Source organism: Thiohalomonas denitrificans, assembly GCF_900102855.1.
GTDB classification, from domain to species: Bacteria; Pseudomonadota; Gammaproteobacteria; order Thiohalomonadales; family Thiohalomonadaceae; genus Thiohalomonas; species Thiohalomonas denitrificans.
The window spans coordinates 171176-228152 of the sequence record NZ_FMWD01000006.1 but is presented as its reverse complement, the minus strand read 5'-3'; the positions used below and the strand labels follow the sequence as shown (position 1 = coordinate 228152).

55 protein-coding genes (2 of these 55 cut by a window edge) are annotated in these 56977 nt (G+C 61.0%); 26 read left to right on the top strand and 29 right to left on the bottom strand.

The window, feature by feature from the left end:
- Positions 1-217, bottom strand: the start of a protein-coding gene (locus tag BLP65_RS11160) for a hypothetical protein (RefSeq protein ID WP_092996936.1). The gene continues 608 nt to the left of window position 1, outside the view; the window shows 217 of its 825 coding nt (coding positions 1-217); the start codon lies at positions 215-217; the stop codon falls past the left edge of the window.
- Positions 218-514: 297 nt separating this feature from the next.
- On the opposite strand from BLP65_RS11160, the gene BLP65_RS11155 reads away from it, so the two are divergent.
- Both BLP65_RS11155 and BLP65_RS11150 read left to right on the top strand, forming a co-directional pair.
- Positions 515-3880, top strand: a complete 3366-nt coding sequence (locus BLP65_RS11155; RefSeq protein WP_245688306.1) for an aminotransferase class V-fold PLP-dependent enzyme — start codon at positions 515-517, stop codon at positions 3878-3880.
- 141 nt (positions 3881-4021) lie between these two features.
- Positions 4022-4648, top strand: coding sequence for a carbonic anhydrase (locus tag BLP65_RS11150; RefSeq protein ID WP_092997130.1), 627 nt, complete (start codon positions 4022-4024; stop codon positions 4646-4648).
- An 18-nt stretch (positions 4649-4666) separates the two neighbouring features.
- Here BLP65_RS11150 and BLP65_RS11145 read toward each other — a convergent pair whose 3' ends face one another.
- Complete coding sequence (locus BLP65_RS11145; RefSeq protein WP_092996933.1) at positions 4667-5914, bottom strand: MFS transporter; 1248 nt, start codon at positions 5912-5914, stop codon at positions 4667-4669.
- Between the two features lie 6 nt (positions 5915-5920).
- On the bottom strand, positions 5921-6070 hold the full coding sequence (locus tag BLP65_RS16955) for a hypothetical protein (protein ID WP_175452539.1): 150 nt from the start codon (positions 6068-6070) through the stop codon (positions 5921-5923).
- A 135-nt stretch (positions 6071-6205) separates the two neighbouring features.
- Here BLP65_RS16955 and BLP65_RS11140 point away from each other — a divergent pair, with 135 nt between their 5' ends.
- The 3 genes from BLP65_RS11140 (at position 6206) to BLP65_RS11130 (ending at position 9555) form a co-directional block, all read left to right on the top strand.
- Positions 6206-7816 carry an ExeA family protein gene (locus tag BLP65_RS11140; protein ID WP_092996929.1) on the top strand — a complete coding sequence of 537 codons (1611 nt, stop codon included), beginning with the start codon at positions 6206-6208 and terminating at the stop codon, positions 7814-7816.
- A 3-nt stretch (positions 7817-7819) separates the two neighbouring features.
- Entirely contained in the window at positions 7820-8476 is a 657-nt protein-coding gene (locus tag BLP65_RS11135) for a general secretion pathway protein GspB (protein WP_092996926.1), read from the top strand.
- 248 nt (positions 8477-8724) lie between these two features.
- Complete coding sequence (locus tag BLP65_RS11130) at positions 8725-9555, top strand: metallophosphoesterase family protein (protein WP_175452538.1); 831 nt, start codon at positions 8725-8727, stop codon at positions 9553-9555.
- A 58-nt stretch (positions 9556-9613) separates the two neighbouring features.
- Here the strand turns inward: BLP65_RS11130 and BLP65_RS11125 are convergent, their stop codons facing one another.
- The 3 genes from BLP65_RS11125 to BLP65_RS11115 form a co-directional block, all read right to left on the bottom strand.
- A complete protein-coding gene (locus tag BLP65_RS11125) occupies positions 9614-9853 on the bottom strand; it encodes a hypothetical protein (RefSeq protein WP_092996920.1) in 240 nt (79 codons plus the stop codon).
- A gap of 57 nt (positions 9854-9910) precedes the next feature.
- Positions 9911-10543, bottom strand: coding sequence for a YkgJ family cysteine cluster protein (locus BLP65_RS11120; protein ID WP_092996917.1), 633 nt, complete (start codon positions 10541-10543; stop codon positions 9911-9913).
- A gap of 82 nt (positions 10544-10625) precedes the next feature.
- On the bottom strand, positions 10626-11306 hold the full coding sequence (locus tag BLP65_RS11115; RefSeq protein ID WP_092996914.1) for a metallophosphoesterase: 681 nt from the start codon (positions 11304-11306) through the stop codon (positions 10626-10628).
- Positions 11307-11473: 167 nt separating this feature from the next.
- On the opposite strand from BLP65_RS11115, the gene BLP65_RS11110 reads away from it, so the two are divergent.
- Complete coding sequence (locus tag BLP65_RS11110; protein WP_092996911.1) at positions 11474-11914, top strand: universal stress protein; 441 nt, start codon at positions 11474-11476, stop codon at positions 11912-11914.
- A gap of 205 nt (positions 11915-12119) precedes the next feature.
- On the opposite strand, the gene BLP65_RS11105 is transcribed toward BLP65_RS11110, so the two are convergent.
- A complete protein-coding gene (locus tag BLP65_RS11105) occupies positions 12120-14621 on the bottom strand; it encodes a sensor histidine kinase (RefSeq protein ID WP_092996908.1) in 2502 nt (833 codons plus the stop codon).
- Between the two features lie 373 nt (positions 14622-14994).
- Here BLP65_RS11105 and BLP65_RS11100 point away from each other — a divergent pair, with 373 nt between their 5' ends.
- Together BLP65_RS11100 and metA are read left to right on the top strand one after the other, a co-directional pair.
- The gene (locus BLP65_RS11100) at positions 14995-15780 is read left to right on the top strand and encodes an ATPase (protein WP_399351843.1); all 786 of its coding nucleotides are present in this window, start codon (positions 14995-14997) and stop codon (positions 15778-15780) included.
- 27 nt (positions 15781-15807) lie between these two features.
- Positions 15808-16875: a homoserine O-succinyltransferase MetA gene (metA, locus tag BLP65_RS11095; RefSeq protein WP_092996902.1), complete on the top strand. Its 1068-nt coding sequence runs from the start codon at positions 15808-15810 to the stop codon at positions 16873-16875.
- Positions 16876-17069: 194 nt separating this feature from the next.
- Here the strand turns inward: metA and rpmG are convergent, their stop codons facing one another.
- The 3 genes from rpmG to radC form a co-directional block, all read right to left on the bottom strand.
- Complete coding sequence (gene rpmG, locus BLP65_RS11090) at positions 17070-17237, bottom strand: 50S ribosomal protein L33 (protein ID WP_092996899.1); 168 nt, start codon at positions 17235-17237, stop codon at positions 17070-17072.
- 12 nt (positions 17238-17249) lie between these two features.
- Positions 17250-17486 (bottom strand): 50S ribosomal protein L28, encoded by a 237-nt coding sequence (gene rpmB, locus BLP65_RS11085; protein WP_092996896.1) that lies wholly within the window; start codon positions 17484-17486, stop codon positions 17250-17252.
- Between the two features lie 348 nt (positions 17487-17834).
- A complete protein-coding gene (radC, locus tag BLP65_RS11080; RefSeq protein ID WP_092996893.1) occupies positions 17835-18509 on the bottom strand; it encodes a RadC family protein in 675 nt (224 codons plus the stop codon).
- 320 nt (positions 18510-18829) lie between these two features.
- On the opposite strand from radC, the gene coaBC reads away from it, so the two are divergent.
- From coaBC to slmA, 5 genes are all read left to right on the top strand, one after another.
- Entirely contained in the window at positions 18830-20038 is a 1209-nt protein-coding gene (gene coaBC, locus BLP65_RS11075) for a bifunctional phosphopantothenoylcysteine decarboxylase/phosphopantothenate--cysteine ligase CoaBC (protein ID WP_092996890.1), read from the top strand.
- Complete coding sequence (gene dut, locus BLP65_RS11070; protein ID WP_092996887.1) at positions 20035-20490, top strand: dUTP diphosphatase; 456 nt, start codon at positions 20035-20037, stop codon at positions 20488-20490. The genes coaBC and dut overlap by 4 nt, the downstream gene beginning before the upstream one ends.
- 251 nt (positions 20491-20741) lie before the next feature.
- The gene (locus BLP65_RS11065; protein WP_092996884.1) at positions 20742-22124 is read left to right on the top strand and encodes a phosphomannomutase/phosphoglucomutase; all 1383 of its coding nucleotides are present in this window, start codon (positions 20742-20744) and stop codon (positions 22122-22124) included.
- 22 nt (positions 22125-22146) lie between these two features.
- Complete coding sequence (gene argB / locus BLP65_RS11060) at positions 22147-23043, top strand: acetylglutamate kinase (RefSeq protein WP_092997128.1); 897 nt, start codon at positions 22147-22149, stop codon at positions 23041-23043.
- A 14-nt stretch (positions 23044-23057) separates the two neighbouring features.
- A complete protein-coding gene (gene slmA, locus BLP65_RS11055) occupies positions 23058-23672 on the top strand; it encodes a nucleoid occlusion factor SlmA (RefSeq protein WP_092996881.1) in 615 nt (204 codons plus the stop codon).
- A gap of 117 nt (positions 23673-23789) precedes the next feature.
- On the opposite strand, the gene BLP65_RS11050 is transcribed toward slmA, so the two are convergent.
- Positions 23790-24422, bottom strand: a complete 633-nt coding sequence (locus BLP65_RS11050; RefSeq protein WP_092996878.1) for a DUF4349 domain-containing protein — start codon at positions 24420-24422, stop codon at positions 23790-23792.
- 113 nt (positions 24423-24535) lie between these two features.
- Positions 24536-25180: an orotate phosphoribosyltransferase gene (gene pyrE, locus BLP65_RS11045; protein WP_092996875.1), complete on the bottom strand. Its 645-nt coding sequence runs from the start codon at positions 25178-25180 to the stop codon at positions 24536-24538.
- Between the two features lie 140 nt (positions 25181-25320).
- Here pyrE and BLP65_RS11040 point away from each other — a divergent pair, with 140 nt between their 5' ends.
- The 4 genes from BLP65_RS11040 to BLP65_RS11025 all read left to right on the top strand — a co-directional run bounded on the left by BLP65_RS11040 (position 25321) and on the right by BLP65_RS11025 (position 28868).
- Complete coding sequence (locus BLP65_RS11040) at positions 25321-26196, top strand: lipid kinase (RefSeq protein WP_175452537.1); 876 nt, start codon at positions 25321-25323, stop codon at positions 26194-26196.
- Positions 26193-26633 (top strand): DUF2383 domain-containing protein, encoded by a 441-nt coding sequence (locus BLP65_RS11035; protein WP_092996870.1) that lies wholly within the window; start codon positions 26193-26195, stop codon positions 26631-26633. The genes BLP65_RS11040 and BLP65_RS11035 overlap by 4 nt, the downstream gene beginning before the upstream one ends.
- Before the next feature lie 173 nt (positions 26634-26806).
- Positions 26807-28189, top strand: coding sequence for an AmpG family muropeptide MFS transporter (locus tag BLP65_RS11030; protein ID WP_092996867.1), 1383 nt, complete (start codon positions 26807-26809; stop codon positions 28187-28189).
- Complete coding sequence (locus BLP65_RS11025) at positions 28182-28868, top strand: sulfite exporter TauE/SafE family protein (RefSeq protein WP_092996864.1); 687 nt, start codon at positions 28182-28184, stop codon at positions 28866-28868. Before BLP65_RS11030 ends, BLP65_RS11025 begins: the two co-directional genes overlap by 8 nt.
- Before the next feature lie 61 nt (positions 28869-28929).
- Here BLP65_RS11025 and BLP65_RS11020 read toward each other — a convergent pair whose 3' ends face one another.
- The 6 genes from BLP65_RS11020 to BLP65_RS10995 form a co-directional block, all read right to left on the bottom strand.
- Positions 28930-29388, bottom strand: coding sequence for a DUF4426 domain-containing protein (locus BLP65_RS11020; protein ID WP_092996861.1), 459 nt, complete (start codon positions 29386-29388; stop codon positions 28930-28932).
- 79 nt (positions 29389-29467) lie between these two features.
- Complete coding sequence (locus tag BLP65_RS11015; protein WP_092996858.1) at positions 29468-31453, bottom strand: dynamin family protein; 1986 nt, start codon at positions 31451-31453, stop codon at positions 29468-29470.
- Positions 31454-31533: 80 nt separating this feature from the next.
- The gene (locus BLP65_RS11010) at positions 31534-31842 is read right to left on the bottom strand and encodes a DUF167 family protein (protein WP_092996855.1); all 309 of its coding nucleotides are present in this window, start codon (positions 31840-31842) and stop codon (positions 31534-31536) included.
- Between the two features lie 2 nt (positions 31843-31844).
- Positions 31845-32447, bottom strand: a complete 603-nt coding sequence (locus tag BLP65_RS11005) for a YggT family protein (protein ID WP_092996852.1) — start codon at positions 32445-32447, stop codon at positions 31845-31847.
- Positions 32444-33277, bottom strand: a complete 834-nt coding sequence (gene proC, locus BLP65_RS11000) for a pyrroline-5-carboxylate reductase (protein WP_092996849.1) — start codon at positions 33275-33277, stop codon at positions 32444-32446. The genes BLP65_RS11005 and proC overlap by 4 nt, the downstream gene beginning before the upstream one ends.
- 285 nt (positions 33278-33562) lie before the next feature.
- On the bottom strand, positions 33563-34264 hold the full coding sequence (locus BLP65_RS10995) for a YggS family pyridoxal phosphate-dependent enzyme (protein WP_092996846.1): 702 nt from the start codon (positions 34262-34264) through the stop codon (positions 33563-33565).
- Positions 34265-34339: 75 nt separating this feature from the next.
- On the opposite strand from BLP65_RS10995, the gene BLP65_RS10990 reads away from it, so the two are divergent.
- Positions 34340-35377, top strand: a complete 1038-nt coding sequence (locus BLP65_RS10990) for a type IV pilus twitching motility protein PilT (protein ID WP_092996843.1) — start codon at positions 34340-34342, stop codon at positions 35375-35377.
- A gap of 92 nt (positions 35378-35469) precedes the next feature.
- The gene (locus BLP65_RS10985) at positions 35470-36621 is read left to right on the top strand and encodes a PilT/PilU family type 4a pilus ATPase (RefSeq protein ID WP_092996840.1); all 1152 of its coding nucleotides are present in this window, start codon (positions 35470-35472) and stop codon (positions 36619-36621) included.
- A gap of 163 nt (positions 36622-36784) precedes the next feature.
- Here the strand turns inward: BLP65_RS10985 and BLP65_RS10980 are convergent, their stop codons facing one another.
- The 9 genes from BLP65_RS10980 to gshA all read right to left on the bottom strand — a co-directional run bounded on the left by BLP65_RS10980 (position 36785) and on the right by gshA (position 44949).
- The gene (locus BLP65_RS10980; RefSeq protein WP_092996837.1) at positions 36785-37654 is read right to left on the bottom strand and encodes a dihydroorotate dehydrogenase electron transfer subunit; all 870 of its coding nucleotides are present in this window, start codon (positions 37652-37654) and stop codon (positions 36785-36787) included.
- 8 nt (positions 37655-37662) lie between these two features.
- Positions 37663-38955, bottom strand: coding sequence for a dihydroorotase (locus BLP65_RS10975; protein ID WP_092996834.1), 1293 nt, complete (start codon positions 38953-38955; stop codon positions 37663-37665).
- On the bottom strand, positions 38952-39932 hold the full coding sequence (locus BLP65_RS10970; protein ID WP_092997125.1) for an aspartate carbamoyltransferase catalytic subunit: 981 nt from the start codon (positions 39930-39932) through the stop codon (positions 38952-38954). Before BLP65_RS10970 ends, BLP65_RS10975 begins: the two co-directional genes overlap by 4 nt.
- Before the next feature lie 5 nt (positions 39933-39937).
- Positions 39938-40450, bottom strand: a complete 513-nt coding sequence (pyrR, locus tag BLP65_RS10965) for a bifunctional pyr operon transcriptional regulator/uracil phosphoribosyltransferase PyrR (protein WP_092996831.1) — start codon at positions 40448-40450, stop codon at positions 39938-39940.
- Positions 40447-40887, bottom strand: a complete 441-nt coding sequence (gene ruvX, locus BLP65_RS10960; RefSeq protein WP_092996829.1) for a Holliday junction resolvase RuvX — start codon at positions 40885-40887, stop codon at positions 40447-40449. The genes pyrR and ruvX overlap by 4 nt, the downstream gene beginning before the upstream one ends.
- The gene (locus BLP65_RS10955; protein WP_092996826.1) at positions 40884-41447 is read right to left on the bottom strand and encodes a YqgE/AlgH family protein; all 564 of its coding nucleotides are present in this window, start codon (positions 41445-41447) and stop codon (positions 40884-40886) included. The genes ruvX and BLP65_RS10955 overlap by 4 nt, the downstream gene beginning before the upstream one ends.
- Before the next feature lie 173 nt (positions 41448-41620).
- Positions 41621-42511, bottom strand: coding sequence for an energy transducer TonB (locus BLP65_RS10950; RefSeq protein ID WP_092996823.1), 891 nt, complete (start codon positions 42509-42511; stop codon positions 41621-41623).
- 156 nt (positions 42512-42667) lie between these two features.
- On the bottom strand, positions 42668-43642 hold the full coding sequence (gshB, locus tag BLP65_RS10945) for a glutathione synthase (RefSeq protein ID WP_092996820.1): 975 nt from the start codon (positions 43640-43642) through the stop codon (positions 42668-42670).
- Positions 43639-44949 carry a glutamate--cysteine ligase gene (gene gshA, locus BLP65_RS10940; protein ID WP_092996818.1) on the bottom strand — a complete coding sequence of 437 codons (1311 nt, stop codon included), beginning with the start codon at positions 44947-44949 and terminating at the stop codon, positions 43639-43641. Before gshA ends, gshB begins: the two co-directional genes overlap by 4 nt.
- Positions 44950-45231: 282 nt before the next feature.
- On the opposite strand from gshA, the gene BLP65_RS10935 reads away from it, so the two are divergent.
- The 7 genes from BLP65_RS10935 to BLP65_RS10905 all read left to right on the top strand — a co-directional run bounded on the left by BLP65_RS10935 (position 45232) and on the right by BLP65_RS10905 (position 55994).
- Positions 45232-45591, top strand: a complete 360-nt coding sequence (locus BLP65_RS10935; protein ID WP_092996815.1) for a response regulator — start codon at positions 45232-45234, stop codon at positions 45589-45591.
- A 68-nt stretch (positions 45592-45659) separates the two neighbouring features.
- Entirely contained in the window at positions 45660-46025 is a 366-nt protein-coding gene (locus BLP65_RS10930) for a response regulator (RefSeq protein ID WP_092996812.1), read from the top strand.
- 7 nt (positions 46026-46032) lie between these two features.
- The gene (locus BLP65_RS10925; protein WP_092996809.1) at positions 46033-46578 is read left to right on the top strand and encodes a chemotaxis protein CheW; all 546 of its coding nucleotides are present in this window, start codon (positions 46033-46035) and stop codon (positions 46576-46578) included.
- 65 nt (positions 46579-46643) lie between these two features.
- Positions 46644-48689 carry a methyl-accepting chemotaxis protein gene (locus tag BLP65_RS10920; RefSeq protein WP_217631969.1) on the top strand — a complete coding sequence of 682 codons (2046 nt, stop codon included), beginning with the start codon at positions 46644-46646 and terminating at the stop codon, positions 48687-48689.
- An 11-nt stretch (positions 48690-48700) separates the two neighbouring features.
- Positions 48701-54769, top strand: coding sequence for a hybrid sensor histidine kinase/response regulator (locus tag BLP65_RS10915; RefSeq protein ID WP_092996803.1), 6069 nt, complete (start codon positions 48701-48703; stop codon positions 54767-54769).
- Positions 54766-55263 (top strand): chemotaxis protein CheW, encoded by a 498-nt coding sequence (locus BLP65_RS10910; RefSeq protein ID WP_092996800.1) that lies wholly within the window; start codon positions 54766-54768, stop codon positions 55261-55263. The genes BLP65_RS10915 and BLP65_RS10910 overlap by 4 nt, the downstream gene beginning before the upstream one ends.
- A gap of 41 nt (positions 55264-55304) precedes the next feature.
- The gene (locus BLP65_RS10905) at positions 55305-55994 is read left to right on the top strand and encodes a c-type cytochrome (protein ID WP_139181489.1); all 690 of its coding nucleotides are present in this window, start codon (positions 55305-55307) and stop codon (positions 55992-55994) included.
- A gap of 9 nt (positions 55995-56003) precedes the next feature.
- On the opposite strand, the gene BLP65_RS10900 is transcribed toward BLP65_RS10905, so the two are convergent.
- Together BLP65_RS10900 and metF are read right to left on the bottom strand one after the other, a co-directional pair.
- Positions 56004-56735, bottom strand: coding sequence for a 16S rRNA (uracil(1498)-N(3))-methyltransferase (locus BLP65_RS10900; protein WP_092996794.1), 732 nt, complete (start codon positions 56733-56735; stop codon positions 56004-56006).
- A 76-nt stretch (positions 56736-56811) separates the two neighbouring features.
- On the bottom strand, positions 56812-56977 hold the 3' end of the coding sequence (metF, locus tag BLP65_RS10895) for a methylenetetrahydrofolate reductase [NAD(P)H] (RefSeq protein WP_092996791.1). 683 nt of this gene lie beyond the right edge of the window; only the last 166 of its 849 coding nucleotides appear in the window; its start codon lies off the right edge, out of view; its stop codon occupies positions 56812-56814.

The following is a 56977-nucleotide window of genomic DNA, read 5'->3' as shown; positions in this document are numbered from 1 at the left end:
TGAAGCTCCAGACACCGGTCCACAGGGGGATACTGCCGACCGGTTCGGCGGCTGCCGGGTCCACTGCGGTCAAGCCCGTGGCAACACCGATAAGGGCAAGAAGCAGGTATATAGAGAGACCGGCGACCGTCCCGGCGAAGACTGCTCCCCAGCTGACGGCGCCGACGATGGGGCGGCGTGCCGCCATGCGTTCAACGTCATAGGCTTGCGTGACCATGAGATTGCCTCCTTGCATCAATGTTTGTCCGGCGGTTTCAATGGCCTGTGCCGGACACGTTCCCGAATAAGGTTAAGGGTTATGCCAAATCTCGGAGATTGCCAGTTTTTCTCATCTTTAGAAGGACTGTTTCCGTATTATCGTGTTATCTCAGCGGCCGTAAGGATGAACCGGACTCCCTGGACTGCTGGCCGTTCGGAACGGCTCGTGGGCTACACTTTAAACCCACACGACCCGTGAGCTTTTGCACGGAACACCTACGGAGTTTGCACGGAATCGAACCCGCCAGTGAGTGATGTGAGCTGGAAGAAATCGATCTGCGGAATCTGTCCCTCCGGCTGCTGGATCGAGGCGCGAACGGAAGGCGGGCAGCTGATGGAGGTGCGGGCGGACCCGGACCATCCCCTGGGCGCGATGTGCCGGCGCGGGCGGCATGCACCGGAGATTGTCCATTCCGAACACCGCTTGCGTACCCCTCTCAGGCGAACCGGGGCCAAGGGCGAATTCGCCTTCGAACCTATTAGCTGGGAGGAGGCGTACGAGCTGATCGCCGAACGCCTGCAAACGCTCAAGGAGGAATCCGGTCCCGAGGCGGTGGGTGTCTACACTGGCCGCGGTGCCTTCGAGCTCTCACTCTGCGACCTGTATCAGCCCAAGGGGGTGGCGATCTCCTCCGCCTCCAGCGTCCTGTTCCCGTTCGGTTCACCGAATACCTTCGGCGTCGGCGCATTGTGCTACGTGGCCTTTGCCATGATTGCGCCCCACACGACTTTGGGCCGTTACTACCACAACCTGTTCAGCGACATCGAACACGCCGGTGCGGTGCTGGTCTGGGGCGCCAACCCGGCCACCGATTCGCCGCCCCGTGACCTGCAGCGACTGGAGGCGGCGGCCGCCCGTGGCGCCCGCATCGTGGTGATCGACCCGCGTCGTACCGAAACGGCCGAGCGCACCGGTGCCGAGTGGGTGCCGATCCGTCCGGGCACCGACGGCGCCCTGGCGCTGGGCCTGATCCAGGTGCTGCTGGAGGAGGACCGCTACGACGAGCCCTTCGCCGAACAGTGGTGCCACGGCTTCGATGACCTGGCCCGCTATGTCCAGCACTTTCATCCGGAGGTGGTGGCCGTGATCACCGGCGTGCCGGCGGAGAAAGTGCGTGAACTGGCCCGGCTGGTGGCGGAGAGCAACGGCTGCTGTCCGGTGATGTACACCGGTCTTGAATACTCCAATACCGGGGTGCAGGCGGTGCGGGCGGTGTTGACGCTGTTCGCCCTGGCGGGCCAGCTCGATGTGCCGGGCGGCATCGGCCTGACCATGGCCGGTGGGCAATTTCCCATCAACCGCAGCTGCAACCAGCCAAACCCGGATACCTCGCGCGCCATCGCCCGTGACCGCCTGCCCCTCTACACCCACTACCGTGAAGAGTCGCATCCGCTTGGCCTGGTGGACGCAGTGCTTAAGGGCGAGCCTTATCCCCTGCGGGGGCTTATCGTGCAGGGCGCCTCCCTGCTCACCTCCTGGCCGCAGACTCCCATCTGGCGCGAAACCCTGGCGGGTCTGGATTTTCTGGTCTGTATCGACCGTCAGCGCACCGCCGACATGGATTATGCCGATGTGGTGTTGCCGGCCACCACCATGTTCGAGATCGACTCCTACATGACCTACGGCCCCGTTTTTCGCCTGCGTGAGAAGTTGATCGAGCCGGTCGGCGAGGCGCGTGGTGACTACCGCATCATGGCGGACCTCGCCCAACGGCTGGGTTACGGCCACCTGTTTCCGCAGGAGGGCGAAGAGGTGCAGCGCTTCGTGCTGGAGGGGTCCGGCTTCACGCTGGAGCAGGTGCGGGAGGCGGGTGGCTGGGTGCGCCGGGAGACGCCCATGATGGAGTACCGTAAGTGGGAAAAGGGAGTGTTGCGTGCAGATGGACAGCCAGGGTTCGATACGCCGACGGGCCGTTTCGAGATCGCCTCCACCCTGCTCGAGGACTTTGGCTATGAGCCGCTGCCCAGGTACACCGAGGTGCGCGAGGGACCGCTGGGCAGCCCGGAGCTCCTGGAGGCATTTCCCCTGGTGTTCAACTCCGGCGCCCGCCCCGACACCGACTTCCGCTCCCAGCATCACGGTATTCCTGGCCTTGTGAAGGCGCAGCCGGAACCGGTGGTGGAGCTGCATTCGCAGGATGCCGGCCGGCACGGTATCGGTGACGGGGATCTGGTCGAGGTGGCGACCCCGCGCGGGGCCGTGCCGTTTCGCGCCCGGGTGGGTGAGAACATCATGCCCGGCACAGTCGAATGCAACATGGGCGGCGGCACCCCGGTCGGACCGCCGGCCTGGCAGGCATGGAACGTCAACGAGTTGACCGACATCGACAATTACGACCCCATCTCCGGCTTCCCGGTCTACAAGGCGCTACTGTGCCGGATACGTCGGCTGGAACCGGGCACGCCGCGTCCCCGGCCGCGCAGAAGGGTGGCGGGCGGCCGGCACCGGCAGACCCCGCCCGGACGGGAGCGGGTCTATCTGGACAACAATGCCACCACCGCCGTTGCTCCGGCTGTGCGGGAGGCGATGCTTCCCTGGCTGGGGGTCCAGTGGGGCAATCCATCCAGCCTTCACCGCGACGGACGCATGGCCCATGAGGCGGTGGAAAGTGCCCGCCGGGAATTGGCAGCCCTCATCGGTGCACGGCCGCGGCGACTGGTCTTTACCGGCGGCGGCTCCGAGGCCAACAACCTCGCCATCAAGGGGATCGCCTTCAGCGCCGCCACGGGCGCCCACCTGATCACCTCGCGGGTCGAGCACCCGGCGGTGCTCAAGACCTGCCATTTTCTGGAGCGGATGGGCTGGCGCGTGAGCTATCTGCCGGTGGATAACGAGGGTCGGGTACGGCCGGAGGTGCTGCGCCGGGCGATCACCGGCGAGACCGCGCTGGTCTCGATCATGCTCGCCAACAATGAGGTCGGCACGATTCAGCCAATTGCCGAGCTGGCGGCCATGGCCCGTGAGCACGGCGTCCCGTTTCACACCGACGCGGTGCAGGCGGTCGGCAAGAGTCCGGTCGATGTGGAGGCTCTGGGTGTCGATCTGCTGAGTCTCTCCGCCCACAAGTTTCATGGACCCAAAGGCGTGGGTGCCCTCTACGTGCGCAAGGGTCTGGAGCTGGAGGCGCTGGTCCATGGCGGTGGCCAGGAGGGCGGACTGCGGGCCGGGACCGAGAATGTGGCCGGGATCGCCGGCCTCGGCCGGGCGGCGGTATTGGCTGGCGAGTGGCTCGGGCAGTGCGGGGTGATGCAGGAGCGGCGTGACCGGTTGGAGGCGGGACTGATGCGGCTGGTGCCCGGTGCCACCCGTAATGGATCGGCCGCGATGCGTCTGCCGAACACCCTCAACCTGACGCTGCCCGGGCTGCGGGGCGAATCGCTGGTGATTGCGCTCGACCAGCACGGTATCGCCTGCTCCTCCGGCTCCGCATGCAAGTCCGGCTCCCCGGAACCGACGCACGTACTCAAGGCCATGGGCCTCTCGGATGAGGCGGCTCACTGCTCGCTTCGGCTCTCCCTGTCCCATCATACCGACGATGAGGCGATCGGGCATACGCTGGATGTGATGCAGCGGGTCCTCACGGAACGCAGCACCAGCGTGCGCTTCATCGGTTGCAAATGACCCTTTTCGCCATAGGCAATCGCATCGGGTACTCTTTTACCTGCCGGCCTGTCCCGCAGGCGAATGCCCGCCCCTAACTCGGGGATGGACAGGCCGGGACAATTTTCCGGCACCTTCTCCTTGGCCAGGGTGAAATACGATATGATCTCCGCACTCGAAGCGCTCGAACGTCTCAAAGCCGGCAACGGGCGTTATGTCTCCAACGTCATGAGTCTAGAGGCACTGACCAGCCACGGTCGTCGGGCCGAATTCGTTGCCGAGCAGAAACCGATTGCCGTGATCCTCGGCTGCTCCGATTCCCGGGTGCCCGCCGAGATCATCTTCGACCAGGGTCTGGGCGAACTTTTCGTCATCCGTGTGGCCGGCAATATCGTTGCACCTTCGCAGGTGGGTAGTGTGGAATTCGCCGCCGCCCAGTTCGGTACACCGCTGGTGGTGGTCCTCGGCCACTCGTACTGCGGCGCCATTGGCGCGACCATTGACCAACTGATCGGCCGGGGCTCCAGCCCCTCACGCAATATCCGCTCCATCGTCAATCGCATCAGTCCATCGATAGCGGGACTGGTGGAAACCGATCTGCGATACGACCGTGAGGGGCTGATGGAGGAAGCGGTCCGCGCCAATGTGCGAGCCTCTGCCAATCACCTGCGCCACGGCTCCGAACTTCTGGAGCAACTGATCGGCGAGGGCACGCTCGTGGTGGTTGGTGCCGAATACTGTCTCGATAGCGGGAGGGTGGATTTCTTCGACGTGCAGGAATCGGCCTGAACCATAGCAAATCGGGTGTTAGGGCAAGCGGTCGCCCGTCCCGGATTCCAGTGTCTCCGGGACATACCGGTAGAGAGTCCATGCGGCCCCCAGCAGCAGGGCAGCGGCCACCAGGAACGGCAGCCGAAAGGAGATAATGGCCAGGACGCCGGCCAGCATCGGCCCGGTGGCGATTCCCAACCCAAACCCCATTGTGGCCAGAGCCATTTGCCGGCCGGTATTTCCGTCGGTACTCACGTCTGCTGCGAGGGCGAATGCCGGTGCGGCAATGCCGGCCGACCCGATTCCCTGAATGGCCCGCAACCCGAGTAGCTGGGTCGTGGTCTGGACCTCGCCAATCAGGGCGGTGGCCGGCGCCATGATCATCAGTCCGGATATAATCACCGTTTTCCGGCCGAAGCGGTCCGAGAGTCGACCGAAAGGCACCTGCAGCAACAGCCGGGTCAGGATCAGCACACTGAATGCGGCGCCAAACGCGAAGGCCCCCTGCTCGAGGCGCTCATTGAACTCCTGTTCCAGGGGGGTCATCACCGAAAAGGCGCTGGCCATGGCGAATACCGCCAACGCTGCCCCCAGAATACCGGGGGACAGTAGCGTGCGATCGAACACGCGAAAGGTCCGGCGCACCTCCGTGGTGCCGCGGCTGGGTCCATCCTTGATCCAGAGCTGTACCAGAAGGGTCGCAATGGCAATGAAGCCGGCGGCGGTATAGAAGACGGCATTGAAGCCCAGCGTGTCGTGCAGGGCTCCGCCAACGAGGGGACCGAGTCCGAAACCGATCAGCCGTGCCGTGGTATAGATCCCCATGGAGCCGCCGCGGGTGCTTTTTTCGGTGTTCGCCGCCAGCAGCGCCATGCCCGCCGGGATCGTAAGCGCCAGGCCGATCCCCTGAAAGACCCGCAGGAAAAGCAGTTCGCCGAACTGTCGGGCAAAGACAAAGCTGGCGATGGCGGCGCCTGCCAGCAACAGTCCGCCCAGGATGAAGGGCTTGCGACGGTCGGACCAGTCGACCCATGCACCGGCGAGGGGTTGCACCGCCGTGGTAATCAGCCCGTAAATGGAGATGAGAATGCCGGCCTGCAGGGCGTCCGGAAAAGGCAGCCAGGGGGCCGGCAGGCTTGCGACATAGAGCGGGATGACCACGAACAGCATGCTGTTGCCCAAGGCGTCGCCGAGTCTTGCCATCGCCAGGGCAAAAACGGTCCGATTGGCGCCGATATCAAATCCTGGATGATGGCGGTGTGGCGGCCGCTGCTCGGGATCCAAGGGTCATCACCTGCCGGCTTCTTCCTGCACGACCTGATGGGCACGCTCCAGCTCCGGGAGGGTGTGGTCCTCCACGCGCACGTCGACCTCCTCGGCGTAAGTCTTTCCGCACCGATGCAGCAGTGTCTTGACCAGCGCGTGTTTGGTGTCGGTCATGGTACTGTATGGGTTCGGTTGCTGTTTCCGTGTCCAACAGTCTAGTGGTAAAGCTACCCCGGTCCACGCACCGGGACCCTGTCCCAGAATAAACTTCTAGAATGTTAGGAAATCGACCCCCTGAGCAGGACTGGCATGTACCTCGATCATTTCGGCCTTGATGCAAAGCCGTTTTCCATTACCCCCGAACCGCGGTTTCTTCATTTGAGTGAACGCTACCGGGAGGCGCTTGCGCATCTTCTTTACGGGGCGGGCGAGGCGGGTGGCTTTTTACAGCTGACCGGGGAAGTGGGCACCGGCAAGACGATGATCTGCCGGGCCTTTCTGGCGCAGTTGCCCGAGGCGGTGGATGCGGCCCTGGTGCTCAACCCGAAGCTCACGGCACCGGAGTTGCTGTGCAACATCCTGGAAGAGCTGCGAATCCCGCTGCCCGATGAGCGGGACTCCACCAAGGCACTCATCGACCGGTTGAATGCCCATCTGCTGGATGCATACAGTCGTGGGCGTCGAACCGTACTGCTGATCGACGAGGCGCAGAACCTCAGCCCCGATGTTCTGGAGCAGGTGCGGCTGCTGACCAACCTGGAGACCGACCGCCACAAACTCCTGCAGATCTTTCTTATCGGCCAACCCGAACTTCGGCACCTTCTCGATCAGCCGGAGCTGCGACAGGTGGCGCAACGCATCACCGCCCGTTGCCACCTGATGCCATTGAGCCCCGAGGAGACCCGCGCCTATGTGGCTCACCGCCTGCAAGTGGCCGGAGCGCGGAGGAGCCTCTTTACCCGGGGGGCCCTGAAGGAAATTTACGCATTTTCAGGCGGTATCCCCCGCCTTATCAACACGGTTTGTGATCGGGCCCTGCTGGGGGCGTATGCCACCGATTGTGAAAGGGTAGAACGCAGGGTGGTGCGCCGTGCCGCGGCCGAGCTCACGGGGAGCCGGGACCGACAGCGGCCATTCGGGGCCAGGGCGGCGCTCCTTGGAGTCCTCGCGCTGGCTCTGGCGGGTGCGGGATTCCTGCCCGACACCCGTTCGGCCCTGACTCTGTTATTCGAGCGCATGACACCACCCGTTATCGCCACCGCTGCCGAACCACCTGCGCCCTTGCAGCCGGATGCGTTGCCGGCGCACATCCGTATTCAGCAGCTGGTTCGGGAGGCGCCTGCCAGTCTCGACGCGGGAGCGGCCGGGGCAGGCCTGCTCGAAAACTGGGGGATTGTGGCGAGCGAACCGGTGGCGGATTTCTGTCAGAATGTCCGCACTCACGGCTTGCGTTGCCTGCGAGGAAGGGCCAGCTGGAAGGAATTGCGCCGCTTGAACCGACCGGCGGTGCTGAACTTCTGGAGTGATGATGGTGTCCGGCATGTGTTGCTGACGGGCATGCAGGATCAGCGAGCCGAGTTTCGGGTGGGTGATGCGCAATGGACTCTGCCACTCACCGAGTCGGACGAATTCTGGCGGGGAAACTACCTGATCCTCTGGCGCCCGCCGGATTCCGAAGCATCGCTGATCGGCAGGCGGTCATCGCCGTGGGCGGTGCAGTGGTTATGGGAACGCTTGGGCGGGGGAGTGCCGGTACCCGAAAGCTATACCGATACCCTTCGTGAAAAGGTGGTCGACTTTCAGCAGCAGCATGCCCTGAAAACGGATGGCATCGCCGGACCGCGGACCCTCATTCAGCTCAATACGGCCGCGGCCGATCCGACGATTCCACGGCTTGATGTCCGAGTGGGAGGGAAGTAGCCGGTGTCATATATCCTGGAGGCACTGAACAAGTCCCAGCGTGAGCACGCGCGCGGCAGCGTCCCGACCCTCCAGGGGCAAGCGCTCTCGCTCCGGCCTGTGCGCCGGATTGGGCCGTTGGTGATTGCACTTCTGTTGGGAGCCTTGGTGGCTTTGTTCATCGTCGGTTACGTCTTCCGGGGGCAATACTTCGGCACCGGGACCGTGTCGTCCCTTTCGATGTCCGGGGCGGATATCCGGTCCGAAAGCCCGGCTTCGGAGTCGCCGGAGAACGTTGAGCGTCCCTCGCTGCCTGCAGCGAAGCCGGAGCCGCTCCCCGTTGTCGAGATCGATTCCGAACCCGAACCCCTTCGCCCTACTGGTGACCAAGCCGGGACGAACGGGAGTGTAAAGTCTCCCGCAGCCCCTCCATCGGCGCCCGTCCGGCAGCCTCCGGCCAAGGCCTGGAGCGAACTCCCGGTCGATATCCGTCGGACCATCGGCAATCTGGTGTTGAATATTCACGTCTACAGTGAACGCCCGGAAAAACGCTTTGTCTTCATCAACGAGCGAGAGTACGGAGAGGGAGATGTCCTGAAAGAGGGACCGACCCTGGAGGCCATCGAACCCGGGGGGCTGGTACTCGCCTTTCGCGAAGAGCGCTTCCGGATCGGTATGTAGCACCCTGTCGCCCCCCATCGGGTGACCCGCTTCCTCTCTGAAGCAAACGGTTGCCCCCGCGGCGACGGAGCGGGCCTTTTCGGGAAGAAGCCAGCGGAAGTGCGTGGTACGCTAATGGTTCATGCGGGAAATCGTTTAACGCCCAGCCGGTGATGTAGGTCGGGCTGTAGCCCGTCGGAACCCGATGACGGTCTGAAGGCCGACCTACAGGCATCCGGCCCGGTGCAGAGGCAAACAGAGGCGAGTCCGTGAAACTGGCGGTGATCTCCGATATCCATGGCAACCTCCCCGCCCTCGAGGCGGTGCTGGAGGACCTGGAGCAGTGGCAGCCGGATGAGGTGATCATCAATGGCGATCTCATCAATCGCGGGACCTACAGTCGCGCCTGCCTGCGGCGCATCGGATCACGCCAGCCCCGGGCACACTTTCTCAAAGGTAATCACGAGACCTTCGTCCTCGCCTGTGCGGATCATCCGAGGGAGCCGGGCAATCCGCATTTCGAGCTGCGGCGCTTTGCCCACTGGACGGTTGATCAACTGGGAGCGGCACTGAGCGAGGTAAGGGTCTGGCCCGACCAGCTCGATTTGACGGACCGGGACGGCGGTTCGGTTCACGTGACTCACGGCACCCGGCTGGGCAACCGGGACGGGATTCGCCCTGAAACCGAAGCGCGTGAGCTGACCGACAAACTCGGCGACGCCCGCGACCTGTTTATCACCTCCCATACCCATCGCCCCCTTATCCGTCGGCATGACGGTATGCTGGTGGTCAATACCGGCTCCGTTGGCTCCCCCTTCGATCGTGATCCGCGGGCCGCCTACGGGCGTTTCCACTTTTTCAGTGGTCGTTGGGTCGCGGAGATTGTGCGAGTCGAATACGATCGGGAGCGAGCGGAACGGGACTTCGAGGAGAGCGGTTTCCTCCAGCTTGGCGGTCCGCTGGCGTGGGTAATGTTACGGGAATTGCAACTCTCTCGGGGTCTGATGGGTCCCTGGATGCATCGCTACCACGACGCGGTCAAGGCCGGGCAGATCACCGTCGAGACCGCGGTCAAGGAGTTTCTCCGGGAGTGTCACTGAGTCTTCGGCGCCCGGTCTCCTCTCACGACACCTTTGCACCGGTGCACCGGCGCCGGGCTCAGTCGGATTTTTCTTCCTCTTCCCCGTCCTCTTCCTCTTCCTCTCTGGCCCGATGGTCGCCCGGGTGCATGTCTTCCCGTCGGGGCAATCCCCCTTCACCGGGTTGGTCCCGATCCTTCAGGCTGCCGCCCGCGGGCGCGTTGGTGGCCGAAGTGGCGGCTCCGGGAGAGCGTGGCTCAGCGGGTTTTTCCCTGGCCTTGCGGGCCTCTTCCCGTTGCTTGCGTTCTTCGTCACTCATTATCGGCACCTCCCTGTCGTTTTGCCCTAAAACTAGCACCCTGTTCGACTGCTGACCTCATCCTCGATCAAAGGCATCCATGCGATCGGCCAGTCGGTCCCAGTCGAGTTCCTGCAGCACCTTTGCTAGGGCGTGAACGGTTCCCTTTTTGATCGCCCGGCGTCGTTCGGCCTTGGATTTGACGCCGTGAAACGGCAGCAGATGGAAGAAGGCCTCGTCCTGGTAACGACGGATGGGAGTGAGCACATCCTTCCGCCGCGTGTGATAGGCATCTTCGCCTTTTGCGCAGGATTGCCCGAACACGTTGAAATGGCGGCAGGCCATGGGGCGCATGGGGTGTACGGCACAGCCTCCATCCAGCAGGAACGGGCAAGGGGCCCCCTTCTCGAAGGTGCGCAGCGAATCACGTAACCGTTCCCGGGTTTCACCGCCCAGCTGTTCGGTGGCATACCAGTACAGCCCGATCAGCTCGAGGGGGTAAACCGGGATCGTGGTGTGGGTTTCGCAGCAGTTGCCGCAACCCTTCCCACAGGCCAGGGTTCGCCCCTGGCGCTGTTCCCGGCGAATCGCTTCATGTACGCCCTGGTCGGTGGCGTAATACGCTTCGAGCAGGTACGGCAGCCACTCGTGGCGCTCTTCGGCCTCCGGGAAACGCAATCGTTCGGGGCCGGAACAGGGTGCTTCGGACATGGCTCTTTTCTTGCAGGAGAGGATTCGGATCCTACCACGCCGGCCGGTTGATGCCCCAATCGGGAGCGTATGATCATGGCCCTTACAGGCGGAGAACGGTCAGTCTCCCTGTGGTATAGGCCCCGGTGTCGATGAAGTGGACATTGCCGAGGGTGAGCGGCACGTCAACGATGGTGTGACCGCAGTAGATCTTGGCTGCACCGGGAACGCCGGTATTATTCCGGCTGTAAACCCGGCGGCGGCTCCAGAGAGCGGTGTTGATGGCGTTGCGGTCGCCCCTTTCCACCTGCTCGAGGAAATCGCTCCAGCTTGTCTCTGGCGGCAGGTCGGCGTGGACGATCCCGATCGGGGCTCGCGCTGCCTCGATTACGATGGCGACCGGGAGCCTGTCCAGCAGAGGCAGCAGTCGGCACCGGATCGGCGATGGGGTGTCATCCCACCACTCGCCACCGTTCAACATCCAGGTAAAGCGGACATTGCTGTCCGACTGGGCGTCCAGCGCCATCTGCTCGTGATTGCCTCTTACGCAGTGAAACCAGGGATACTCCAGCCACCGCACGGCCGCCTGGGAGTCCCTGCCGCGATCGATGAGGTCGCCGACGCAGAACAACCGATCACATCGACTGTCGAAAGCCAGTCGTTCGAGCTGCTCTGCCAGCAAGTGAAACTGGCCATGCACGTCGCCGGCAACGAAGTCCCGGCCGAGAGGATTGGCAGAAAAACGTTCGATGCGTCCCATGGAGTCCCAATAGTAGAGGCGCAATAGAACGCCAGCAAAAGATCGTTAGCACTGCGGATAACCATAGGCGATCGCACGAATACGACCCGCAGTCCGAATACCCCCACACGGCAACTTTCCCAAAGGGAAATCACCCCTGCCCAATGGCCTAATCTTGTTTTCAAAGGACCCCGTAAACAAGGAGTGCAGCCATGGCGGGATATCGTCATATCATTTTCGCTACCGACCTGACGGAAGCTGCAGATACGGCAGCGACGCGCGTAGTAGACCAGGCTCGCTGTTCTGGTGGGCGCGTTACCCTGCTGCACGTGGTCGAGCACCTCCCGGATGAAGTGGCCGGGCTTCCGGAGGAGCAGGAAGATCCTGAGAACTACATCCGGGAAAGGGTGGAAAAACGGCTCGCGGACTGGGCCGAACGGGTGCACCTGGGTGACGCGGAGCGCCATGTGGCACTTTCCGATTATTCGGCACGACGCGCCATTCTGGAATACCTCGGCGAACAGCAGGCCGATGTCGTGGTGCTGGGCGCGTTGGGCAATCCCGGCCAGTTGGGAACCACGGTGGACCATGTGGCGGCGAGCGCACCCTGTGATGTCCTTATCGTTCAGGGCAAGGGCTGGACGCCCGGCTAGAGCCTGTCCGAGAAGAGCGACCGTCACGAGGGCAAGGCTCGCAATAGGTCAGTCTATTCTCGGAGATGCTCCTAATGGTTGATGCGCGGTTGATATCTGTGACGGTGGTGCAGGTCGGGCTTAGCCCCCGTGCGTGTTTTCCTTCGCCAGGCTGTTGGCCTGAAGGCCGGCCTGCTGACAGAGTATTCTCCGTGGGATTCTGTGGCTATCCGGATGCGGAGCGGCCGCAGTTATCCCTGGATGGAAAGGTAAAATAGAAGGTGGCGCCCCGATCGGGTTCTGCTTCCGCCCAGATGCGTCCACCGTGCCGCTCGATGATTCGGGATACGGTCGCCAGACCGATACCGTGGCCGGAGAATTCGCGCTCTGCATGGAGCCGCTCGAAAGCGATAAAGAGACGGTCGGCATGGGCCATTCTGAAACCCGCCCCGTTGTCACGGACATAGAACGCGGTTTCGCCAGCGACTTCCTTGACCCCGAAGTGGATGCGCGCGAGAGCTCGTCCCGAGGTGAACTTCCAGGCATTGCCGAGCAGGTTTTCCATGACGACCTGTAACAGGTTGCCGTCGGCCGCTGCAGTGAGCCCCTCTTCGACTACAAATTCGACGCTCTGATCCGGCTTCATCTGCTGCAGCAGGACTCCGGTTTCCCGCGCAATCGCCGACAGATCAATCTCCTCGATCTGCGGCTCCGCTCGGCTGACCCGTGACAGTTTAAGTAGTCCCTCCATGAGCCCGTTCATATGTGCAACTGCCGTGCGAATACGTTGCAGGTCGCTCTTGGCGGATTCACTCAGCTCGGCGGCGTGCTCCTCAAGCAGGATATGACTGAACCCGTCGATGGTTCGCAGAGGCCCCTTGAGGTCGTGGGAAACCGAATAGCTGAAGGCCTCGAGATCCCGGTTGGTACGCAGGAGTTCAACCACATGCTTCGCCAACTGATCGTTGAGGGAATTGATGGAAGCTTCGGCCCACTTGTGCTCGGTAACATCGTTGCCGTAGAGATAGACAAAATCGGAATCCTCGATACGCGCTACGAAGAACTGGTAACAGCGTTCTGTCACGCCGATTTCGAAGGTGCCGCTACCGCTGTTGCGCATGGCGCGCTGCAGCTCATCCTGAAGCGAACCGGGAAGTTCGCCATTGACTCCGAGGTTCCACTTTGCAAGCAGCGGTTCGCTCGCCCGGTTGGCGTATTCCAGGCGGCCACTGCTATCGACACGCAGTATCGGGTTGGGGCTTTCGGCCGGCATAAAGGCGAACAGCCGGCGCTCCCGGTCGATTTGCACCTCACGGGTGATATCCCTTACCAGCAGTGTCTGCTCTTCACCATTGGCTGGCCGGCGTACATGGAACATGCGCTCGCGACCATCCGCATCTTCCAGGTGAAGTACGGTACTCTCGGTCTCGGTGCCAACGAGAAAGGCATCGATGTCTCCACACTCCCTGATGAAGTCCCGCATGGTGGCATTGGCAGGAGTCGTTCCGGTGCTTTCTTTAACGATGACGCCAACCTGCATGGCGTTGGTCACTGCCTGCAGGTGGCGGGAATGTCTGGCTCGCTCCTTGTTCTTTATGGCCGTGCGCTTGAACCGCAATCGGGTTCGCACCTCATTTTTCAGGGCATGACGGGCAGCGGCCAGTGCGGTGGAAAAGGTCTGAAAGCGCGCCATCAATCCGGAGAGTTCATCACCGCGCAATGGAGAAAAGGCGTTTCGCCCCAGCGTCAGGACGGCCATTTCGTCCACTTTTGCGGCCAGTTCGCGCATTTGTCGGGCGACGGCATAGGTCAGAAGGATGAACGGTAGAAGCAGGGCGGCGGTCAGCCAGATCCGCTTGTGCTGCGCCTTGCTGAGTACGGAATTCATCTGCTGCTCGATGGCAGAGCGGGTCAGGAGGGAGGAGAGCTGGGCATCGAGATCGGTAGCGCCGTAATCGGAAAAGGACTTGGTCGTGACCAGAAATTCGCTTTGTAGCTGGCTCATTTCTGTTCCGGGAGAGACAAAATCGGGCGCATTGCTGGCGATTACCCGGCGCGGCTGATCACCGATAAGTGCCAGATAGGTGTCAGGGCCGGCTCCATGCGCCACACGGCGGAGAAACTTGTTGTCGATGGGTGACGCAAACAGCAGAGTGCCGGTGTGGCCACCCATATCGAAAGGCTCGACAGCCACTGTGTACGGGGTTTGCCCGATTTCGATCAAGTGACTCTGATCGGGGGCGAGTTTCTCCAGCAGTGCCGAAGCGGACAATAGTGGTTCCGGCGGCGGGGCCGGCAGGGGACTGAATACTTCACGGGCATTGCCCCGGGCGTTGAGCAATATGGCGAAGCGGATGTCGTAAAACGCCTCCAGTATCGATCGTTCAGGCATCCAGGGAGGCGGTTCCCGGTGGATCAGCGGCGGCCCGTGACGCTCGGACCAGTCCACCTTGGCCACATACTCGGTGAATCTCATCTGTGAGGCGATTAGCCGCGCAGCCCGGTTGTGATGCTCCAGGCGCTGATTGAACGCGTAGCGGTCGCGGAGGGCCTGTCCCTCGAGATCCTCCTTCACGGTTTCAAGGAAGACGCCTTCCAGATCCCGCGTCATCTGGTAATCGAAACCGAGCCAGACCCCGGTACCCAGCAGAAGGGTCAGTCCGACCACCTTGCGGGTGAGGCTCAGTCTCTGCACCCAGGAGAAAAGGGCACGCCCCGGCGGCTTCATGGGACCCTGCTACCCTTTGCTGCCGGGGAGTGCGCTCGATCAACGTCGACGCTCGTCACCATTTGGCGCCGAACGCGATGGCTGCTTTCCATTCACCCTCCGAGGAGGTGTGGGATGATTAAACCGGTAGGCGCCTGTGTCTGCGTATGTATCACCGTGCAGGGACAAACTCCGACATAATAGTTGGATAAGTTCCGGCATTTGGATAAGTTCCGGTATATGGAACAATAAATCAAGTACGGGCATCGCTTGGCCTGACAGGGATGAAGTCCTTGCTTTACAATTCCACGGGTTTTCCGCTGGAGCATCTGTCGTGAAGCTGAGTGCCAAGCAATTTCGAAACTGGAAAACCAAGCGCATTACTTTGCTGGGAATGTCGGGCGTGGGCAAGACCCGCCTTTCCAACATTCTGCTGCAGGGTAGCTGGTTTCATTATTCTGCCGATTACCGCATCGGTACCCGCTATCTGGACGAAGCAATCCTCGACAACATCAAGCAGCAGGCGATGCAGGTGCCGTTTCTTCGCGACTTGCTGCGGTCGGATTCCATCTACATCCGCAACAATATTACCGTCGATCATCTGAAACCGGTTGCCAGCTTCATGGGCAAGATCGGCAATCCCGAGAAAGGCGGGCTGTCCCTGCAGGAATTCAAGCGTCGCCAGGGATTGCACCATCAGGCCGAGGTGGCGGCCCTTAAGGATGTGCCCGCGTTTATCGAGAAGGCCCAGAGCATCTATGGCTATCGCCATTTCATCAACGATGCCGGCGGTAGCGTCTGTGAATTGGATGACCCCGAGGTGACGGAGGTACTGGAGCGGGAAACCCTGCTGCTGTACATCCAGGCTACGGAAAAAGATGAACAGGAACTGATCCGTCGGGCCGCTTCGGACCCCAAGCCGCTTTACTACCGCGAGGCCTTTCTGGATGAACAGCTCTCGACCTATATGGGTGAGCGTCGGCTGGAGTATGTGGCACAGATTGACCCCGATGATTTCGTTCGCTGGGTATTCCCGCGTCTGTTCTACTCCCGCATCCCGCGCTACCAGGCGATGGCCGGTAGCTACGGCTATACCGTGACCACCAACGAATTGTGGCGGGTGAAGAGCGAGGGGGATTTCCTGGAGCTGGTCGAGACGGCCATTGCCCGTCAGTCGTAATCCTTTGTTTTCGAGGTAACCGAACCGATGCCGCTGGTCGCCAATACCGAACTTCCCGCCTTCAGCCGTCTTCGCCAGGAGGGGCAGAATGTCCTTGAGCGCGATGTGGCCGTGCACCAGGATATTCGTGAATTGCATGTGGGGCTGCTCAACATGATGCCTGATGCGGCGCTCTCCGCCACCGAGCGCCAGTTTTTCCGGCTGGTGGGCGAGGCGAACCAGATCGCCCAGTTTTACATGCACCCGTTCACCCTGAAGGAGCTTGAGCGGGGGCCGGACGCAGCCGGACATATTGACCGTTATTACGAGCGCTTCGAGGACCTGATGGATGAGGGGCTCGATGCGCTGATCATTACTGGTGCCAACGTGCAGGGGACCGAGCTTTCGGAACAGCCATTCTGGAAGCCGCTCATCAGGGTCATCGACTGGGCCTATGAAAACGTCACCTCGACGCTCTGCTCATGCCTGACGACCCACGCCGTCATGGAGTTCCGCTATGGCCAGAAACGCCGGCCACTGGGATTCAAGCGCTGGGGTGTCTATTCGCACCGCGTGTCCGGTCAGCATCCGCTGGTCGCCGGCGTCAACACCCGCTTCGATGTGCCTCACTCCCGTTTCAATGCGATCGGGCGGGAGCAGTTCGAGTCGGTGGGCTGTCGGGTCCTGGCCGAAAGCGAGGAGGCCGGAGTGCACCTGGCAACCAGTGAGGATCTGTTCCGGCTGGTGTTTTTCCAGGGTCATCCGGAGTATGACGTCATCAGCCTGCTCAAGGAGTACAAGCGTGAGGTGACGCTGTTTGGCGCCGGCAGGCGCGATGACTATCCGCCATCCATCGATAACTATTTCACGCCCCAGGCGGAGGCCATTCTCGATGAGCATCGCTTACGGGTGTCCAGCGCCCGGGAGCGGGGCCAACCCATCCCCGAGTTTCCCGAAAAGCTGATCGTCGACTATCTGGACAACACCTGGCACGACACTGCCGAGGCCATCATCAACAAGTGGATCGGCCGCGTGTATCAGCTCACCCACCATGACCGCAAACGGCCCTTCAAGGAAGGAATCGACCCGAACGATCCCTTCGGACTACGTGGCTGAGCGGTAAAGCCGAACCACGGGGACAGCGGGGTGTGGGAAGGGTGATGGTTTTCCCTCCGTGTCCCCCGTGCCCCCGTGGTTATCCGCCGTTATCTGTCCGCCTTCGCCGATCGGAAAGCCGGTGCCGAACAGCGGGCAATAAAAAACCCGGCCTGGACCGGGTTTTTCAGCGCGTAGTAGCAGGGAGGCGTTGATTACTTGATCTTCGCTTCCTTGTACATCACGTGCTTGCGAACCACCGGATCAAATTTCTTGATCTGCATTTTCTCCGGCATGTTGCGCTTGTTTTTGTCGGTCGTATAGAAGTGACCCGTTCCGGCACTGGAGACCAGCCGGATCTTTTCGCGTATACCTTTAGCCATGACCGATCCTCCTTACACCTTTTCGCCGCGGGCACGAATCTCCGCGAGTACGGTGTCGATACCTTTCTTGTCGATAATACGCATGCCATTGCTGCTGACCCGCAGCTTGACCCAGCGCTTCTCGCCTTCTACCCAGAACCGGTGGGAATGAAGGTTCGGCAGGAAACGGCGCTTGGTCTTGTTGTTGGCGTGCGAAACATTATTACCGGTGATCGGACGTTTGCCCGTTACCTGGCATACCCTGGACATGATTCCGCCTCCAATTTCCAAATTCGTCTGCCCGAAGGCAGAAAGCCGGACTTTATAGCAGAAAGCGTTTCCGGTCACAAGTGAAAGCTGCAAGGGGATTGCTGAGCATGGAGACCACAACGAGTGAAAAGATTCGCAAGTTCAACGGTTTACTGATGAGCTTGGCGGCGCCGGCAAAAAAACGGCTACCGCCAGGGTTTTCCCTTTCCCGCGGTTTCCCGTGGTGAGATCTTTTGGAACCCTCTAAAAAGTCATTTTTCGTCACTCCCGCGAAAGCGGGAGCCCAGTAAAAGCAAACGGCTGGATTCCCGCTTTCGCGGGAATGACGAATTTATCGGAGTGCCCTTTTTACAGTAGCCCCCGCTCGGCAAGGGAGGTGATTTCACCATCACCAATGATCAGGTGGTCCAGTACGCGAACATCGATTAGGGCCAGTGCCTCCTTGAGGCGACCGGTAATGTGTTCGTCGGCACGGCTGGGCTCGGCGACTCCCGAAGGGTGGTTGTGGGCAAGGATGAGGGCGGCGGCATTGTGGCTGAGAGTGCGTTTGACCACCTCCCGGGGATGTACCGAAGCCCCGTCGACGGTGCCAAAGAAGAGTTCTTCATAGGCCAATACCCGATGGCGATTATCGAGGAACAGGCAGGCAAAGACTTCCCGGCCTTCACCTCGAAGCCGCGCCGCCAGGTAGCGGCGGGTTGCATCGGGGCTGGTAAGGGCGTCCCCGCGCCGAAGCGCCGTCATCAGATGGCGGCGGCTGATCTCGAGCGTTGCCTGAAGCTGCACGAATTTCGCTTCGCCCAGCCCCCTGGCCTCGCAGAATCCGTCGCGGTCCGCCTCCAGCAACGGGCGCAGGCCGCCGAAGCGGTTCAACAGATCGCGTGCCAGATCCACGGCGGTCTTGCCCGGCACCCCCGTGCGCAGGAAAATCGCCAGCAATTCGGCATCCGACAGGCTGTCCGCGCCCCTTTCCAGCAACTTCTCGCGCGGCCGTTCGGTAGCCGGCCAGTCCGTGATCGCCATCCGCAAACCTCCATGTTGAACATCGTGTCGATTCTATCGCCAGTCAGTGGCGAGTGGCTAGTAGCGAGTGGCGAGTGGCTAGTAGCTAGTTGCTAGGACACGTCCGGGGCACTTTGGGATCGGGCTAAACCCGCTCACCCTTGCCACTCGCCTTTCGCCTTTTGTCTCTCGCCACTCGTCCCTCGCCACTCGTCCCTCGCCACTCGCCACTCGTCCCTCGTCCCTCGTCACTCGTCCCTCGCCACTCGCCACTCGCCACTCGCCACTCGCCACTCGCCACTCGCTACTAGCCACTCGCCACTGGTGTTAAACTCCGGGATATGCAAGCGCTTACCGACAAACGGGTTTTGCTCGGCGTGACCGGGGGCATTGCCGCGTACAAGAGTGCCGAGCTGGTACGGGAGCTGCGCCGTGCCGGGGCCGATGTACGGGTGGTGATGACGCCTGCTGCGGGTCAGTTCATTGCCCCCATGACCCTCCAGGCGCTTTCCGGCCATCCGGTTCGAAGCGAGCTCTTCGACCCCGCCCATGAGGCGGCGATGGGGCATATCGAGCTGGCGCGCTGGGCCGATCTGGTGCTGGTGGCCCCCGCCAGCGCCGATTTTCTCGCCCGATTGACGGCGGGGATGGCGGACGACCTGCTGTCCACGCTCTGCCTGGCCACCGAAGCCCCGCTGGTGGTGGCCCCGGCAATGAACCGGCAGATGTGGCTGGCGGCCGCCACCGTCGATAACGTTGCGCGCCTGGCCTCACGGGGTATCCATCGGCTGGGCCCGGCGGAGGGCGAACAGGCCTGTGGCGAGACCGGACCGGGACGCATGCTGGAGCCGGAGTCGCTGGTCGAGGGGCTCGCGGGCCTGCTTCGCCCCAGGGATTTCGACGGCGTTGCGGTGACCATCACTGCCGGTCCCACCCGGGAAGCGCTGGACCCGGTGCGATTCCTCTCGAACCACAGTTCGGGAAAGATGGGATTCGCCCTGGCCGCCGCTGCAAGGGCACGCGGTGCCCGGGTACGGCTGGTGGCCGGCCCGGTGGCACTGGACACCCCTGTGGGGATTGAGCGCATCGACGTGGAAAGTGCCGAACAGATGCTGGAGAGTGTACTGGCTGGCCCCGGTGATCTCTTCATCGGTTGCGCGGCGGTGGCCGATTACCGGCCCGGATTGCCGGCGGCGGAGAAGATAAAAAAACAGGAGGCGAGGATCACCCTCGAACTGGAACGCAACCCCGATATTCTGGCCGCGGTCGCCGGACTCGCGCAAAGACCGTTTGCGGTCGGATTTGCCGCCGAAACGCAGGATCTGGTGGTTAATGCCCGCAACAAGCTGCGCAACAAGCACCTCGACCTGATTGCCGCCAATCTTGTGGGCGAACGGGCCGAAGGGAGGGGGTTCAATAGTGACTATAATGCGCTGCACGTCATTTGGGAGGGAGGCGATGACGCGCTTCCCCTCATGCGCAAATCGGAACTGGCACACCGACTGCTGGACCGGGTGAGGGCGCGTATGCCGAACGGGGAGAAGGTATGAGAAACATCGAACTCAAGGTTTTGGACAAGCGGCTGGGGAGCACCATACCCATGCCCCACTACGCGACGGATGGGTCAGCGGGTCTGGACCTGCGAGCCTGTCTGGAAGAGCCGCTGAGCCTTGCGCCCGGAGAGACGCACCTGATTCCGACGGGCCTTGCGATCCATATCGGGGATCCGACGCTCGCGGCCGTATTACTGCCGCGTTCCGGTCTCGGTCACAAGCACGGCATCGTGCTCGGCAACCTGGTTGGACTGATCGATTCCGATTATCAGGGACAGGTCTATGTATCGTGCTGGAATCGGGGAGATCACTCTTTTACGATTCAGATCGGTGAGCGCATCGCGCAGATGGTCTTTGTCCCCATTGCCCAGGTGCAGTTTTCCGTGGTGGAGGAATTTGAAGAAAGCGCCCGCGGGGTCGGCGGTTTCGGTCACACCGGGACCCGGTAACGCTACCTCGTCCGGTCTGGTGTGCATGGCTCCGGGTGCCGCCTCCGCGCATGGATTACCATACTGCACCGCAGAGACGCAGAGTGCGCCGGGTTTCGCGGAGTTCCTTATGTGGAATCAGGTGAAAAGATAGCGACCTCAACCCTGAAGCCTTTCCTGGCGAACCTCTGTGCCCTCTGCGGCGAGTGTCAGTTGGTGGGCGTTCAGGCGTTCTCGGCAAGGTCATCGTTCCAGGATGGGAAACCTCAATTATGACGCTTGAACTGCCGGAGACGATCTTCCGCACCTATGACGTTCGCGGGGTTGTGGGTGAGGGATTTGATGTGCCGCAGGTCGAGGCCATCGGCCGTGCCTTGGGAAGCGAGGCCCGGGAACGCGGTGCAACGCGTATTGCACTCGGACGTGACGGTCGTCTCTCCGGGCCGAGGCTGATGGATGCCATGGCCGCCGGACTGCAGGCAACCGGCCTCGAGGTGCTGGACCTCGGCTGTGTGCCGACGCCCGTGCTCTACTTCGCAGCGCATACCCGCACCGACGGAAACGGGGTGATGGTGACGGGTAGTCATAATCCGCCCGACTATAACGGGCTGAAGATGATGGTCGGGGGAGAGACCCTCTCGGGTGATGCCATTACCGGCCTGCGCCGGCGTTTTCGGGAAAACCGCCTGACCAGCGGGCGCGGCGGGCGCCGGGATGTCGCGGTTTCGGAAGAGTATCTGCAGCGGATCGTCTCTGATATCTCCCTCAGGCGGCGCCTCAAGGTCGTGGTCGATTGCGGAAACGGTGCGGCCGGGGTATTGGCTCCGGAGTTGCTGAGGCGTCTCGGTTGCGAGGTGGTGGAGCTGTTTTGTGAGGTGGACGGCCGCTTTCCCAACCATCACCCCGATCCCAGCCAGCCGGAGAACCTTGCCGACCTGGCCCGAACCGTGGCCCGGTCCGGTGCCCATGTGGGCTTCGCCTTTGACGGCGATGGCGACCGTTTGGGCGTGGTGACGCCCGAAGGCAAACCGGTCTGGCCTGATCGGCTGATGATCCTCTTTGCCCGCGACGTGCTCTCGCGCCGTCCGGGTGCGAAGATTATCTATGACGTAAAATGCAGCGGCCGACTGGGCGACGCGGTCAGGGCCGCCGGAGGTACGCCGGAGATGTGGCTCACGGGGCACTCGCTACTGAAAGCACGCCTGAAGGCGACCGCCGCTCCCCTTGCGGGAGAGATGAGCGGACACTTCTTTTTTGCCGAGCGGTGGTACGGTTTCGACGATGCCCTTTATGCCGCCGCCCGGCTGGCGGAGATCCTGACTGCCGATATCCGATCGCCCTCGGAGGTCTTTGCCGCATTGCCCGATGCGATCAATACGCCGGAATTGCGGGTAGAAATGGCAGAGGGCGAGCCGCAATGCTTTATGGAAGCCCTTTCGGCGCGAACCGGAATGTTCGCTGGTGCACAGCTGACCACCATTGACGGCGTGCGGGCCGATTTTGCCGATGGATGGGGACTGGTTCGCTGCTCCAACACGACCCCGAGTCTGGTATTGCGTTTCGAAGCGGATGACGCTTCGGGTCTGCATCGTATCCAGGCCCGGTTCCGGCAGGTGATGCAGGATGTGCAACCCGGCATCGAGCTACCGTTTTGACAACCAACCACAATATCAGGCCATGAATAAAGATCGAGACGCAGCCCTCAACAGCGCCAAGGTTCTGAGCGAAGCGCTGCCCTACATCCGCCGCTTCTCCGGCAAGACCCTGGTGATCAAATACGGCGGTAATGCCATGGTGGATGACGCCCTGAAAACGGGCTTCGCCCGCGACGTGGTGTTGATGAAGCTGGTGGGCATGAATCCCGTGGTCGTGCATGGCGGAGGTCCGCAGATCGGCGAGCTGCTGGAACGCATCGGCAAGGAGAGCCGGTTTGTCGAAGGCATGCGGGTAACCGACTCGGAAACCATGGATGTGGTGGAGATGGTGCTCGGTGGTCTGGTCAACAAGGAGATCGTCTCACTGATCAACCGAAACGGCGGACGCGCCGTGGGGCTGACTGGCAAGGATGGCGACCTGATCCATGCCCGCAAGATGACCTTCACACGCAGCGCGCCGGAGATGAACACGCCCGAGATCATCGATATCGGCCATGTGGGCGAGGTGGAGCATATCAACGCCGAAGTGGTGGATATGCTGATCCATGGCGATTTCATTCCCGTGGTGGCGCCGATCGGCGTGGGCCGCGATGGGCAGTCCTACAACATCAACGCCGATGTGGTTGCCGGCAAGCTGGCCGAGGGCCTTGGTGCCGAAAAGCTGATACTGCTGACCAATACGGCCGGACTGCTGGACAAGGAGGAAGAGGTGCTCACCGGTCTTTCGTCCACTCGTGTCGACGAACTGATTGCCGATGGCACCATCCATGGCGGCATGTTGCCCAAGATCCGCTGTGCCCTGGAGGCGGTGCAGTCCGGTGTGCGGACGGCCCACATCATCGACGGGCGCGTGCCTCACGCCCTGCTGCTGGAGATTTTTACGGATGCCGGTGTCGGTACGTTGATTGAAAACGGTTAAGGGGGAGTGGGCGTATGAATAACGAGAACAACAAACCGCCACGGCGGCAGCAGATCCTCGAGGCCCTTGCCCGGGAGCTGGAGACCAGTCCCGGGGCACGCATTACCACGGCCGCACTCGCCCGGGCCGTAGGGGTCTCCGAGGCCGCCCTCTATAGGCACTTTCCCAGCAAGGCCAAGATCTATGAAGGCTTGATCGAGTTTATCGAGGAGTCGGTATTCGGACTGATCAACCGCATCGTGGCCGACGAGCGACAGGTGGCGAACCGCTGCGAAAAGATCCTGCTTGTGCTGCTGGGCTTCTCCGATCGCAATCCCGGCATCACCCGGATCCTGATGGGTGACGCGCTGACCGGTGAAACGGATCGGCTGCGCGCCCGTATCGGCCAGTTCTTCGATCGGGTCGAGACACAGTTCAAACAGGCCCTGCGCGAAGGTCAGGCGGCCGGGGATGCCGCCACGGACCTGCCGGTGTCGGCGGTTGCCAACCTGCTTCTCGCCACGGCGGAAGGGCGCATGAATCAGTTCGTGCGCTCGGGGTTTACTCGCTCGCCCCTGGAACATTGGGAGCAGCAATGGAATCTGCTGCGCGCCGCCCTGCTCGAGCCGGCCACGGCCATGGAGCCGTAGCGGCGGCCGACCCAAAACAGGGCGCAGGGTCGGCGGAGTCGTTCAGGGCTACGGATCCCGGATCCGTACGGAGCAGGCGGGCAGTCACTCTGCGATCTTGCAGTGAGCAGCGCTTAGTTAGCGACGCCTCCGGCTTTTCAGATAACGGAATCGCTCAAGGTCTTCTTGGTTCTGTCTCTGCAGGGCCGCCTTTTCCGCTTCCTTGCTGTCGATGTGCGCCTGTTTATCGGCGATTTGCCTTTTCAGGCTGATGATGTCCTGTTGCAGGCTCTCGGGGATCGGGCGGTTCGCTTGATCGAGCCGGGTGGCGCGCTCCTCGTGTTTCTGCAGGGATTTCCGGGTGTTGTCCATGGAGCGTCTGGTAACATCGATGGTCGCCTCAATCGCTGCGGTCTTGCGATTCCCGGAAGCGATCAGCTCCTCCTCGGTGGTGAAGGTCGACAGCAATACGCGATCGTGGTTTTCCTGCCTTGCTCGCCGCGCCTCTTCGCTGGCGCGACGGTGCTCGGCTTCGGCGTTTCGCCGGCGCTCTTCCGCCAATTCTTCCCGGCTCTTGGCGCGCTCCTTCACCTCCACCGTCAGACCGCGGTTGTTCAGCGTATTTACTTGGTCCTGTGCATATTCCGGCGGTACCACGTTGCCGCATTCGCGGAAGCCATCGCTGTTGGTCCAGCATTCAATCGCGGCGGCGGTCTGAACTGCCGTCAACAGCAGTCCGGCGGCGAGGAGGGTCAGGTTTTTCGGGATCACAGGCACACTCCTTCCTGTTAGGGCGGATCGGGGCTCATTATACTGCCGCAATCGCCCGCCGTCTTTCTCAGCTGGTGGGCAACCACAGTTTGCTGCTTTGCGAACCCCTGGCGTCAGCTAATACCGTAGCGATCGCGGTAGGCCCGGATTTTCTCCAGGTGTGGCTTGAACGTGTCGTTGTGCTGGAGAAACCGCGCCAGATCATCAAGGGTGACGATGCTGACGACGGGAATCTGGTATTTTGCCTTCACTTCCTGGATGGCTGAGAGCTCTCCCTTGCCTCGCTCCTGCCGGTCCAACGCGATCACTACCCCGGCGGCCTTTGCCCCTGCCGCTTCGATAAGTGCCATGGATTCTCCGACCGCAGTCCCGGCAGTGATTACGTCATCGACGATCAGCACTTCGCCGGCAAGCGGGGCCCCGACGATATTTCCCCCCTCACCATGCTCTTTCACCTCTTTGCGATTGAAGCTGAAGGGCACATCACGATCATGGTGGTCGGCCAGGGCAATCGCAGCGGCTCCGGCCAGCGGAATGCCCTTGTAGGCCGGGCCGAAGAGGACGTCAAACTTGATGTCAGCGTCCTGGATTGCCGCAGCATAGAAACGACCCAACTGGGCCAGCTTGGCGCCACTGTTGAACAGGCCGGCATTAAAGAAATAGGGGCTCAGCCGACCCGACTTCAGGGTGAATTCTCCAAAACGGAGCACATCGCTCGCCAATGCGAATTCGATGAATTCGCGTTTGTAATCCTGCATGACCCACCTCGGTGCAAAACGGTGGCGTATTGTAACAGGGGATGGTCGGCTTGTTGCCTCGATAGCTGTCCTGGTCGTGGCCGCACTGAACTAAACTGATTTGAGGGTCTCACCTGTTGGGTCATAGCCTGGAAACCTCTGTGCCTTCTCTTCTGCTACTGGTCAATCGCCATAGTCGCTACGGGGAAGCCGGCGTGGACGGCGTCGCGAAGCGGCTTTCATCTCACGGCTTTACCGTGCAACAGGTGACTCCCGATACACCCGCCGAGGGCGTACTGCTGCTGCGTCGCTACTGTGCAATGGCCGATGTGATCGTCGTGGGTGGCGGTGACGGCACCTTCAATCAATTGGGCGCGGCACTGGCGCGCTGCGGACGTCCGGTCGGTATCCTGCCGCTGGGGACGGCCAATGACCTGGCCCACTCGCTGAATATTCCCAATGACCCTGATGAAGCCGCCGAGGTGATCGTGCGGGGGATAAAAAAGCGCATCGATTACGGGGAAGCCAACGGCGTTGCGTTTTTCAATGCTGCCAATGTCGGTCTGGGCACTTCCGTGGATCTGGAGCTGACCACCAGGGAGAAGCGGCGTTGGGGGGTGATCGGATACCTGCGGGCACTGCGTCGCGCCTGGAAACGCAACCAGCCTTTTGTGGCTGAAATTGTCTGCGACGGGCGACAACGCCGGGAACACCTGATGCATTTGGTGGTGGGTAATGGCCGACGTCACGGCGGTGGCATATTGATTCAGGAGGAAGCCGATGTGGCTGATGGCATTTTTCATCTTTATGGTATTCGTCCCCAGCCCTGGTGGCGACTTCCGCGAACTGCGACCGGGATATGGCGTGGCGCGCAACCGGGCAGCGCCGCCATGCGCGATGACGGGAGGGAGATCCGCATCACTACATCACCGCCTCTGCCGGTTGCGGCTGATGGAGAGTTGATTACCCATACGCCGACCCTGTTCCGCGTGGTGCCCGAAGCCATCGAGGTGTTTGTGCCGGAGGCCGATTCGTGAGTGTGTTGCGCGATGAGCGGCTTGCGGAGCTGAATGAACTGCTGGTTCGTTGTAATGAAGCCAGCCTGCACTACCGTGATGCAGCCGAATGGACGCAGGACACTGCCCTTGCCACTCTCCTTGGAGACCTGGCCGAACAGCGGCAGGCGAGCGGACGCGAGCTGAGTGCCCACATACGCGCGCTGGGTGACCTTCCCGATGCCCTGGACGAGGACCGGGAATCTTTCAGTCGTTTGGCTGCCCTGGTGAAACGCTCTTTTTCTGAAAACGCCCACACCCTCTCCGAAACCCTGAAGAGGGAGGTAAGCGTTTTGGAGCGGGGGATTGCCGAACAGGCGGATCGTACGCTCTCTACGGCGATCTCCGGACCGGTCAGGACCTGTGTGCAGCGCCTGCGGGATTCGGCAAGAGCGACCGTGCAGCAGATGGAGCATTGACCCCGGCGATGCGGACCTCCGGGATTCGGCCCGGAAGGACAAGTGCCAGAGGGGGGAAGGGGGTCCGCATCTCACCTCCGACTTGCTCAAGTGGCGTGTTGAGTGCGGGAGAGGTAGCATGCGGGAGGTAACTTTCTCTCCCACATCGACCCGGAACTTCCCAGCACAGCTGCATGAGCAATACCACTACCGGATTTCGTGACGGCTTTCGGCTCTACCGCCATCCGCGGGTAGCGACGATGCTTTTCTTGGGCTTTTCCTCCGGATTGCCGCTCCTGCTCGTGTTTGGCACGCTCTCCTTCTGGCTGCGGGAGGCGGGAGTCGAACGTGGAACTATCGGTTTCATCAGCTGGGCGGCTCTGGCCTACGGGTTCAAATGGGCATGGGCACCGCTGGTTGACCGATTACCGTTACCCCTGCTGACCCGCACACTTGGCCGACGGCGGGCCTGGTTGCTGGCTTCCCAGCTCACAGTCGTTGTGGCGCTGCTCGGCATGGCCTTTTCCGATCCCTCCAGCAACCTTTCACAACTGGTGGTACTGGCCGTATTGGCCGCCTTTGCTTCGGCCACACAGGACATCGCGGTCGACGCCTTTCGAATCGAAAGCGCGCCACAGCGCATTCAGGCCGCCATGGCCTCCACCTACATGATCGGGTATCGGCTGGCGATGATCAGCGCCTCGGCGGGTGTGCTCTGGGTGGCGGCCTGGTTCGACCCGGACGAGGGGAGTTATCAACACCTGCCCTGGCTGTTCGCCTACAGCACCATGGCTGGATTAATGGGGATCGGGATCCTCACCACCCTGATCGTCCGTGAACCCGACGTGAAGGTGGATGCGGCCACAATGGCGAAGGAGGAGGTGGGGGCCACGACCTTGCGCGGATGGCGCTCGCTGCCACGACGACTGGAGCGCGCCATCGAGTGGATGTGGCGTGCCGTGGTCAGCCCCTTTGCCGATTTTCTGCGTCGCTACCGCTGGCATGCGCTCTTGCTGCTTGCGTTGATTGCCACGTATCGCATTTCCGATATCGTCCTCGGCGTCGTGGCCAATATTTTTTATGTCGATATGGGCTTTACGAAAGCGGAAGTCGCCAATGTGACCAAGGTCTTCGGTATAGCAATGACGCTGCTGGGCGCGGTACTCGGCGGAGCCCTGGTGGGGCGCTTCGGCGTGATGCGTATCCTCTTTATCGGCGCGCTGCTTGCCGCAGCGACCAATCTGCTGTTCGCACTGCTTGCTACTGTGGGGCATGATCTGTCGCTGTTGATTGTCGTCGTGGGGATGGACAATCTGAGCGGCGGTCTTGCGTCGGCGGCCTTCGTCGCCTATCTCTCGGGCCTGACCAATATCTCCTATTCGGCCACCCAGTATGCGCTGTTCAGTTCATTGATGATGCTGTTGCCAAAGTTTGTCGGTGGATTTTCCGGCACGGCGGTGGATGCCTTCAGTTACCCGGAATTCTTCGTGGCTACAGCACTGATGGGGTTGCCGGTACTGATTTTGGTCTGGCTCGCCTGGCGCTTTGTACCGGCGGAGGAGAACGTCCGTGATTGAGTTCAGCCTGGCCGCAGCATTTCTTGCCGGGTTGCTCGGAGGAGTTCACTGTATCGGAATGTGTGGCGGGATCGTCGGGGCGCTGGGCCTGGGCCTTCCCCCCGGCGTGAGAGAAAAGCACTACGGTGTCCTGCCTTACCTGCTTGGCTATAACGCCGGACGACTGATCAGTTATACCCTTGCCGGCGCCCTGTTCGGGGGTGTGGGAGTCGTCGCAGCCAATCTGCTGGCCGTCAATCAGGCGCAACATGTGCTGCAGTTCGTGGCCGGCTTCTTTATGGTGGCGCTGGGCCTCTACCTGGGAGGCTGGTGGTTCGGGATTGCTCGCCTGGAGAGAGTTGGCGGTGGTGTATGGCGGCGTCTGGAGCCACTGGGTCGCAAGTTGCTTCCCGTCCGCACCCTGCCCCAGGCCGTGGCGATGGGGCTGGTCTGGGGCTGGCTGCCTTGCGGTCTGGTCTACAGCATCCTTATCTGGGCGATAGCGGCGGGCAGTGCTGTCGAAGGTGCGCTGCTGCTGCTGGCCTTCGGTCTTGGTACGCTGCCCAATCTGCTCGCGATGGGGCTTTTTGCCGCCCGGCTGGCCGCCTGGACCCGACAAGTCTGGGTGCGTCGGATTGCCGGGGCCACCGTCATCGCCTTCGGCGTGGCAACGTTGGCAAGCCCCTGGATTTGGGGATAATCCTATCTGGCAGCATGTTTGCTCCGATTTCCAAGCCCGCCAGGCGCTCTGGGCTCCGCCGTCAATCCCTGTCTGACGTAAAGAACTGCTGCTGAAATTGCAGATCGTAGATTTGGTCACTGCCCTCGGGCTGAATGTTCACCCGAAAGTTCAGGACCTCACGATCGCTGACGGGGAATCCACCGATGTAGTAGATGGCTGCGCCCTCTTCGATTCGCTGCATGGAGATCTGCTTGGTCTGATTGGCCAGATTGGTGGCCTGCACCTGCAGGTCGGCGTTAACGCCAGGATAGGGTGGTGAATCGTCTTCCTTGTGCTGCACGGTGATATTCAGCATGCCCCGGTAGTCGCTGCGTGGCAGATTGTAGGCGCGGGCCACTTCAGGGGCGATAATCGTGGAGCTGAAGGCGCTGAAATGCACCCTGTAATCATCGAAATCGCGAAACTTGCCCGCGTGAGCAATCGCCGGCAGGAGCAGGGCCGTGGCGGCAATAATCGTCAATGTGCGCAGGGTTGCCATCTCGAGCCTCCCGTAGGGGTGGTTTAGGTATAACTATAGACCCGCCAGGGGACGGCCTGGCAGATGGGGCCTGCGACCGCTATTCGACGACTGCCGCCGACGCTTCCCGTGCAGTTTTTCCGCCCGGCGATGTCTTCAGCGGTTGGTCGATAATCCGGAGAATGGATTCCACCTCGGCGAACTGGGACTGAAGTTTTAACGCATTTTTTTCCAGCTCCTCGATGCGGGATTCCAGCGTTTCGCGAGAGTCGTTGATTTTGCGCAGATTCTCGAGCCGTTTTTCCATCTGCGCCTTGTGTTCCTTGATCTGGCGCACCAGCGGCGTCATTACCGCCTTGTTCCATTTGTCCGCATCACGATGGGCACGATAGAACACGTTGCGGGCATGACTGACCAGACTGATAAAGAATTTCTTCACCACGAAGGATTGCTCGGTCATGGTCGTGAACGGGCTCTTGCGAAATTCTTCGGCATCGGCGTACAACTGCTCGAGATCCTTTACATACTTTGTGGTGACATAGAGCACCGGCTTGACGTTATCGATGCCGTGTTCTTTCTGGAACTTGCGGTAGATCGTGGTTACCAGACGGCTGAGCTGCCGGTTGTATTCATCGACCTCCTGCAGCATGCCCTGAGCGGAGTCGAAGAAGCTCTTCATGCCGTCCTTGAGGCCATGGGTGGTCCAGCTGCCGGTCATCTGTTTTCGGGTCCTGTTAACCAGGTCGTCGAGCCGTTTCAGGTCCAGCAGCTTTTTGAGCTCTTCGCTCCGTTCGGAGAGGATGCGTTTGTTGGCCTGAAAACTTTCCACATTCTGATGATAGGCAACCTGCTCCTCACGGGTCTTTTTCATCAGGTGCGTGATCACGTCGTCGTTCTTGCCCGATAAGCCACGCAACTCCTCGAGTTGCGATGTGGTGGCGTTCAGGCGCTGCGAAAGCAGATCGTGTGTCTCTTTGATCATGCCGCCAATTTCGGTGGTGACATGTTCGCGGACCAGCCGCTGTTTGTAGGGAAGGATCTCTTCTGCAAGCAGGGTTTCGAGCGCCAGGACATTGCTGCGCTCCAGCAGTTCACGATCGTGACGGATCTTGGCCAGAAGCCCCTTTTGGGCGGACACCGGAAAGACGGTTTCACTATCGATGCCAAGGACTTCGGCCGCCTTTCCCCGCTGCTCCGCGATCGTGTGCGTGATGCTCGATTCGCCCCTAAGCTCGTCCCAGAGTGTATCCACCTTGTTCAGCACCACGATCAATCCCTTGCCTTTCTCCTTGCGCAGGGGCATGACATTGTGTCGCCACATGTCCAGATCGGATTTGGTAACACCCGTGTCGGCGGCGAGGATGAACATTACGGCCTGGGCACTCGGTAGCATGCTCACCGTCAGCTCCGGTTCGGAACCGAGTGCATTCATTCCCGGCGTATCGAGAATGACCAGTCCTTTTTTTAGCAAAGGGTGCGGGAAGCTGATGAGCGCATGGCGCCACATCGGGATGTCGATTTCATCCGGGAAGGTGCCATCGTTTAACCTGGAGTAGTCGTCCTTCTCGCAGAATAGTCCCAGCTTTTCGGCCTCGGCTCTGGGTACGCTCTTGGTCCGGACTACCTCCTGGAAGGCTTCGGCCATACTCTCGGGGCTCGACAGGTCCAGTTCGATCTGTGCCCAATGAATCGGTTCCGCCTTATATTCGTTGAGGCTGGTCTCGTTCAGGCGCGTTTCGATGGGCAGCAGTCGCACGTAGGCCTGCTCCGCATCGGTATCGTAGAATAGTTCGGTCGGACACATGGTGGTGCGGCCGGCCTCGGAGGGCAGTAGCCGCCGATCATATTCCGAAAAGAAGATGGCGTTGATGAGTTCCGTCTTGCCCCGCGCAAACTCGGCGACAAAGGCGATCGTCAGCCGGTCGGAGCGCAAGGACTGCAGGATCTCGTAGATCCGCAACTCGTCCTCGGGGTCCCCCACCCCGGCCTTATCCAGCCAGCGTTGATATTTCTCGATGCCGGCAATGACCTCGTTCTTCCAGTGGTCGAATGCCTGGATTTGTTCATTGAAACGCATGTGTTCCATTGCTCGCCTCTTGTTCGGTCCATGGTCGCGCCGGACCAGGGGAGTCCACTATAGGTAAATCGTCGCCGATAACAAGTGAATCAGGTCCTGTCTTTCGGCTCTCGTTGAATTGCAGCACTCTCTGGCAGCTGACCCGGTGACCGGATCCGGACCCTCTTGTCGCGACCGGTCTGCCCGCTCACCATCTCGATCTGCGCACGGTTGACGTCAAATGTCCTGGCAAGATACCTGAGCAGATGGGCATTGGCCTTGCCGTCGACCGGGGGTGCGGTTATGCGTACTTTCAGTACGCCGCCGTGCGGTCCGGTAATTTCATCACGGCGGGCCCGCGGCTGGATTCGCAGGGATAACAGCAGCTCCTCCCCCTTCCACTCGAACCATGCGGGCATGGTCAGCCGCCCAGTGCCAGCTGGCGGACCGGCGGCAGGACCAGCATCTTCAGCACCTGCAGTCCGAGGATTGCCACCAGCGGCGACAGGTCCAGGCCGGACATCGGAGGGATGAAGCGGCGCACCGGCCGCAGTACCGGCTCGGTCAGGCTGTGAAGGATAGAGGAGACCGGACTGTAGGCACCCGGATTCACCCAGCTCAAAACGGCCTGAATAATTACCGCAAAGATGAATACATTGAAGGCCAGATCCACCAACTCGACGATCGTCAGACCGATGAGTGTACCCACCGGCTGAATGGCGCCGGTCGCGATCAGTCCGGGTAGATAGCCCGCTCCCACCCGAGCGCCGACCAGGGCTACCGCAAGCAGCTGAATGAGAAACATCAGTACCAGGGAGGCGACATCGATGCCCCCGATGCCCGGGATTAGCCGCCGTAGCGGCCGCAACGGCGGATTGGTGATTTTGACGAGGAACTGCGATACCGGATTGTAGAAGTCCGCTTGCAGTTGCTGCAGCAGAAAGCGCAGCAGGATCGCCAACACATAGAGAGAGAACAGCGTGCCGATGAGAAACTGCAGTGGTGTGGTCAGGTAGCCGTTCATGGTTTTTCACTTTCCAGCTTGTCGGCCAACTCGACCGCGCGATCCCTTGCGCCGCTAACGGCCTTCTCAAACAGCTCACGCAGGCCGCCCTCTTCGAACAGGGCCACGGCACGTTCGGTGGTGCCGCCGGGCGAGGTGACCCGGGCCCGCAGGGTGGCGCTGTCGTCGAGGCTTTCCAACGCCAGCTTGGCGGCACCGAACGCGGTCTGTAGCGAGAGTAACCGGGCGGTCTCCCGTTTCAGCCCCAGGCTGGTGCCGGCATTTTCGAGCAGTTCCATCATTAGGAAGAAATACGCCGGACCGCTTCCTGAGACCGCCGTAACCGCGTCCATTTGCGACTCGTCATCGAGCCACAGCGTGAGCCCGACCGCCCGCAGCATGGCCTCCGCCAGTTCCCGCTGGTCCGCCTGCACCCGGGCATTGGCAAACAGGGCGGTTGCCCCGCTGCCCACCAGTGAAGGCGTGTTGGGCATGGTGCGCACGATGGCACAGGGGCCTCCCAGCCAGCGCTCGATAGCCTCGATGCGGATCCCGGCCGCGATCGAGATCACCAGCCGCTGTTTCTCAAGGACGCTGTTCCCGATTGCCTGGCAGGCTTCGCGCATGACCTGGGGCTTGACTGCCATTACCACCACTTCCGCCTGTGCCGTCAATTCGCGGTTGTCTGCCGTGGTGTGGACGCCGAAACGCCGGCCCAGTGCCTCACGCCGTTCCGCATCCGGATCGGCCACCCACAACTGTGCAGCCGGAAAGCCGTCGGCGATCAGGCCACCAATGAGGCTGGAGGCCATGTTGCCCCCGCCGATGAAACCGATGGTCTTGTTTTCCATAGACTCCCCGCTTCGATAGTTCCGTATTGGCTTTGATTTCAAACCGCAAAGGCGCAAAGCGCGCAAAGATCGATGATTTTCTGGATTCTGCATCGCAAGGCCCAACAAACAACCTGAGTTACGAAAATTTCGGGTTGCCATAACTACCATAGGTTACGGCACTTTCCTCTCTAGCCGCATTCTGAAGCGAACGGCACAAAATATACGGTCACTCTGCTCTCGTCTTGACAGGCCATCAGGTCTTCGCGCACTTTGCGCCTTTGCGGTAAATCTCTTAGGTGTTCACTAACGATAGTTTCTTGGCCCGAAGATGGCTGTGCCGATGCGCACCATCGTTGCCCCTTCGGCCACGGCCGCTTCGAGATCGTGCGACATGCCCATGGACAGGGTATCGAGATCCAGCCCATCCCGCTGCAAAGCCGTTTTCGCCTCGCGAAGTTTCCGAAACGGTTCCCGCTGTTTCTCGAAGTCATCAGCAGGTGCCGGGATACACATCAGACCGCGCAGGCGAAGATTGGGCAATGCCGTTACCTCATGTGCCAGATTCGGGAGTTCATCAAGGCCTGCCCCGGATTTGCTGACTTCACCGCTGACGTTCACCTGCAGGCAAATGTTGAGCGGCGGTATTCCCTCGGGACGTTGCTCGCTCAGGCGTCGGGCGATCTTCAGGCGATCGACACTGTGCACCCACTGGAAGTTTTCGGCGATCGGTCGTGTCTTGTTGGACTGGATGGGACCGATGAAATGCCATTGCAGGTTCAACCCGAACAGGGCTGTCACCTTGTCGGTTGCCTCCTGCAAATAGCTTTCGCCAAATAGCTGCTGACCGGCCTCGGCGCATGCGCGGATAGCTTCGGCAGGGCGGGTCTTGCTGACCGCCACCAGCGCCACCGCGGCCTCTTCGCGGCCGAAGCGTTTTTCGGCCCTGCGGAGGCGGTCACGGACGGCTTCGAGCCGTCTGGTTAGGTTGTCGTTGTTGTACGTCATGCGGGTACGTTATAAGGTATCGGCTCGCGTTCATGTCCGGTTGTCGCGGACCAGAAACTCCTCAGGGGAATTGTAATGGATATCACGGAACTGCTTGCCTTTGGCGTCAAGAATGGCGCTTCCGACTTGCATCTCTCCGCTGGGCTTCCGCCGATGATCCGCGTCGATGGCGATATCCGTCGCATCAATGTACCGCCAATGGAACACAAGGTCGTGCATGGACTCGTGTACGATATCATGAACGATAAGCAGCGCAAGGATTTCGAGGAGTATCTGGAGACAGACTTCTCCTTCGAAATCAAAGGGCTGGCGCGTTTTCGCGTCAATGCCTTCAATCAGAATCGCGGCGCCGGGGCGGTGTTCCGTACCATTCCCTCCAAGATCCTGACGATGGAGGAACTGCACTGTCCCCCTATCTTCAAGGATATCACCGACACCCCGCGCGGAATGGTGCTGGTGACCGGACCCACCGGTTCGGGTAAGTCGACCACGCTGGCGGCGATGGTCGATTACAAGAATAACAGTGATTACGGGCACATACTCACCGTCGAAGACCCCATCGAGTTTGTGCACGAGTCGAAAAAGTGCCTCATCAACCAGCGCGAGGTGCATCGCGACACGCTGGGTTTCAATGAGGCCCTGCGCTCCGCACTGCGTGAAGATCCCGACACCATCCTGGTCGGTGAGATGCGTGACCTCGAGACCATTCGCCTGGCACTTACCGCAGCCGAAACCGGTCACCTGGTGTTTGGCACCTTGCACACCAGTTCTGCGGCCAAGACCATTGACCGTATCATCGATGTGTTTCCGGCGGCGGAAAAGGACATGGTCCGCGCCATGCTGTCCGAATCCCTGCGGGCGGTCATCTCCCAGACCTTGCTGAAGAAGGTCGGGGGCGGCCGTGTCGCCGCGCATGAGATCATGATCGGTACCCCCGCCATTCGTAACCTCATTCGCGAGGGTAAGGTGGCCCAGATGTATTCCGCCATACAGACCGGGCAGCAGTTGGGCATGCAGACCCTCGATCAGAACCTCTCTGAACTCCTGAACAAGGGCGTTATCGGAAAACAGGATGCCCGCGCCAAGGCCTCGAACAAAGACGCCTTCAAATAGTCGCGAGTAGCTAGTGGCTAGTAGCGAGTGGACCTCGCCGCCGGCCGCTGACCCTCGCAACTAGTAACTAGCCACTAGCCACTGAGCCAGCCATGGAATTCGACTCGCTTTTAAAATTGATGGTGCACAAGAACGCCTCGGATCTGTTCATCACCGCCGGCATACCGCCGAGTATGAAGATCTCGGGCAAGATCGGGCCGGTTGCCAAGGGCAGCTTGACGCCCGACCAGGCCAAGCAGATTTGCTACGGCATCATGAATACCGAGCAGAGGGCGGAATTCGAAGCAAGGCGCGAAAGCAATTTCGCCTTGAGCCGCTCCGGTATCGGGCGGTTCCGTGTCAACGTCTTTCAGCAGCGCAATCAGGTAGGTATGGTGCTGCGCAAAATAGAGACCAAGATCCCGACGTTTGATGATCTGGATCTGCCGGACGTCCTGCGCGAACTGACCATGACCAAGCGCGGTATCGTCCTGTTTGTGGGTGGCACCGGTTCCGGTAAATCCACCTCGCTGGCGGCCATGGTGGACCACCGCAATACCCAGAGTACGGGTCATATCATCACCATCGAAGACCCTATCGAGTACATTCACCAGCACAAGGGGTGCATCGTGACCCAACGGGAGGTGGGCATCGATACCGACACCTTCGAGGATGCACTCATCAACACACTGCGCCAGGCGCCTGATGTCATTTTGATTGGCGAGATCCGTCACCGCGAGACCATGGAGCATGCCATTGCCTTCGCCGAGACCGGCCACCTCTGCCTGGCGACTCTCCATGCCAATAACGCCAACCAGGCCATGGATCGCGTGATCAACTTCTTCCCGGAGGATCGCCGGCCGCAGCTGTTGATGGACCTTTCGCTGAACATGAAAGCGGTCATCGCGCAGCGCCTGATCCCGAAAAAGGATGGCATCGGCCGGCGGGCCGCGGTTGAGGTGATGATCAACACACCACTGATGGCCGACCTGATCCACAAGGGCGAAGTCCATCAGATGAAGGAGCTGATGAAAAAGTCCGGCGAACAGGGCATGCAGACCTTTGACCAGGCGCTATACAACCTTTATATGGAGGGATCCATTAGCTTCGAAGACGCCACTCGCAACGCCGACTCACCCAACGAGGTTCGTATCATGGCGAAACTCGGTGCCGCCGAATCATCCGAAGATCTCACCAAAGGCCTCGAAGGCCTGACCTTGGAGGAGACCACCGATGAAGACGGTCCGGGCGGGTTGATTCGCTGAGTCTTGTCGCGGGTGTGGGAAAAAACCTTTCACCGCAGACGACTACATCCATGTAGTCGTCTGCGGTGCAATCTGCAGTTGTCCTGGCGCTCTTTGCGTTTTCGCCTGCATGGATGTAGGTGAGGGGCGTGAGCAGGAGCGGAAGCTTTTCGGTGAAGTTTCCCTAAAATATCGTTTCAGCTTCAAATACCGGGCCGTCGACGCAGACCCGCTTCATGGCCGGGCCACTCTCGGTGGTAACCTGGATGGTGCAGCCGGCACAGCCGCCGACGCCGCAGGCCATGAACTCCTCCATGGAGACCTGGCACGGGAGGTCGAAATCCTTCGCCACGGCCGCGACCGCCTCCAGCATGGGGTGTGGTCCGCAGGCGTAGACAGACACCTGCTCACGCTGTGCGGCATCCATCGTTTCCAGCCAGTGTCGCGCCAGATCGGTGACGAAGCCCTCGTGGCAGCCGGCATAGCCCTGCAGGCTGCAGAGTCGGCTGGCGATATCCCAGTCCTCGAGCAGCGGCATGGCGCCGGTCACTCCGCCGGGGATGCCGGGTACCAGAATCTGTGATGGGCGTACGCGAAACGGGAAGGGCACTTCCGAGCCCATGAGCACCAGCGGCTCATAGCCTCCCGTGCGTCGCACTTCCTCGGCCAGGAAAATCATGGGCGGGATCCCCACGCCGCCGCCGATAAGCAGTGGACGCTTCCGTTCCCGGTCGACCGTAAAACCGTTCCCGATCGGGCCGAGGGTACTGATTCGCTCGCCCACCCGCCGTTGCGCGAGCAGGTGCGTGCCTTCCCCGAAGGCCTTGTAGAGCAGCTGGATCTCACCGCGCTCCCCGTCACTGCGCATGATGGAAATGGGACGACGTAGCGGGCGACTGGCATCGCAGGTCAGGTGTACGAAACTCCCTGGCCCGGCCTTGGCAGCAATTTTCGGCGCCGCCAGACGCAAAACGTGCTGGTCACCCTCGTAGTGCTCGTGGGCCAGTATCCCGGCCTCTTCCAGGAAGAGGGTATTGCGATGCGGTTTGGTCATTTAAGTGGCTAATGGTTGTCTTGGCGCTCGAAGACAATACGGCCCTCGAGCAGGGTATGGGTGACGCGGCCCTTCAGCTCCCAGCCGAGGAGCGGCGTGTTTTTTCCGCGGCTGACCAGCGTCTCTTCACTCACCTGCCACCAGGCCTCCGGATCGAAAATACAGACATCGGCTGGCGCATCGAGTGCCAGCGTCCCGAGGCCATTCCCCAGTACTTCGGCCGGGCCGATCGTCAGTCGGGCCAGGGCGTCACTGCGTGGAAGTACCTTCTCGTCGGCGAGACGCAACAGCAGCGGCAGCAGCGTTTCGAGCGCCGAGATTCCGGGTTCGGTGTCGGAAAACGGCGCCAGTTTGGCGTCCGGGTCGTGGGGCTGGTGGTCGGAGCAGACGGAGGTGATGACGCCATCGGCCAGGGCGGCGCGCAGGCCGTCGCGATCACGGAAGGTGCGTAGCGGCGGTCGTACATGGCAGAGACTGTCGAATACACCGATGTCCATTTCGGTGAGGAACAGTTGGTGGGCGGTGACATCGCAGGTCACCGGCAGACCCCGGGCACGGGCGGCGGCCACCATCTCGACGGCTCGCGCCGTCGACAGCCGGCTGAAGTGGGCCCGCACCCCGGTTCTTTCCACCAGGATCAGGTCGCGGGAGATCCCGATGACCTCGGCGCACTCGGGGATGCCCGGCAGGCCGAGTCGGGTACTCACCTGTCCCTCGTGAAGGCAGCCGTGACCACCGAGCCAGGGATCCTCACTATTGATGAACACCGTGAGCCCCAGAGTGGCGGCATACTCCAGGGCCCTGCGCATCACCAGGGTGTTGTGAACCGGCCGCGATGCGTTGCTGACCGCGATACAGCCGCTCTCCTGCAGTGCCAGCATTTCCGCCAGGTGTTCTCCGGCAAGCCGGGCGGTGAGTGCTCCCAAGGGCAGAACCCGGCTGTTGCCCGCCTTGCCGGCACGGTAGAGGATCTGTTCGGCGACCGCCGGGTTGTCGATGACCGGATCGGTATCGGGGGGACAGCAGAGGGTGGTGATCCCGCTGGCTGCCGCGGCGGCGGTTTCACTGGCGATGGTGCCTTTGTGCTCCTGTCCGGGCTCGCGTAGTCGCGACTGCAGGTCGATCAGGCCGGGACAGACGACCCGGCCCGCGGCATTAATGGTGCGCTGCGCCTCGAACCCGGGCGGCGCCGTACCGATTCCGGCCATCCGGCCATCGCGAATGAAGAGGTCCGCCTCCCGGTCGAGGTTCTGGGAGGGGTCGACAAGCCGTCCGCCGCGGATGTGGATGGCACCGCTCATGACGTCTCTCCCCCGGTTTCCGCACCCGGTTGCCGGCCCAGAGCCATCGCCATGACCGCCATGCGTATGGCGATGCCGTTGCTGACCTGTTCCAGAATGACCGAGCGTGGGCCGTCGGCCACCTCGGAGCTGATTTCCACCCCGCGGTTGATGGGGCCCGGGTGCATGACGATGGCATCCGGCTTGGCCAGGCTGAGTTTCTCCTCGGTAAGACCGTAACGCTGGAAGAATTCGTGTTCGCTGGGGAGCAGACCGCCCTCCATGCGTTCGCGCTGCAGGCGCAGCATAATCACCACATCGACACCCGCCAGGCCCGACTCCATGTCGTGAAAGACGTGCACGCCCAGACTGCGATGATCCATCGGCAGCAGGGTCTTGGGCCCGATAACCCGCACCTCACCGACCCCCAGCGTGGTCAATGCGTGGATCTGGGAACGGGCCACCCGTGAGTGCAGAATGTCACCGACGATCGCCACTCGCAGGTCACCGAAGTCCCCTTTGTGACGACGAATCGTGAAGGTGTCGAGCATCGCCTGGGTGGGATGGGCGTGCTGACCGTCGCCGGCGTTGATGACCGAGATATGCGGTGCCACATTCTGTGCGATGAAGTGGGCTGCGCCGCTGTCGGCGTGGCGGACGACGAACATGTCGCAGTGCATCGCCTCCAGGTTGTGGAGCATGTCCAGCAGGCTTTCACCCTTGGAGGCCGCGGAGGTGGTGATGTTGATGTTGAGTACGTCGGCAGAGAGGCGCTTGGCGGCCAATTCGAAGGTGGTGCGGGTACGCGTACTGTTTTCAAAGAAGAGGTTGACCACCGTCTTGCCGCGCAGCAGTGGCACCTTCTTCACGGCCTGGGCTTTGATGTTGGCGAAGGACTCGGCAAGGTCAAGGATGTCGATCAGGGTCTGGCGTTGCAGCCCCTCGATGGTAAGGAAATGCCGAAGGTTGCCGTTGGCATCCAGCTGCAGATTCTTCAGCGTGTTCATTTCACCCGCTTCAGGCTGAGGGTCAGTGGTTTCGGTCCGGTAAGTTTGACCTGCTCGCTCGGGCTCAGGTCCATCGACAGGCCCGCCACATCGGCGCATACGGGCAGTTCGCGGCCGCTGCGCTCCACCAGGATGCTGAGTAGCACCGAGGCGGGACGGCCATAGTCGAAGATTTCATTCAGGGCGGCACGGATGGTACGGCCGGTCTGCAGGACGTCATCAACCAGAATGATGTGACGGTCCTCCACCTCGAACGGCAGATTCGAGGGCTTGACCTGCGGATGGACGCCGATGCGCTCGAAGTCGTCGCGATAAAAGCTGATGTCGAGCGTTCCCAGCGGCTCCTCGATACCCAACAGGCAGTGCAGGTGCTCGGCAACCCAAACCCCACCCGTGTGAATACCGATCATCAGCGGCGCGGTGACCTCGCGCTCCTCCAGGGTCGCGCGCAAGCGGGCCGCCATGCCCGCCAGCACCCGGTCGAGATCGTGTTGTAACGGTGTCGTCATTTGCTGTGTTGATCCAGCCAGGCCTGCAGGATGATTCGGGCGGCAAGCCGGTCCACGTCCTCTTTCCGGTAACGGCTGCCGTGCGCCTCCATGAGGAGACCCGAGGCCTCCAGCGACGTGAAGCGCTCGTCCTCCATGTATACCGGCAGATTGTACCTGCCCCGTAATTGATTACCAAAGCGGCGGGCGCGATGGGTCAATTCCTGCTCTCCGCCTTCCCGATCGAGGGGCAGTCCCACGACCAGGGCGACCGGGCGCCACTCCTCTATCAGCTGCGAAATACCCTCCCAGTCAGGTCGTTGATCACGACTTCTCAGGGTGATCAGTTCACGCGCTCCGCCGGTGAGCGTCTGACCCACGGCGATGCCAATGAATCGCAAGCCGTAATCGAAGCCAAGCACGTTGCCGCTTTCGGTGCGCTCGGATTTGGCGTTCACGCGTGTCCGATCTGACTGGACAGCAGGTTGACATCCACGCCGAGCAGGGCCGCTGCCGCCGCCCAGCGCTGCTCGGGTGCGGTTTCGAACAGGGTGGGCGGATCGGCCGGCCCGCTCAGCCAGGCATTGTTGGCGATCTCTTCCTCCAGCTGGCCGGCGCCCCAGCCGGCATAGCCGAGGGCAAACAGGTGCCGTTTGGGGCCCTCTCCATGGGCGATGGCGGAGAGCACATCACGGGAGGTGGTGACGGCGATTTCGTCGGTGACCTTGAGACTGGAGTCCCATGCCCCTACCGGTGCATGGACCACGAATCCGTGCTCAGGCTCGACCGGGCCGCCCTCGAAGACCGGCATCTGCAAATCCACGCGGGGGCTGGCTTCGATATCCATATGCTCGAGCACCTCGCCAAGCGTCAACCCGGAAGGGCGATTGATCACAATCCCCATGGCTCCCTTTTGGTTGTGCTCGCAAATATAGGTGACCGTGTGTGAGAAATTCGGGTCCGCCAGCGCGGGCATGGCGATCAGAAAGTGGTTGGTAAGACAGGAGGTTTCGCTCATAACCATAGTATCGGGAAGCACCGGTGCTGTGTCGAGGGCCGAAAGCTGTTGTTCCTGGAGAGCATGGGGAAGTTTCAACCGCCAAGTTCGAAAAGGCGCTGATTCTGCCCTGAACCTCTCTCCCCGTGGTCCGTCATCTGCCGGGGTCTTTTTCTTTGCAGCCCGGGATCGGATCACCGGGTGCCGAACTGGTTGCCGGATTCGAACTGCCATACCCGGATGATATGCAATATATCCATTTCCTGACGCATGGCATCGCTGAACGGGGCGAATGGCGCTGCCATTTTGACAATGCGGACGGCGGCGTCATCGAGCGATTTCTTTCCCGAGGACTGCCGGACCTCGACCTTGTGAAGAGTGCCATCCGGCTTGATGGCCACATCCAGCATCAGACTGCCGGTGAGTCCCTTGCGTCGGGCCTCTTCCGGATAGTTCAGATTGCCGATGCGCTCCACCTTGCGCCGCCAGTGTTCTTCATACGCCGCATGCTCGTATTTCCGAGTGCTTGCCGAAATGTACGTGTGTCTCGGTCGCTGCGCATAGGATTGCTGACGGCGACGGATATCGGCAGAGAGCCGGGCAGCCTCCCGGCTCCGACTGAGCAGGTCCGCCGCTGTCGGCATATCGGGCCGGGCCTTGGGTGGGACCTTGTCGGCGGATTCCATCTGGATCCGGCTTTCCGGGGCGGTTATCACCTGGGAGCGCTCCGGCCGGGGCGGGGGCGAACTGGGTGCGCGGGTACGTTCGGCATCCCCTTTCTCCGGCGTCGGCCGGCGGTTGGAGACGGCGCTGGAGGGCCTGACCTTCTCCTTGACGCTGCCCCCGCCCTCCTGATCCGCCTGTGCCAGATAATCCGCCTCTTCCGGGGCCTTTTCGCTCTTGCTCTGGACCAGTGTGATATCGAGGGAGAGCGGCCGGGGCTCGGGATTGGTGAAGTCCTCGAGATCAAAGGTCACGCCCAGGATCACCAGGGCGTGGAATGCTACGGCAAAAAACAGCGTCAGCCCGATGCGGTCGGCATTGCCGGGCTCGAACTGGGGTGGCGGGGGAAGCGTCTCGGCCATGAGGTGATTATACAGGGCCGAAGCCCTCGGGTCGTGAGGTGTCGCGCGGATTTTCCGACCGCTGAGGGCAGGGAGGGTCCCGATCGCCGCTGATGACGCGGGGCCTTGCTCTTCCCCTGTGGTCAAGAGAACCGCGCGAATGACCTGTTGCTGTCCTCAGTGGTGAGCTTTTCCAGTTGCCCGCCTATCGAGTTTGCGGTCGATGACGTCCATCAACTGTCCCCCGATATCCAGGTCGCAGGCGGCATCCAGTTCGCGGATGCAGGTGGGACTGGTGACGTTGATTTCGGTCAGAAAGTCGCCGATGACGTCCAGTCCGACAAAGATCAGGCCCATTTTCCGCAGCTTCGGCGCTACCTGTTTGCAAATCCAGCGGTCGCGGGCACTCAGGGGTATGGTCTCGCCGCGACCGCCCGCTGCCAGATTGCCGCGAATATCGCCCTGGGCGGGAATGCGCGCCAGGGCATAGGGCGCCGGTTCGCCGTCGATGAGCAGGATGCGCTTGTCCCCGGCACGGATCTCCGGCACGAAGCGCTGCGCCATGATAAATCCGGTGCCGTTGCCGGTGAGGGTTTCGATGATGACATTGAGGTTGGTATCCGCCCCCTCCACCTTGAAGATGGAGGCCCCGCCCATGGCACCCAGTGGCTTGAACACGGTGGCACCCTGTTCGGCATGAAAGGCGCGCAGAGCATCGGCATCGCGGCTAACCAGTGTGGGTGGAGTGCATTGCGGGAACCAGGCGGTAAAGAGCTTTTCGTTGGCATCCCGCAGGGAAGCGGCACGATTCACCACCAGCGCGCCCGCTTCCTCGGCACGCTCGAGCAGATAAGTGGTGTAGATGAATTCCATATCGAAGGGCGGATCCTTGCGCATCAGGATCACGTCCAGAGAGCCCAGCGGGTGCACTGCCGGCTCCTCCAGGTCATACCAGTGGTGTGGATCGGCGTGGACCCGGAGTGGACGCATGCGCGCCGATGGCATGCCGTCGCGCAGAAACAGGTCCCGCTGTTCCATATAGCGCAATTCCCAGCCGCGGCGCTGGGCCGCCAGCAGCATCGCCAGCGTGCTGTCTTTTTTGTAGCTGATGGCTCCTATGGGATCCATCACCACCCCGACCGTAACCGTCATTTTGTCTCGTCTCCCATGTGTTCCGCAACTTCGCGCGCCGCCGCGAGCAAGGCGAGGCGAGCGATGACGCCATAGGCGTAGAAACGGTTCTTGCCGGCATCGGGGTCTTCGCGGGAGTCGGGGTTATTGCACACCTCCGCGAAAGCCAGCGGCTCGAAATGCATACCCGGGGCATTGAGATTTTCGTTACGGCCGCGGCCCGTATGCACGCGATAGAAACCGCCGACCACAAAATGGTCGATCATGTAGACCACCGGCTCAGCCACGGCTTCCGGATTGCCCCAGGTCTCGAACGTGTACACCCCTTCCTGGACGATGACGCGGGAGACCGCCTGTCCCTCCTTGGTCTTGGACATGCGGGTGCGCTGCTTGCGGTTGAGTTCATGCGCCTCTTCGGGGGAATGCAAAGTGGTGATACCCATGCCATAGGTACCTGATTCCGCCTTTACCACCACGTAGGGTTTCTGGGCGATCCCGTACCGGTCGTATTTCTCCTGAATGGCGTTGAGCAGGGCTCCGGCATTTCTGGCTACACAGTCCTCGCCCTCACGCTTCATGAAATCGATTTCGCCGCAGTTGCGGAAAAGCGGATCGATCAGCCAGGGATCGATATCCACCAGTTCGGCGAACTCGTTGGTCACCGTGCGATAATGGCCGAAGTGCTCCGACTTGATGCGATTCGACCAGCCGAGTTCCAGCGGTGGAATCAAGGGCTGCTCGATGTTTTCGAGAACGGGAGGGCGTCCTCCGGACAGGTCGTTGTTAAGCAGCACCACGCAAGGGAAGAAGTTGCCCACACCCACTTTGTTTCCTTCGCGACGCAATGGTTCGAGGTGCACCTTGCGACCTGATGGCAGTTCGAGGGTCTGGGAAGCCTCGAGGTCGGGCAGCAGGGAACCGAGCCGTACCTCGAATCCCGCCTTGCCAATCAGATCCTGCAGGGTAGCCAGACTCTCCAGATAGTAGAGATTACGGGTATGGCTCTCGGGGATCAGCAGCATCCGGGTCGCCGAGGGGTAAATGCGTTCCATGGCCGACTGGATCGCCTGAATGCACAGTCCCTCAAAGGCAGAACTGAGATTGTTGAAGCCCGCAGGGAAGAGGTTGGTGTCTACCGGCGCCAGCTTGAAACCTGCATTACGCAGATCCACCGAGGCGTAGAAAGGGGCCGGCGTTTGCAGGAACTGACTGCGAAACCAGGACTCGATCCGCGGTTGATTCTCCAAAAGGTGCGACTCAAGCAGAAGGAGAGGACCGGTCGGGGCAGTTGTCAGGTGCGGAACGGCATCCAGTTGATTTACAATCATTCTTGGCAGGAACTCTTAAGTTGTTGAATGAATTGGTCGGATTTTAGCAGCAACGGACCTGCATGAGATAATTCGCCGGCATGGGCAGTGTCTCGCAAGGTCTACAAATTATGTGGCCCTTATGCGACAAAAGCCAAGCACTACCGGTGCTCTTTCAAATCTGTTCAAGGTGGGCGTGTTCCGATAGGATGAAGCCTGCAACAGCGAATAGTGGTTGACCCGGGAGGGAGCGTGTCAGGGGAAGCAGCAGCTCGGAGCAGGACCGCGGACCAGATCAAGGTGATGGTCATCGATGACAGCAAGACCATTCGCCGCACCGCTGAGAGTCTTCTCAAGAAGGAGGGCTGTACCGTCTTTACGGCAAATGACGGCTTCGAAGCGCTCGCCAAAATCGCCGACCATGAGCCGGACATCATCTTTGTCGATATCATGATGCCGCGCCTCGACGGTTATCAGACCTGTGCCCTTATCAAGCACAATAAGAAATTCAGCAAAGTTCCGGTGATCATGCTCTCCAGCAAGGATGGGCTGTTCGACCGGGCGCGGGGCCGTATCGTGGGTTCGGAGCAGTACCTCACCAAGCCCTTTACCAGGGAGGAACTCCTTGGTGCCATCAAAGAGCACGTACTGAACCCGAATTGAGCAGTTAACCAAGTATAACGAAAAGCGGCATTTGCCGAATCGCCTAACTTAAAAACGGGAGACCAGTTATGGCGCAGATCCTGATTGTCGATGACTCGCCGACGGAAATTCATGTGGCTCGTTCCGTACTCGAGAAGCTGGGGCATATTATCGAGATCGCCGAAAACGGCGAAGACGGCATCAGTAGAGCCAAGGAGTTCAAGCCGGACCTGATCCTCATGGATGTTGTGATGCCCGGCATGAACGGTTTTCAGGCCACACGAAAGATCAGCAAAGACCCTGAACTTGCCGAGATCCCGATCATCATTGTCACCAGCAAGGATCAGGAGACCGATCGTGTCTGGGGATTGCGCCAGGGCGCAAAGGCCTACATCACCAAACCGGTAGCCGAAGACGAACTGGTGGAGAAGGTGAACTCGGTGCTGGGCGCCTGAGAACGGCATGGCAGCGGATACGGAAAAGACACCCTTCGACCTGCTGAGGGATATCGAGCGACGCAGCCGGGCCAATGCCCGCGGTCTTCCTGAGCAGGTCGAGATCCAGACCACCTGGGCAGGCATCGGGTTTCGGGTCGGTGATGCGCATCTGGTGGCGCCTTTGGGAGTCGTTCGGGAGATCCTGACCTTTCCTGTGCTCACCCGGGTTCCGGGGGCCAAGGTATGGATGAAAGGCATCGCCAACGTGCGCGGTAATCTGCTCCCGGTCACTGATCTGAAAGGTCTGCTTGTGGGTAAATCGACGCCCATGCGGCAGAGTGCGCGGGTATTGGTGGTTAACAACGGTACGGTCAGTGCAGGGCTGCTGGTCGATGAGGTCTTTGGACTGCGCCACTTTCTCGACGAGGATTTCAGCGACAGTGCCGAAGCGGTTCCGGAGTTTATCCGCCGTTTCATCAACGGTATCTATCGTCAGAATCAGGAGATCTGGGGCCATGTAAACCTGCATGCCCTGGTCGAAAGTGACGAATTCATGCACGTCGCCGCCTGACGGTAGGGTGCCGAGGGCGCGCTGTTTCGTTTTTCGGAGTTTCTTTAGGAGCGGGAGAAATGGGTTTGAAGGGTAACGATAAGGGCTCGAGTAGCGCTGGGGGAAAGGGCCTTGCGGTCATTATCGTCTTGCTGCTCGTTTTCGTGGGGCTGATGGGCGCCGTCTCCTGGCGCGTTGGTATACAAGATACCAACGACAAGCAGTACATCGGTCTGCTGGGTGAACAGAGAGTGCTTTCGCAGCAGATCACGAAATTCGCGGGTCAGGCGACACAAGGAAAACCAGAGACCTATTCCCAGCTGAAGAACTACCGCGATCGATTTGCCGAATCGCTTCAAGTCCTGCAATCCGGCGACCCGGAAACGGGCCTGCCTCCGTCACCGGAGAGCGTCAGCGAGGAACTCGAGCGGGTGGAGCTCCTGTGGCAGCGCTTTGATAACAATATCCAAACCATCGACAAGAGTGGGGCGGTGGTAACGAAGTTGCGCGGCATTGTGCAGGACATCAATGAAAGTTCGTCGCAGATGCTGGTGCTCACTGATGAAGTCGCCACCCTGATGACCGAAAAGGAACTCCCGGGTACGCAAATCTACCTGGCCAGCCGGCAATTAATGCTGAGTCAGCGTATCATCAACAACGTCAACCGGATTCTGGAAGGTGATACCGGTGCGGTAACCGCCGCCGACCGTTTCGGTCGCGATGCCAATCTCTTCGGGGGTGTCATCCGGGGGATGCTCGACGGTGACGCAGAGATGAACATCGACCGCGTTGAGGACCAGGAAGTTCGCAGCAAGCTCGAAGAGGTCGGGGACCTGTTCGCAGAATTCAGTGAACAGATGGGCGCCATTCTCGAATCCAGTCCCGAGATGTTCGAAGTCTCCGAGGCGGCCCAGGTCGTTCTGAATACCAGTGAACCTCTCCTGCAGGCGCTGACCACGCTCGAAAACGCCTACCTGAACCACATCGACAGTCGCACCATCAACTCGATGCTCGGTAACATCTTCGGTGTCGTCGCGCTGCTATTGCTTTTTGCGCTCGGTTTCAAACTCAAACGGGAAGGCGAAAGGCGCCTCGCCCACACCGAAGCCGAACGGCGCGCCACCGAAGGTCACAACCAGCGTAACCAGCAGGCAATCATGCGGCTGCTCGATGAGATGGGCGACCTTGCGGATGGTGACTTGACGGTCGATGCGACAGTGACTGAAGACATCACCGGCGCCATTGCCGACTCGGTCAACTACGCCATCGAGGCACTGCGTACGCTCGTTACAGCTATCAATGACACGGCTACCCAGGTCAGTCAGGCGGCCGATCAGTCACGCGCAACGGCCACCCACCTGACCGAAGCCTCCGAGCGTCAGGCACACGAGATCGCCTCGGCTTCATCCAAGATTCGGGAAATGGCGGTATCGATCGAGGGCGTATCGGTCAATGCGGACCAGCTTGCCGAGGAGTCACAGCGATCGGTGGCGATCGCCAAGAAGGGGTCCATCGCGGTACAGAACACTATCGACGGCATGGGTTCGATCCGTGAGCAGATCCAGGAGACTTCGAAACGTATCAAACGTCTCGGTGAGAGCTCCCAGGAAATCGGCGATACCGTGGGGCTGATCAACGACATCGCCGAGCAGACCAATATCCTCGCTCTGAACGCAGCGATTCAGGCGGCTATGGCCGGCGAAGCCGGCCGCGGTTTTGCCGTGGTGGCGGACGAGGTACAGCGTCTTGCAGAGCGTTCGGCCGATGCGACCAAGCAGATCGAAGCGCTGGTAAAGACCATCCAGACGGATACCAATGAAGCCGTCATTTCCATGGAGCAAAGTACTTCCGGCGTGGTTACCGGTGCCAAACTGGCCGAGGACGCCGGTTCGGCACTCGGCGAGATCGAACTGGTATCGACCCGCCTGGCTGATCTGATCCACAACATTACCGATGCCACCAAGGAGCAGGCGGGTGCGGCGGTCAATATCACCGATACCATGAATGTCATCCAGGAGATCACTACGCAGACTTCGGATGGCACGGACCAGACCGCAGCTTCCATCGGGAATCTGGCGGAACTCGCGGACGATCTCAAGAAATCGGTTTCCGGCTTCAAGTTGCCGGTCTGACGGACTGCATCATGCAGACAGCGGAGACATTTGACGTCAGCACCCTGGCCTGGATTAAGGGTGAATTGGACGAAACACTCAATGACGCCCGCCAGGCGCTGGAATCCTTCGCTGATGCGCCTGAGGATGCCGGTGAGTTGGACGCGTGCGTCGATGCCTTGCATCAGGTGCAACGCACCCTGCAAATGGTCGAGTTGTCTGCGGCTGCACAGTTCCTGGCGGAGGTCGAGACCTTCGCGCGAGCGCTACAGCACGGCGAGCTGGTGTCGGCTGATAGTGAATCGGGAGGGGCTGAAGAGGCACTGATGCGTGCCATCCTGGAGTTGCCGGACTATCTCGATGGTTTACAAAGCGGTCGGCCCAACACGCTTCTGCCGCTACTACCGCTGGTGAACGAGATGCGCCGGTTGCGGGGCGAAGCCGAATGGTCCGAGTTGTCGGTGTTTCATCCCGATCTGAGCATCCGGCCGCCGAGTCGGGAGTCCGCCGGCAATCTGCAGGCGGTTGCTCGTAAAGCCCGCCCCCACTACCAGACGGCTCTTGCCAACCTGCTGCGCGACCGCGAAACGGCAACCAGTCTGCAGACGCTCCGGAAGGTCCTCGGCGCCCTGTTCAAAATTGCCGACGAGATCCCCGTTCGGCAGGCACTTTGGGCGGGTTCGGCGCTGGTTGAAGCCCTCTCGGAGAAGGGGCTTGAAATATCCAGCGAAGTGAAGCATCTGCTTGGCAAGCTGGAGCAGCTGGTCAAGTATCTGTCTCAGAAGGGGGAGACCGGAGCCAATGCCGGGCAAGTCCAGGCGTTGACACGCGTGCTGCTGTATCACGTCGGCCATGCCACCGCCGGTGGTGCGATGGTTGCGGGGATCAAGGATGCCTTCGGTCTCGACCGCTTCTTCCCGGAAGAGGGGTTGTCGGCCGGACTGACAGCGGAGCTCAAGAAGACGGTTGCGGCCGATATCATGGAAGAGCTCTCCCAAGTCAAGGATATTCTCGACGTCTTCGTGCGGGGCCAGAGGACCGATCTGGACAGCCTGCAGCCGATCGGCGATGGATTGCTTCGCCTGGCGGATACGCTGGTTCTTTTGCGGCAGGAGGATCTGCAGCAGGCACTGCGTGATCAGGTGGAGGTGCTTGGCCGCATTCGTCTCGGAGAACTCGCGCCCGATGATGAAGTATTGATGGGCGTGGCCGGCGCGCTGCTGCTGGTGGAATCCACCCTCCAGGATTGGGGTTCGAGCACACCGGTGGAAAAGGCCGACGATAACGGAGGGTATGCGGGGCAATTCCCCGAAGCCGAACACCTGCGGGGTGTCCGGCAGGTTATGAAAGAGAGTCTGGGTGATCTGATCCGGGTCCGTGAATTACTCGCTGGCTATCTGGATAATCCCGGCGATACCGGAAGGCTGAGTTCCCTTCCTGCTGATTTTCACCGCCTGGTGGGGAGCCTGAACCTGCTTTCCTACTCACGCGTCGCCAGAATCCTGCAGGCGTCGGCTGCCTACGTACGTGATGAAATCCTGAACGGCAAGACGATCCCGGACACCAGCCAACTCGACCAGCTGGCCGATGCCGTAATGAGCGTCGAGTACTATCTCGAGGCTTTTGTCCAGAGCCGCGTACACCCCGCTTCGGTACTCGATGTTGCCGAAAATGCCCTCGCCGCGCTCGGATACCCCACGGGGGAGTTCCTGGAGAGGATGAATGCCGGTGCGCGGGATCTTTCCATTGCCGGGGAGGAGGCGGAGGTCGACGAGCTACCACAGGAGCCGGGCGCTGCTGTTGTTGCCGAGCCGCTGGATGAGACCGGCAGTAGGGGACCGGACGCGGAAGGACACGGGGAGGAGGACGATATCGATGAAGAGATCACAGCGGTCTTTCTCGAAGAGGCTCAGGAGGAGCTGGAAAAAATCACCAGACTGCTCCCTGTCTGGGAAGCCAACCCCTCGGACCATGATGTCCTCGCCGAGTATCGACGCTCCTTTCACACCCTGAAAGGCAGCGGACGGCTTGTCGGCGCCGAAGAGCTGGGTGAGTTTGCCTGGTCTTTCGAAAAGATGCTCAACCAGGTAATTGACCGGGCCATCGAACCCGGTCCCGTCCTGTTTGACCTGTTACACCGTGCCGAGCGGGTGATCCCGCACCTGGTAGAACAGTTTCGAACCGGTATAGAGCCCGACATCGAGGTGCAGGCGCTGGCGGATGCCGCCGATGCACTCACGAGTGGTGAGCTGCCTTTGCTGCCGGAAGAGGGAGCACCGGTCGAGCCCGCAAGGGCGCCGAAGCCGTCCATCACTGCAGACCCCGAGCTGCTTGATATCTACGCCAAGGAGGCCGCGGAACACCTTGCCGCGATGGATCGGTTCCTGTTCGAGTGCCGTACCGAGGGGGTGCGCTATGCCAGCGAACCCCTGGTCCGGGCGCTGCACACGTTGAAGGGCAGCTCGCGTATTGCCGGCGTAGCCGAGGTCGCCGGTATTGCCGATGCGCTGGAGAACTACAGCAAGGCACTTCAGACGGTCCACCAGCCCCTGAGTAACGACTGGATCGCGGTCCTGCACGAGAGTCGGGACCTGGTCGAAGGTGTGCTGATACATTTGAACGATCCCTCCGTCCCGTTGCCGTCGGCCGGGGACCTGCAAAGCCGTGCCGAAGCCTTTTACGCCTCCGTCCGCCATCTGGAAAAGCAGTGGCGACCGGACGATACGCCGGTCGCTGAACCTGGGGAGGCCGAGGTGCCTGCCTCGGCCGCGTCGGATGAACCAGCAGCCCCGAAACTCAAGGATCTGCAAGAATCCAGTGAAGGTCTACTTCCCGGCAGCGACAGCCTCCAGGCGGAGGAGGTTCGGATCGCTCCCGGCGAACGGCCGGAAATGGCTGAATTCGACGACGAATCGGATCTGGTTCACCTCTTCCTGGAAGAGGGAAGCGAGCTCCTCGATGAGAGCGAGCGCTGCCTCGAGGTCTGGACAGCGCAGCCTGATGACAGAACGGCAGTTCGGGAGCTCCAGCGTCAGCTGCATACGCTCAAGGGAAGTGCTCGCCTGGCTGGCATCGCAGCAGTGGGTGATCTCTCCCATGAACTCGAGACCGTTTACGAGGCGATCACCGAGGGGCGGTTGTCGCCGACCCCGACCCTGCTTGGTGAACTGCAGCTCGGTCACGATCGGCTGGTGAATATGCTGGAGCAGGTTCGTAACGGTGAATCGGCTCAGGTGGATAAGGACGTCATTGCGCGGCTTGAAGCAGTGGTCCAGGGCGAAAGGCCGACACCAACCGGAGAAGAACCCCCGGAGGCGGATTCCCTGGCAGCGGAAGGGGCCGCTAACGAGGAGGGAGAGGAACCCGAACTTCTCGAACTGTTTCTGGAGGAGGGCCGCGAGATCCTCGACAGCAGTGAGCACATACTGCAGTCGTGGCTCAAGACGCCCGGAGAGAACGCGCTGGTCCAGTCGCTTCAGCGTGAACTGCATACGCTCAAGGGGAGTGCACGCATGGCGGGTATAACCGCCATTGGCGATCTCAGTCACGCCCTCGAGTCCACTTTCGAAGCGCTGCTGGAGCGGCGCACGCAGGTCGTCCCCGAACTGCTCGAGGTCATTCAGCAGGCGCACGATCGACTCTCGAACATGCTGGAGCAGGTCTGGGAACGCCAACCGGTCACGACGGCCGAAGAGCTGATCCGGCGAATTGAAGAACTGCTTCGTGCGCCCGAAACGCCCGACGAACCGAAAGCCATATTGCCGGATCCCTCACTTCAGCAGCCGGACGAAGACGCCATCGTCCCGGCAGAGACAGCAGAATGGTTGCATGCCGAAACCGCTCCGGACTTCTACCGGCTGGCGATGGCGCTGGTCGAACAGTTCGGTGCCGAGCTCAATAACTGGCAGCGTGCGCCGAGTGATCCCGAACGGCATGAAGCCCTGGCAACCGCCGGCGCCGGTCTGGAGCAGTTGGCCCGGGAAGTCGATGTTCAGAACATGGTCGATCTGCTTGTGGTCACCGGGGTGCTGCTGGCCAACGTTCGCGACGGCCATGTCCTGGTGTCCGATGAATTTTTCGGATTGATGCACCTGGTGCATGAACGCCTTTCGGTACTCGTCGAGCAGCAGCATCACGAACTTCCGCTTCGCAGTGTGCAGGACCTCATCGACAGTATAAAGGAGCTGACCGCTCGCTACCCTGGAAAGCCGGGCGAGAAAGATGATACGGAAGCGGAGGAGAGTCGCCGATCATCCCGCATCCAGCATGAAATGGTTCGTGTGCGGCGCGACTTGATGGATAGCCTGGTTAACTATGCCGGCGAAGTGAGCATCTACCGATCGCGTATCGAGCAGCGGCTAAACTCCTTCGGCCACAATATCAGTGAATTGGATGAAACGGTAGATCGTCTCCGCCACCAGCTACGCCAGTTCGATATCGAAACCGAGGCGCAGATCTCTGCGAGGTATCAGGAGGCCGGCGAGGAGTACGAGGATTTCGATCCGCTGGAATTCGACCGCTTCACCAACATGCAGCAGCTCTCCCGCGCGATGATGGAGAGTTTGAGCGATATCGGCTCGATCAAGGGGATGATGTCCGAGATCGAGCGGGAATCGGAGACCCTTCTCCTGCAACAGGCTCGGGTCAATACCGAACTGCAGGAGAACCTGATGCAGACACGGATGGTCCCGCTCGTGGACAACGCCCCACGGCTGCGCCGTATCGTTCGTCAGACGGCATCGGAACTCGGTCGTAAAGCGAGCCTCGGTTTTCAGGGCGCCGGGGTGGAAATGGATCGGCGTGTGGTTGAGCGTCTGATTGCACCCCTTGAGCATATGCTGCGAAATGCTGTTGTCCATGGCATTGAACCCCCTGAAGAGCGCCTTGCCGCCGGTAAGGACGAGGCCGGCTCAATTACCGTGGGTCTGTCACGGGAAGGCGCCGAGGTGGTGGTTCGCGTTTTCGACGACGGGCGGGGAATCGATGCCGATGCGGTTCGTGCCAAGGCCATTGAACGCGGGCTGATGGAAGCCGATGCCGATCTCGGCGACCAGGAGGTGGTGCAGTTTATCCTGGAATCGGGTTTCTCGACGGCCGCGACGCTGAGCCAGGTTGCCGGTCGTGGTATCGGCATGGATGTGGTCAGCAGCGAAGTTCGGCAGTTGAGCGGTTCGATGGAGATCGATTCGGTGAAAGGCCAGGGGACGCGATTTACCGTGCGTCTGCCGCTTTCCCTTTCGGTAAGTCGGGCACTGATCGTTCATGTCGGCGAAGAGACCTTCGCCATTCCGTTGCTGTCCGTGCAAGGCATAGCGCGTGCGGAGCCTGCGGAAGTCGAGGCGCTCCTGGGGCAGGAGCATCCGATCTATTCTTGGCTTGGAGAGAGCTATGAACTGATGCACCCGCGTCAGGCGATCGGCATCGAAGAAGCGGCGGTGCCGTCTGAGGCGAAGAAGCAGCCCCTCATATTGGCACAGAGCGGCGATCACCGCATCGCCCTGATCGTCGATCGGATCGAGGGCAGCCGCGAAGTCGTGGTCAAATCTCTGGGTCCCCAGCTGAGTACGCTCCAGTCCCTCTCCGGGGCGACCATTCTGGCCGACGGTAGTATCGCTCTGGTGCTGGAGCTATCGGCACTTATCCGCACCGGTATTGCGCATCGGCATCGGGCCATGGAGCAGCGGGATTCGGATGCGATACCCGTCCCGTCAGTCCCGACCGTAATGATTGTGGACGACTCCATTACCGTGCGCGCCGTCACCAGGCGCTTGCTGAAACGTCACGGTATGAAAGCCGTGGTTGCAAAGGATGGTGTCGATGCCCTGACGGTCCTCGAAGAGACCATTCCGGATGTGATGTTACTGGACATCGAGATGCCGCGAATGGATGGCTTCGAGCTGGCCACCCACATCCGAAATTCGGAGACTTTGAAAGGGATTCCCATCATCATGATTACCTCGCGTACCGGAGAGAAACACCGCCGGCGGGCCCGGGATATCGGCGTCGATCGCTACATGGGCAAGCCCTATTCGGAAGGTGACCTCATGGAAAACATCGAGTCGTTGATTGCTGATGCGGAACCAGGGGAGACGGCCGGATGACAGCACCTGTTACCGCAGCGGGACGGGAAGAGCAACAGAGTGCGGACGCGATTCGCTGCCTCTCCATCCCTCTTGAGAACGGCGCATTGCTCTTGCCTTACACAGCGGTCGCGGAAGTGACGGAGTTTGGGGAGTTGACGCCGCTGACTAATGGACCCGGCTGGCTGCTGGGACTGCTCCGTTGGCGGGGCGTTACGGTTCCCGTACTGACCCTGGAGGGATTGGTAGGCACTGCAAACGGCCCGACCGATTCGCCCGAAAAAGTGGTGGTGTGCAATACGCTGAACGGTAATCCGAAGCTGCCGTTTCTCGCCGTCGCGGCTTCTGGTGTTCCTCGCCTGACCTGGGCGCAGCGCGACACCATCAACACCATGGAAAACGCACGGACTGGCGAGCGGCCGGGCGCCCTCGGTCACATGCATACGCCGGATGGTGACGTCATTATCCCCGATTTTGACGTGCTGGAGCAGATGCTGCTCAGGCTGGGTCTTTGAAACGGCGGCATTTCGCGATTTTTCAGGGAAACGAGGACATCATGACCAAAACGATTCGGACCATCATCTCCATGGGTCTGGCAACGGGACTTTGCTTCAGCGCCTCGGCCAACGCTCAGGACGAGGCCCATTTACAGGAGCGGGAGCGACTGCTTTCGCTGATCGAAGCGGTAAACGGCGACCCGGACAAGCGTAAGAGGGCGATTCAAAAAGGCCATCAGCGCGTCAGTTTCTGCAGTAATTGCCACGGCGATGACGGCAACAGCAAGCGCCCTGAAATCCCCAATCTGGCCGGTCAGAATCCCGCCTATCTGCTGGAACAGTTCGATCTGTTTGCCGACGGTCGCCGAAAGGATTTTGTGATGCAGACCCTGGCGAGGGAGTTTACCTTGGAAGACAAGGTAAACATTTCCATCTATTTCGCCAATCAGGAGGTGGTGCGTGATCAGGAGATCGATCCCTTCAAGGCGCGGCAGGGAAAAGAGATCTTCGAGAGTGTTTGCCAGTACTGCCACGGTAAGGACGGGAAAGGGGAGGCCGGTTATGCGCGCCTCGCCGGCCAGCAGAAGGATTTCATGATCAATGCCCTGAAGCGCTACCGGGAGAACACCGATACGGAGCGCGCTCCCGATGAGGTGCGACGCACGGATGCGCGTATGGAGCGGGTGACCCAGCATCTGACGGACCAGGACATCGAGGCATTGGCCAACTACATCGCTTCCATTGAGTAGGCGTTGCCGCTACCGGAGATCGCCCCAGCGATGCTGCATGATGGTGAGCGCAACGACCGAAGCCGTCTCAGTGCGTAGCACTCTGGGTCCCAGACGGAGTCCCCGGTAGCCTCTGGAAAGGGCGAGACTCCGTTCGTTTGCGGTCAAGCCGCCTTCCGGACCGATGAGCAGCGTAGCTGCGGCCCCGGCCAAATCAACCGCAAGGCCGGCCTCGGAGCGGTGGTCCAGCATCCAGCAATCCACTGCTGTCGTCGGCCGCGCCAGCCACTCGTCCAGGGCCAGGATGGGGGCGACCTCCGGGACACGGTTGCGGCCACACTGCTCGCAGGCGGCGATCGCCCGGGCCTGCCAGCGCTCCCGGCGCTTTTCCCGACGCTCTCCCTTCAGGTCGACCACGGTGCGCGCGGTCACGACCGGGACAATCCGTGCGACCCCCAGCTCTACGGCCTTCTGAATGGTGTAATCCATGCGATCGCCACGCGAGATTCCCTGGACCAGCGTGATGGCTAGCGGAGACTCGGTCTCCTCGTCCCGAAAGGTCCGCAGTTCCACGACCGCACGCCGCCGCTCGGCCTCGACAAGAACGGCATCGAATGCTCCGCCTTCGCCGTTAAACAGGATGACCGGCGCCCCGGACTTGAGGCGCAGGACACGAACCGCGTGGTTCACCCCATTGCCGTCCAGCTCCAGGCGCTGGCCGGTGACAAGGGAGACGGGCTGATAGATGCGGGGAATTCGCATCGCTTCTCTAATCTCGTTGAGCACTTCGGGACGCAGTCGCCTCTGCGACCCTGCGTCTCTGCGGTGAGTAGTGCTGTCAGGAAAGCCCCAGGGACTCCCAGATAGCGGTCGTGGGACCGGCCTGATTCATGGTGTAAAAGTGCAGACCCGGCGCTCCGGCCTCCAGCAAACGGCGGCAAAGTTCAGTATTGACGTCCTGCCCGTAGGCCCGAATGGCTTCTTTGTCGTCGCCCAGGCCCTCC

Bases quoted from the DNA above. Each gene is read 5' to 3' on its own strand.
- BLP65_RS11150 (WP_092997130.1), top strand. From the start codon at position 4,022: ATGATCTCCGCACTCGAAGCGCTCGAACGTCTCAAAGCCGGCAACGGG.
- BLP65_RS16955 (WP_175452539.1), bottom strand. From the start codon at position 6,070: ATGACCGACACCAAACACGCGCTGGTCAAGACACTGCTGCATCGGTGC.
- BLP65_RS11140 (WP_092996929.1), top strand. From the start codon at position 6,206: ATGTACCTCGATCATTTCGGCCTTGATGCAAAGCCGTTTTCCATTACC.
- BLP65_RS11125 (WP_092996920.1), bottom strand. From the start codon at position 9,853: ATGAGTGACGAAGAACGCAAGCAACGGGAAGAGGCCCGCAAGGCCAGG.
- BLP65_RS11120 (WP_092996917.1), bottom strand. From the start codon at position 10,543: ATGTCCGAAGCACCCTGTTCCGGCCCCGAACGATTGCGTTTCCCGGAG.
- BLP65_RS11110 (WP_092996911.1), top strand. From the start codon at position 11,474: ATGGCGGGATATCGTCATATCATTTTCGCTACCGACCTGACGGAAGCT.
- BLP65_RS11105 (WP_092996908.1), bottom strand. From the start codon at position 14,621: ATGAAGCCGCCGGGGCGTGCCCTTTTCTCCTGGGTGCAGAGACTGAGC.
- BLP65_RS11100 (WP_399351843.1), top strand. From the start codon at position 14,995: ATGTCGGGCGTGGGCAAGACCCGCCTTTCCAACATTCTGCTGCAGGGT.
- metA (WP_092996902.1), top strand. From the start codon at position 15,808: ATGCCGCTGGTCGCCAATACCGAACTTCCCGCCTTCAGCCGTCTTCGC.
- rpmG (WP_092996899.1), bottom strand. From the start codon at position 17,237: ATGGCTAAAGGTATACGCGAAAAGATCCGGCTGGTCTCCAGTGCCGGA.
- rpmB (WP_092996896.1), bottom strand. From the start codon at position 17,486: ATGTCCAGGGTATGCCAGGTAACGGGCAAACGTCCGATCACCGGTAAT.
- radC (WP_092996893.1), bottom strand. From the start codon at position 18,509: ATGGCGATCACGGACTGGCCGGCTACCGAACGGCCGCGCGAGAAGTTG.
- coaBC (WP_092996890.1), top strand. From the start codon at position 18,830: ATGCAAGCGCTTACCGACAAACGGGTTTTGCTCGGCGTGACCGGGGGC.
- dut (WP_092996887.1), top strand. From the start codon at position 20,035: ATGAGAAACATCGAACTCAAGGTTTTGGACAAGCGGCTGGGGAGCACC.
- BLP65_RS11065 (WP_092996884.1), top strand. From the start codon at position 20,742: ATGACGCTTGAACTGCCGGAGACGATCTTCCGCACCTATGACGTTCGC.
- argB (WP_092997128.1), top strand. From the start codon at position 22,147: ATGAATAAAGATCGAGACGCAGCCCTCAACAGCGCCAAGGTTCTGAGC.
- slmA (WP_092996881.1), top strand. From the start codon at position 23,058: ATGAATAACGAGAACAACAAACCGCCACGGCGGCAGCAGATCCTCGAG.
- pyrE (WP_092996875.1), bottom strand. From the start codon at position 25,180: ATGCAGGATTACAAACGCGAATTCATCGAATTCGCATTGGCGAGCGAT.
- BLP65_RS11030 (WP_092996867.1), top strand. From the start codon at position 26,807: ATGAGCAATACCACTACCGGATTTCGTGACGGCTTTCGGCTCTACCGC.
- BLP65_RS11020 (WP_092996861.1), bottom strand. From the start codon at position 29,388: ATGGCAACCCTGCGCACATTGACGATTATTGCCGCCACGGCCCTGCTC.
- BLP65_RS11015 (WP_092996858.1), bottom strand. From the start codon at position 31,453: ATGGAACACATGCGTTTCAATGAACAAATCCAGGCATTCGACCACTGG.
- BLP65_RS11010 (WP_092996855.1), bottom strand. From the start codon at position 31,842: ATGCCCGCATGGTTCGAGTGGAAGGGGGAGGAGCTGCTGTTATCCCTG.
- BLP65_RS11005 (WP_092996852.1), bottom strand. From the start codon at position 32,447: ATGAACGGCTACCTGACCACACCACTGCAGTTTCTCATCGGCACGCTG.
- proC (WP_092996849.1), bottom strand. From the start codon at position 33,277: ATGGAAAACAAGACCATCGGTTTCATCGGCGGGGGCAACATGGCCTCC.
- BLP65_RS10995 (WP_092996846.1), bottom strand. From the start codon at position 34,264: ATGACGTACAACAACGACAACCTAACCAGACGGCTCGAAGCCGTCCGT.
- BLP65_RS10990 (WP_092996843.1), top strand. From the start codon at position 34,340: ATGGATATCACGGAACTGCTTGCCTTTGGCGTCAAGAATGGCGCTTCC.
- BLP65_RS10985 (WP_092996840.1), top strand. From the start codon at position 35,470: ATGGAATTCGACTCGCTTTTAAAATTGATGGTGCACAAGAACGCCTCG.
- BLP65_RS10980 (WP_092996837.1), bottom strand. From the start codon at position 37,654: ATGACCAAACCGCATCGCAATACCCTCTTCCTGGAAGAGGCCGGGATA.
- BLP65_RS10975 (WP_092996834.1), bottom strand. From the start codon at position 38,955: ATGAGCGGTGCCATCCACATCCGCGGCGGACGGCTTGTCGACCCCTCC.
- pyrR (WP_092996831.1), bottom strand. From the start codon at position 40,450: ATGACGACACCGTTACAACACGATCTCGACCGGGTGCTGGCGGGCATG.
- BLP65_RS10955 (WP_092996826.1), bottom strand. From the start codon at position 41,447: ATGAGCGAAACCTCCTGTCTTACCAACCACTTTCTGATCGCCATGCCC.
- BLP65_RS10950 (WP_092996823.1), bottom strand. From the start codon at position 42,511: ATGGCCGAGACGCTTCCCCCGCCACCCCAGTTCGAGCCCGGCAATGCC.
- gshB (WP_092996820.1), bottom strand. From the start codon at position 43,642: ATGACGGTTACGGTCGGGGTGGTGATGGATCCCATAGGAGCCATCAGC.
- gshA (WP_092996818.1), bottom strand. From the start codon at position 44,949: ATGATTGTAAATCAACTGGATGCCGTTCCGCACCTGACAACTGCCCCG.
- BLP65_RS10935 (WP_092996815.1), top strand. From the start codon at position 45,232: ATGGTCATCGATGACAGCAAGACCATTCGCCGCACCGCTGAGAGTCTT.
- BLP65_RS10930 (WP_092996812.1), top strand. From the start codon at position 45,660: ATGGCGCAGATCCTGATTGTCGATGACTCGCCGACGGAAATTCATGTG.
- BLP65_RS10925 (WP_092996809.1), top strand. From the start codon at position 46,033: ATGGCAGCGGATACGGAAAAGACACCCTTCGACCTGCTGAGGGATATC.
- BLP65_RS10915 (WP_092996803.1), top strand. From the start codon at position 48,701: ATGCAGACAGCGGAGACATTTGACGTCAGCACCCTGGCCTGGATTAAG.
- BLP65_RS10910 (WP_092996800.1), top strand. From the start codon at position 54,766: ATGACAGCACCTGTTACCGCAGCGGGACGGGAAGAGCAACAGAGTGCG.
- BLP65_RS10905 (WP_139181489.1), top strand. From the start codon at position 55,305: ATGACCAAAACGATTCGGACCATCATCTCCATGGGTCTGGCAACGGGA.
- BLP65_RS10900 (WP_092996794.1), bottom strand. From the start codon at position 56,735: ATGCGAATTCCCCGCATCTATCAGCCCGTCTCCCTTGTCACCGGCCAG.